At 55.2% G+C, this 56,494-nt stretch carries 49 protein-coding genes; 22 read left to right on the forward strand and 27 right to left on the reverse strand.

Annotated elements, in window-relative coordinates; translation table 11 throughout:
• The first annotated feature begins 171 nt into the window (after window positions 1–171).
• Entirely contained in the window at window positions 172–699 is a 528-nt protein-coding gene (locus tag ACSZO1_RS06685) for an N-acetyltransferase family protein (protein ID WP_437610765.1), read from the forward strand.
• Here ACSZO1_RS06685 and ACSZO1_RS06690 read toward each other — a convergent pair.
• Both ACSZO1_RS06690 and ACSZO1_RS06695 read right to left on the reverse strand, forming a co-directional pair.
• Window positions 694–1,257, reverse strand: coding sequence for a flavin reductase family protein (locus ACSZO1_RS06690; protein WP_437610768.1), 564 nt, complete (start codon window positions 1,255–1,257; stop codon window positions 694–696). The genes ACSZO1_RS06685 and ACSZO1_RS06690 overlap by 6 nt on opposite strands.
• A gap of 115 nt (window positions 1,258–1,372) precedes the next feature.
• Window positions 1,373–1,921, reverse strand: a complete 549-nt coding sequence (locus tag ACSZO1_RS06695; RefSeq protein WP_437610770.1) for a helix-turn-helix domain-containing protein — start codon at window positions 1,919–1,921, stop codon at window positions 1,373–1,375.
• 96 nt (window positions 1,922–2,017) lie between these two features.
• Between ACSZO1_RS06695 and ACSZO1_RS06700 the strand changes: the two genes are divergently transcribed.
• The 5 genes from ACSZO1_RS06700 (at window position 2,018) to ACSZO1_RS06720 (ending at window position 4,355) form a co-directional block, all read left to right on the forward strand.
• The gene (locus ACSZO1_RS06700; protein WP_437610772.1) at window positions 2,018–2,689 is read left to right on the forward strand and encodes an AzlC family ABC transporter permease; all 672 of its coding nucleotides are present in this window, start codon (window positions 2,018–2,020) and stop codon (window positions 2,687–2,689) included.
• Entirely contained in the window at window positions 2,686–3,009 is a 324-nt protein-coding gene (locus tag ACSZO1_RS06705) for an AzlD domain-containing protein (protein ID WP_437610774.1), read from the forward strand. Before ACSZO1_RS06700 ends, ACSZO1_RS06705 begins: the two co-directional genes overlap by 4 nt.
• Before the next feature lie 132 nt (window positions 3,010–3,141).
• The gene (umuD, locus tag ACSZO1_RS06710) at window positions 3,142–3,573 is read left to right on the forward strand and encodes a translesion error-prone DNA polymerase V autoproteolytic subunit (RefSeq protein ID WP_437610777.1); all 432 of its coding nucleotides are present in this window, start codon (window positions 3,142–3,144) and stop codon (window positions 3,571–3,573) included.
• 162 nt (window positions 3,574–3,735) lie between these two features.
• Complete coding sequence (locus tag ACSZO1_RS06715) at window positions 3,736–4,068, forward strand: type II toxin-antitoxin system RelE/ParE family toxin (protein WP_437610779.1); 333 nt, start codon at window positions 3,736–3,738, stop codon at window positions 4,066–4,068.
• Entirely contained in the window at window positions 4,065–4,355 is a 291-nt protein-coding gene (locus tag ACSZO1_RS06720; RefSeq protein WP_437610782.1) for a helix-turn-helix domain-containing protein, read from the forward strand. Before ACSZO1_RS06715 ends, ACSZO1_RS06720 begins: the two co-directional genes overlap by 4 nt.
• 158 nt (window positions 4,356–4,513) lie before the next feature.
• On the opposite strand, the gene ACSZO1_RS06725 is transcribed toward ACSZO1_RS06720, so the two are convergent.
• Together ACSZO1_RS06725 and ACSZO1_RS06730 are read right to left on the reverse strand one after the other, a co-directional pair.
• Entirely contained in the window at window positions 4,514–6,178 is a 1,665-nt protein-coding gene (locus tag ACSZO1_RS06725) for a dipeptidase (RefSeq protein WP_437610784.1), read from the reverse strand.
• Window positions 6,179–6,196: 18 nt separating this feature from the next.
• Complete coding sequence (locus ACSZO1_RS06730) at window positions 6,197–7,558, reverse strand: phophatidylserine decarboxylase associated domain-containing protein (RefSeq protein ID WP_437610786.1); 1,362 nt, start codon at window positions 7,556–7,558, stop codon at window positions 6,197–6,199.
• A 436-nt stretch (window positions 7,559–7,994) separates the two neighbouring features.
• On the opposite strand from ACSZO1_RS06730, the gene umuC reads away from it, so the two are divergent.
• Window positions 7,995–9,257 carry a translesion error-prone DNA polymerase V subunit UmuC gene (umuC, locus tag ACSZO1_RS06735; protein ID WP_437610788.1) on the forward strand — a complete coding sequence of 421 codons (1,263 nt, stop codon included), beginning with the start codon at window positions 7,995–7,997 and terminating at the stop codon, window positions 9,255–9,257.
• Window positions 9,258–9,298: 41 nt separating this feature from the next.
• Here the strand turns inward: umuC and ACSZO1_RS06740 are convergent, their stop codons facing one another.
• Window positions 9,299–10,438 carry a glycoside hydrolase family 88/105 protein gene (locus tag ACSZO1_RS06740; protein ID WP_437610789.1) on the reverse strand — a complete coding sequence of 380 codons (1,140 nt, stop codon included), beginning with the start codon at window positions 10,436–10,438 and terminating at the stop codon, window positions 9,299–9,301.
• Between the two features lie 13 nt (window positions 10,439–10,451).
• A complete protein-coding gene (locus ACSZO1_RS06745) occupies window positions 10,452–12,041 on the reverse strand; it encodes an MFS transporter (protein ID WP_437610792.1) in 1,590 nt (529 codons plus the stop codon).
• 371 nt (window positions 12,042–12,412) lie between these two features.
• Here ACSZO1_RS06745 and hinT point away from each other — a divergent pair, with 371 nt between their 5' ends.
• The 5 genes from hinT to nagZ all read left to right on the forward strand — a co-directional run bounded on the left by hinT (window position 12,413) and on the right by nagZ (window position 15,676).
• Window positions 12,413–12,763 (forward strand): purine nucleoside phosphoramidase, encoded by a 351-nt coding sequence (hinT, locus tag ACSZO1_RS06750; protein ID WP_437610794.1) that lies wholly within the window; start codon window positions 12,413–12,415, stop codon window positions 12,761–12,763.
• Between the two features lie 16 nt (window positions 12,764–12,779).
• Window positions 12,780–13,151, forward strand: coding sequence for a YcfL family protein (locus ACSZO1_RS06755; protein WP_437610796.1), 372 nt, complete (start codon window positions 12,780–12,782; stop codon window positions 13,149–13,151).
• Window positions 13,152–13,162: 11 nt separating this feature from the next.
• A complete protein-coding gene (lpoB, locus tag ACSZO1_RS06760; RefSeq protein ID WP_437610798.1) occupies window positions 13,163–13,759 on the forward strand; it encodes a penicillin-binding protein activator LpoB in 597 nt (198 codons plus the stop codon).
• Entirely contained in the window at window positions 13,743–14,570 is an 828-nt protein-coding gene (gene thiK, locus ACSZO1_RS06765; RefSeq protein WP_437610800.1) for a thiamine kinase, read from the forward strand. The genes lpoB and thiK overlap by 17 nt, the downstream gene beginning before the upstream one ends.
• Before the next feature lie 65 nt (window positions 14,571–14,635).
• The gene (nagZ, locus tag ACSZO1_RS06770) at window positions 14,636–15,676 is read left to right on the forward strand and encodes a beta-N-acetylhexosaminidase (protein ID WP_437610860.1); all 1,041 of its coding nucleotides are present in this window, start codon (window positions 14,636–14,638) and stop codon (window positions 15,674–15,676) included.
• A gap of 31 nt (window positions 15,677–15,707) precedes the next feature.
• On the opposite strand, the gene ACSZO1_RS06775 is transcribed toward nagZ, so the two are convergent.
• Window positions 15,708–16,427 (reverse strand): hypothetical protein, encoded by a 720-nt coding sequence (locus tag ACSZO1_RS06775; protein ID WP_437610802.1) that lies wholly within the window; start codon window positions 16,425–16,427, stop codon window positions 15,708–15,710.
• 374 nt (window positions 16,428–16,801) lie between these two features.
• Here ACSZO1_RS06775 and ycfP point away from each other — a divergent pair, with 374 nt between their 5' ends.
• The 3 genes from ycfP (at window position 16,802) to ACSZO1_RS06790 (ending at window position 19,742) form a co-directional block, all read left to right on the forward strand.
• Complete coding sequence (gene ycfP / locus ACSZO1_RS06780; protein WP_437610804.1) at window positions 16,802–17,344, forward strand: alpha/beta hydrolase YcfP; 543 nt, start codon at window positions 16,802–16,804, stop codon at window positions 17,342–17,344.
• Window positions 17,345–17,593: 249 nt separating this feature from the next.
• Entirely contained in the window at window positions 17,594–18,898 is a 1,305-nt protein-coding gene (locus ACSZO1_RS06785) for an NAD(P)/FAD-dependent oxidoreductase (protein WP_437610806.1), read from the forward strand.
• A gap of 301 nt (window positions 18,899–19,199) precedes the next feature.
• A complete protein-coding gene (locus tag ACSZO1_RS06790) occupies window positions 19,200–19,742 on the forward strand; it encodes a glycine zipper 2TM domain-containing protein (protein ID WP_437610808.1) in 543 nt (180 codons plus the stop codon).
• 74 nt (window positions 19,743–19,816) lie between these two features.
• On the opposite strand, the gene mfd is transcribed toward ACSZO1_RS06790, so the two are convergent.
• Window positions 19,817–23,260: a transcription-repair coupling factor gene (gene mfd / locus ACSZO1_RS06795; RefSeq protein WP_437610862.1), complete on the reverse strand. Its 3,444-nt coding sequence runs from the start codon at window positions 23,258–23,260 to the stop codon at window positions 19,817–19,819.
• A gap of 134 nt (window positions 23,261–23,394) precedes the next feature.
• A complete protein-coding gene (locus ACSZO1_RS06800) occupies window positions 23,395–23,604 on the reverse strand; it encodes a hypothetical protein (RefSeq protein ID WP_437610810.1) in 210 nt (69 codons plus the stop codon).
• Window positions 23,605–23,857: 253 nt separating this feature from the next.
• Here ACSZO1_RS06800 and lolC point away from each other — a divergent pair, with 253 nt between their 5' ends.
• The 5 genes from lolC to cobB are packed head-to-tail and all read left to right on the forward strand — an operon-like array spanning window position 23,858 to window position 28,761.
• The gene (gene lolC / locus ACSZO1_RS06805; RefSeq protein WP_437610812.1) at window positions 23,858–25,057 is read left to right on the forward strand and encodes a lipoprotein-releasing ABC transporter permease subunit LolC; all 1,200 of its coding nucleotides are present in this window, start codon (window positions 23,858–23,860) and stop codon (window positions 25,055–25,057) included.
• Window positions 25,050–25,754, forward strand: a complete 705-nt coding sequence (lolD, locus tag ACSZO1_RS06810; RefSeq protein WP_437610814.1) for a lipoprotein-releasing ABC transporter ATP-binding protein LolD — start codon at window positions 25,050–25,052, stop codon at window positions 25,752–25,754. Before lolC ends, lolD begins: the two co-directional genes overlap by 8 nt.
• Window positions 25,754–26,998: a lipoprotein-releasing ABC transporter permease subunit LolE gene (gene lolE, locus ACSZO1_RS06815; RefSeq protein ID WP_437610816.1), complete on the forward strand. Its 1,245-nt coding sequence runs from the start codon at window positions 25,754–25,756 to the stop codon at window positions 26,996–26,998. The genes lolD and lolE overlap by 1 nt, the downstream gene beginning before the upstream one ends.
• A gap of 6 nt (window positions 26,999–27,004) precedes the next feature.
• On the forward strand, window positions 27,005–27,913 hold the full coding sequence (gene nagK / locus ACSZO1_RS06820) for an N-acetylglucosamine kinase (RefSeq protein WP_437610818.1): 909 nt from the start codon (window positions 27,005–27,007) through the stop codon (window positions 27,911–27,913).
• Between the two features lie 14 nt (window positions 27,914–27,927).
• Window positions 27,928–28,761 (forward strand): Sir2 family NAD+-dependent deacetylase, encoded by an 834-nt coding sequence (gene cobB / locus ACSZO1_RS06825; RefSeq protein ID WP_437610820.1) that lies wholly within the window; start codon window positions 27,928–27,930, stop codon window positions 28,759–28,761.
• Between the two features lie 321 nt (window positions 28,762–29,082).
• On the opposite strand, the gene potD is transcribed toward cobB, so the two are convergent.
• From potD to potA, 10 genes are all read right to left on the reverse strand, one after another.
• Window positions 29,083–30,126: a spermidine/putrescine ABC transporter substrate-binding protein PotD gene (potD, locus tag ACSZO1_RS06830; protein ID WP_437610822.1), complete on the reverse strand. Its 1,044-nt coding sequence runs from the start codon at window positions 30,124–30,126 to the stop codon at window positions 29,083–29,085.
• A gap of 411 nt (window positions 30,127–30,537) precedes the next feature.
• Window positions 30,538–31,053: a hypothetical protein gene (locus ACSZO1_RS06835; protein WP_437610824.1), complete on the reverse strand. Its 516-nt coding sequence runs from the start codon at window positions 31,051–31,053 to the stop codon at window positions 30,538–30,540.
• Between the two features lies 1 nt (window position 31,054).
• Window positions 31,055–31,609: a hypothetical protein gene (locus ACSZO1_RS06840; protein ID WP_437610826.1), complete on the reverse strand. Its 555-nt coding sequence runs from the start codon at window positions 31,607–31,609 to the stop codon at window positions 31,055–31,057.
• Window positions 31,610–31,663: 54 nt separating this feature from the next.
• Complete coding sequence (locus tag ACSZO1_RS06845; RefSeq protein ID WP_437610828.1) at window positions 31,664–32,215, reverse strand: immunity 42 family protein; 552 nt, start codon at window positions 32,213–32,215, stop codon at window positions 31,664–31,666.
• A gap of 2 nt (window positions 32,216–32,217) precedes the next feature.
• Entirely contained in the window at window positions 32,218–39,738 is a 7,521-nt protein-coding gene (locus ACSZO1_RS06850) for a hemagglutinin repeat-containing protein (protein WP_437610830.1), read from the reverse strand.
• A gap of 27 nt (window positions 39,739–39,765) precedes the next feature.
• Window positions 39,766–40,281, reverse strand: a complete 516-nt coding sequence (locus ACSZO1_RS06855; protein WP_437610832.1) for a toxin-activating lysine-acyltransferase — start codon at window positions 40,279–40,281, stop codon at window positions 39,766–39,768.
• A gap of 11 nt (window positions 40,282–40,292) precedes the next feature.
• Window positions 40,293–42,035: a ShlB/FhaC/HecB family hemolysin secretion/activation protein gene (locus ACSZO1_RS06860; protein ID WP_437610835.1), complete on the reverse strand. Its 1,743-nt coding sequence runs from the start codon at window positions 42,033–42,035 to the stop codon at window positions 40,293–40,295.
• A gap of 423 nt (window positions 42,036–42,458) precedes the next feature.
• Window positions 42,459–43,235: a spermidine/putrescine ABC transporter permease PotC gene (gene potC / locus ACSZO1_RS06865; RefSeq protein ID WP_437610837.1), complete on the reverse strand. Its 777-nt coding sequence runs from the start codon at window positions 43,233–43,235 to the stop codon at window positions 42,459–42,461.
• Window positions 43,232–44,092: a spermidine/putrescine ABC transporter permease PotB gene (potB, locus tag ACSZO1_RS06870; RefSeq protein WP_437610839.1), complete on the reverse strand. Its 861-nt coding sequence runs from the start codon at window positions 44,090–44,092 to the stop codon at window positions 43,232–43,234. Before potB ends, potC begins: the two co-directional genes overlap by 4 nt.
• Window positions 44,076–45,191, reverse strand: coding sequence for a spermidine/putrescine ABC transporter ATP-binding protein PotA (gene potA / locus ACSZO1_RS06875; protein WP_437610841.1), 1,116 nt, complete (start codon window positions 45,189–45,191; stop codon window positions 44,076–44,078). The genes potB and potA overlap by 17 nt, the downstream gene beginning before the upstream one ends.
• 200 nt (window positions 45,192–45,391) lie before the next feature.
• On the opposite strand from potA, the gene pepT reads away from it, so the two are divergent.
• The gene (gene pepT, locus ACSZO1_RS06880) at window positions 45,392–46,618 is read left to right on the forward strand and encodes a peptidase T (RefSeq protein ID WP_437610843.1); all 1,227 of its coding nucleotides are present in this window, start codon (window positions 45,392–45,394) and stop codon (window positions 46,616–46,618) included.
• Window positions 46,619–46,919: 301 nt separating this feature from the next.
• Here the strand turns inward: pepT and ACSZO1_RS06885 are convergent, their stop codons facing one another.
• From ACSZO1_RS06885 to rluE, 8 genes are all read right to left on the reverse strand, one after another.
• On the reverse strand, window positions 46,920–48,044 hold the full coding sequence (locus ACSZO1_RS06885) for a JmjC domain-containing protein (protein ID WP_437610845.1): 1,125 nt from the start codon (window positions 48,042–48,044) through the stop codon (window positions 46,920–46,922).
• 71 nt (window positions 48,045–48,115) lie between these two features.
• Window positions 48,116–49,576, reverse strand: a complete 1,461-nt coding sequence (gene phoQ, locus ACSZO1_RS06890) for a two-component system sensor histidine kinase PhoQ (protein ID WP_437610847.1) — start codon at window positions 49,574–49,576, stop codon at window positions 48,116–48,118.
• A gap of 4 nt (window positions 49,577–49,580) precedes the next feature.
• Complete coding sequence (gene phoP, locus ACSZO1_RS06895) at window positions 49,581–50,249, reverse strand: two-component system response regulator PhoP (protein WP_437610849.1); 669 nt, start codon at window positions 50,247–50,249, stop codon at window positions 49,581–49,583.
• Between the two features lie 122 nt (window positions 50,250–50,371).
• Window positions 50,372–51,742 (reverse strand): adenylosuccinate lyase, encoded by a 1,371-nt coding sequence (gene purB / locus ACSZO1_RS06900; RefSeq protein ID WP_437610851.1) that lies wholly within the window; start codon window positions 51,740–51,742, stop codon window positions 50,372–50,374.
• A gap of 51 nt (window positions 51,743–51,793) precedes the next feature.
• Window positions 51,794–52,435 (reverse strand): high frequency lysogenization protein HflD, encoded by a 642-nt coding sequence (hflD, locus tag ACSZO1_RS06905; protein ID WP_437610864.1) that lies wholly within the window; start codon window positions 52,433–52,435, stop codon window positions 51,794–51,796.
• 16 nt (window positions 52,436–52,451) lie between these two features.
• Entirely contained in the window at window positions 52,452–53,564 is a 1,113-nt protein-coding gene (gene mnmA / locus ACSZO1_RS06910; RefSeq protein WP_437610853.1) for a tRNA 2-thiouridine(34) synthase MnmA, read from the reverse strand.
• Between the two features lie 39 nt (window positions 53,565–53,603).
• Window positions 53,604–54,080 carry an NUDIX domain-containing protein gene (locus ACSZO1_RS06915; protein ID WP_437610855.1) on the reverse strand — a complete coding sequence of 159 codons (477 nt, stop codon included), beginning with the start codon at window positions 54,078–54,080 and terminating at the stop codon, window positions 53,604–53,606.
• A gap of 43 nt (window positions 54,081–54,123) precedes the next feature.
• Window positions 54,124–54,756: a 23S rRNA pseudouridine(2457) synthase RluE gene (gene rluE, locus ACSZO1_RS06920; protein ID WP_437610856.1), complete on the reverse strand. Its 633-nt coding sequence runs from the start codon at window positions 54,754–54,756 to the stop codon at window positions 54,124–54,126.
• A gap of 132 nt (window positions 54,757–54,888) precedes the next feature.
• On the opposite strand from rluE, the gene icd reads away from it, so the two are divergent.
• Window positions 54,889–56,139, forward strand: coding sequence for an NADP-dependent isocitrate dehydrogenase (gene icd, locus ACSZO1_RS06925; protein WP_437610858.1), 1,251 nt, complete (start codon window positions 54,889–54,891; stop codon window positions 56,137–56,139).
• Window positions 56,140–56,494 lie beyond the last annotated feature (355 nt).

Below are 56,494 nucleotides of genomic sequence, written 5' to 3' on the forward strand. Positions count from 1 at the left end.
GGTTCCGGCAGCCTTCAGTGGTCTTTGCAGAGTTAAGACAGGCGGCTTAGCGTTGCACTTCGAACTTGAATCCGCCCTTTTCCTTATACGGATCATAAGTTTTAGCCACTAAGATTGCGGGTCAGAATGCGTTACTCTCTCTTCAGCTCAAACTACCGGAAAAAAACTGCCGTGAATATTATTGCTGCCGACGAAAGTCATCTTCCTGCCATTCAGGCGATTTACGCCCATCATGTCAACACCGGGCTCGCCAGTTTCGAAACCTCGCCACCTTCCTGTGCTGAGCTGGCCAGCCGTCTGGCGAAGATTCAGCTGGAAGGGTTAATCTGGCTGGTGGCGGAAATCGACCAGCGTGTGGTGGGGTACTGTTATCTCTCTTTCTACCGTACGCGCCATGCTTACCGTTACACGCTGGAAGATTCGGTGTATGTCGACCCGCACTACACGGGGCGTAGCATAGGCAAAGCGTTACTGCAGCAGGCCATCCGCTGGGCGGAACAGCAGGGGTATCGTCAGCTGATTGCGAATGTCGGTAACAGCGACAATCAGGGATCGCTGGGGCTGCATCGCGCACTGGGGTTCCAGCACTGCGGCACGCTGCGTTCGGTTGGCCTGAAGCACGGTCAGTGGGTGGATACGGTATTCCTGCAGCGTGCACTGGGGGAAGGGGACAGCAGCCTGCCGCCTGCCGACCTATAACATCCACGGCCGGAAATCAGCACGCTTATTCAGATACTGTTCGCCGGACACATTAAACACACCATCGCCAGTGTAGTGCAGGGTTGGCGGGAATTCTGGCTGCGGGCGGACATGGGCTTTGACCACTTCAAAAATAAAGAAGTTATAACGATCTGTCAGCACATCGTCATACAGCTGGCATTCGAAATTAGCGAAACATTCGTCAATCAACGGCGCTTTCACCAGACTGGCGGCTGCTGGCGTCAGCTGGTTTTCGGCAAATTTATCCACCTCGCTGCCGCTGCTGTTGCCAATTGCCACTACCTTATCGATCATATCGGCTGTTGGCAGGTTAATCACACACTGCTGGCTGTCACGAATAAGCTGATGGCTGTGATTGCCAGCAGAGATCATGCACCCCACCAGCGATGGCGAAAATTCCATAATGGTGTGCCAGCCCAGCGTCATAATGTCGTTTTCACCCTGCCAGTGGGATGAGATCAGCACAACCGGGCCCGGTTCGAGATATTTTCTGACCTGGCCGCAGGGAAAATCAATTTTACTGCTGTGAGTTGCCATAACGCCTCCGCAACGTGTTCAGGATAACCCTAAGTGTGATAAACATGCGGGAAATTGCCAGCGCAGCGGGAGACGGGAGAGGAAAGCCTGTTGCCAGACTTCCTGCCCGGAGGATTTATTGTTGTTCTGACACCAGCACTGCCAGCGTATCGGCTTCCAGCGCTTTAAAAATATGCGCCTGATCCGCCGGATAGCAGATATAGTCACCCGCATTCAGCTCCACTGGCGCCTCCTGTGGCCCCACCAGCGCACGCCCCTGAGTGATAATGATATGTTCCACTGACCCTGGCGGATGAGGGTGCGATAAGCGATCTGCACCTGGCTGGGTGGTCAGCAGGTATATATCACGTCGCGCGCCGGGAGGACAGGTCGCCAGTAATGTTGCCTGATAATTTGCCAGCTCAGCAACCACCCTCGGCCCTTCACCACGACGAATCACCTGAGTTTTACTGGTTTGTGGCTCCATCAGACGGGCGAAAGGGATATTTAGCGCCACACACAGTGCCCATAAGGTTTCCAGACTCGGATTACCGTTACCTGCTTCCAGTTGCGACAGGGTTGACTTGGCGATTCCGGCACGGCGCGCCACTTCAGCCAGTGACAAACCCGCCAGCTGGCGTTCTCGCACCAGTCCTTTCGCGATAATAGCAATAGGTTGCGTCATACATTGCTCTTTTTGTTATATCGAACGCTTCGTTCGACTTGAAAAACGATTTTCAGGTGTTCATTATAATGGAGTTTCGTTCGTTATGAGATAAATATGATGCGTCTTTTTGGGTTATCTTCACTGAATGGCGGTGTGATTAAGGCTATCGCACTCGTCTGCCTGGCGGATGGTCTGGTGGGAATATCTTACGGTTCGCTGGCGAGCAGTTACGGTTTTCCGCTTTGGGTGCCACTGTCATTGTCATTACTGGTACTGGCCGGGGCGTCAGAGTTTATCTTTATCGGCATGGTGGCGGGAGGCGGTAGTCCGCTGGCTGCAGCGGCTGCAGGTATTCTGGTCAATGCCCGCCATCTGCCGTTTGGCATTGCGGTGCGCGACCTGGTTGGTCGTGGACAACGCGGATTGCTCGGCTGCCATATCATGAATGACGAAAGTGTGGTGTTTGGTCTTGCACAATCCTCCACATCGCAGCGTAAAGCTGCTTACTGGCTGTGTGGTATTGGGATCGCGCTGTGCTGGCCACTGGGCGTGATACTCGGTACTGCACTGGGACAGTTTATCCCGGATACACACGCAACTGGCCTCGATGCTGTGTTCCCGGCAATTCTGCTGGCGCTGATTTTCTCCTCGCTGAAAAAACTGACGACGCTGATTTCCGCGTCGTCGGGTGCGTTGATCGCACTGGCAAGTGTGCCTTTGCTGCCAGTGGGCATGCCGGTGCTGTTTTCTTTACTCGGATTGCTGGTACGCAGGAGAGCACAATGAGTCACCACTATCTGGTTATCCTGGGGATTGCGTTACTGGCTCTGGGGACTTATGCCCTGCGGCTGGCGGGTTGTAAACTTGGCAACCGGGTCCATTTATCGGCCTCTGCTCAGGCGCTGCTCTCTGATGCCGCCACCACTTTGCTGCTGGCGGTGGCGGCCACCGTCACGTTGTTCGAAGGACAGCACTTTGCCGGTTTTGCCCGCCTGGCGGGGGTGAGTTGTGCACTGTTTCTTGCCTGGCGTAAGGCTTCTCTGATGGTGATCATTCTCTCCGCGGCGGCGGTCACTGCACTGCTGCGCGTGTCAGGGATCAGCTAATGCCGGAGGGCAGGGAGCACTAAATTTACTGTCCGATCAGCGCACTAACCTGCGGGTGTAAAAATTCAGTTGAGCACTACAGATAAAATGATAATACTGTATATAAATACAGTTATCTCACAGGTCCGTATCATGAATATCGTACGCGCAGCCGAGCTGCCAGCCATGCAACCTCTCCCGTTATTTCTGGAAAAAGTGCCGTGTGGGTTTCCGTCACCGGCGGCGGATTATGTCGAAAAGGCGCTCGATCTGAACGAGCTGTGCGTGCGCCATCCGAGCGCCACTTATTTTGTCTGGGTGACGGGAGATTCGATGATCGATGCTGGCATCAGCGATGGCGATATGCTGGTGGTTGACAGCTCGTTACAGGCGAAGCACGGCAGCATCGTGGTAGCGGCAGTGGATGGCGAGTTTACGGTGAAAAAGTTACTGCTGGGTCAATCTCCGCAGTTAATGCCGATGAACCGCGCCTATATGCCGATTCTGCTGGATATGGAGCAGGGACTGGATGTGTTTGGCGTAGTGACGTTTGTGATTAAAAATATTGAAGGGGGAACGGCGTAAGTTCTCTCTTCTTCCTCCTCCTGGCAACCCCATGCGGGTTGCACCATTTTTTCGAGCCCTGCCGAAGTCTCTCCTGAGCTGCCTTGCTGCGCTGGCGCTTTGCCCGTATATCTGCTCCGGTGTATTGGATTTTATACGTAATTTAGTATAATGGAGCAACGGATGCGAAAACTACTGCGATTTTTGGACAGCAGCCTGGATGATTTGCGCACTTTTCCTGACGATGCCCGCAAGGAAATGGGCCATCAGCTGGATCGGGTACAGCAGGGCGTTAACCCGACGGACTGGAAACCTTTTGCCGCTGTTGGCCTGGGCGTGAATGAAATCCGTGTGAAGGATGATGACGGTATTTACCGCGCGATGTATGTCGCGAAATTTCAGGAGGCGGTGTACGTCCTGCACTGCTTTCAGAAGAAAACCACGGCGACCAGTCTGCCTGATGTTCAGCTGGCGAAAAAGCGTTATACGTTTTTGCTGCAGGAGAGGAAGAAATGAAAATTCAAACCTTTGATAACGTCTGGGATGCGATCAGTGACAGTCATGAGGACGCGGAGAATATGAAAATCCGCTCTCAGCTGATGATTGCCCTGAATGCATGGATCGCGAAAAGTGGTATGACGCAGGCGGAAGTCGCTCAGGCATTGGGCATTTCCCAGCCGCGGGTGTCAGAACTGGCGCGCGGTAAAATTCACCTGTTTAGCGTCGATAAGCTGATTGCCATTATGGCGCATGCCGGGATGTACATTACCCATATTGAGATCAGTGAACCGGCGGTCGCCTGATTGGTCGATGCCCGCCTGATCTTCACTGATTGCGGCGATTTGTATCGCCAGCCGACAGGGAACGCTGATAAAGAAAAGCCACTGGAACGTTACACTGTTCCAATGGCTGAGCGGATGAAACACGCTGGTGAGCGGCGCGTCCGGGTTAAGCCCTTTACCTATTTGAGGTGCATCGCATAGCTGGTCGGGCCCTGCGGGTAATCCGTCTTACCCAGCCATTCGGAGGCGTAACCAATGGCGACGGGGGCCGGGTTTTGTGGTTTGCCGGTGCCGCCATTGACATAGCCATCCGAATATTTAGCAATCAGCCGATCGGCCAGCTGCCACCACTGGGCGACCAGTTCTTCAGCCTGCGTGGAAGCCAGCTCAGTCAGGCGGTGGCTGTCCAGAGAACCGGCTGCGGCATCCCATCCGACAAGCGCGGCTTCTCCTTTCTCTTCAAGATGGCGCTGCAGAGGCAGGATATCGACGCGGCACATACGCTGGTAATTCAGCCGCGCCCAGTTGGCGACAAAGTCGAAAGCCCACCATGCCACTTCGCGGCTGAATATCTGCGGATCACCGGTCTGGTAGCAGGAAGGCAGCGACGCCATTTTGGCCGGGAAAGGCGTAAAGCAGGTGGAGTAAGCGACATCCGGGCCAAACCAGCAGACACCTTTTGTCAGTTCCGGCGCATCAGGTCGTACTTCGCATACCGAAATATAGCCCTGATAGAAGATAGAGATTGCCCGCTCCCATGCGCCATACAGAACTTCGCTGGACACGTTGTTCTGTGCACCGTCATAAGGGCCGATAAAACGGTTCGGATCGCCATAAGGTCCGGCGGCAATCCCCTGCGTCAAATCGAATTCTGTTCCCTCATAATGGTCACGGTACAGCGCGAAGATTTCGCGCCGTTGCAGTGGTTGTGACGGTGGGATCGAAAACGGATAGTCGGTAGTATAGCCTTTGCCATTCACCCATGGGCTCAGGCCAAGGTCAGGATTCACGCGGTCGAACACCCGCCACACCCGCCGCAGCGAGTAGTAAGGGTGAGAATATTCCCCCTCACTTACCGTTGGCAGCCAGTCCAGCGGCCCGTCAGAGGGTTTCCACCAGCCGATTTTTTCCGCGCCAGGTTCCAGCAGAGGTGACCACAGCTGGTCCGGATTACCGGGTTCAAGCAACCGGATGCGGAATTCATTGGCGGCAACGAAGACCTGCCCGTCAGGTACGCGCTGAGCGGCCCATGCCGAGTGATACTTTTCATCCGGCAGCGCACACATCTCGAACACCCATGCCTCTTTTTCATCACCGACCAGCAGCGTTTCGCCAGTGGAAAAATAACCATACTGGTCAATCAGCTGCCCCATCAGCACCACTGCGTCACGCGCATTGGTGCAGCGTTCCAGTGCGATACGCGAGAGTTCGGCGCTGTAGAACAGGCGGCACTGCTTACCACTCTGGTGGGCTTCCTCCTGCGAGACATGGCCGGGCTGGAACTTCGCGCCGTTGGTGCATTCGCCAAACATCAGGTTATGTTCATTCATGACGCCATAGCTGCCGTCATAGTAGGCCCAGGTATGTGGCACCTGCGGAATCCGGCCAATCAGCGGCGTTTCAGGATAGTCCGCCAGCTGATAATTCGGACCTCTTTCCGTACTGACCAGCCGCGGATAAGCGTCATTACTGCCATCCACTACCCCCCGGGTCGCGCCCGGCGCATGATCCTGCGCCGGAACGTAGATCAGCCGCTGGTCAGACAGCTCGTTATCGTCCGAATGGGTCACGCGCATCGCCCCGTCAGCGCAGGCGCCGCAGGTAAAAATCATGGTTGTGCACATGGTATTTTCCTTGTTCGCTTAACGCGAATACCAGACGCCAATCTGTGCGCCAATATTGGTCACATTACCGCCCGTGCCTGCACTGCTGGTTGGCAGTACCGGGCGTTGCGGATAGTGTTGACCTTTGGCATCCATAAAGACCAGCTGCTTGTCGGGCAGGTTTTGGTAGATGATGGCAAACGACGAGCCACCATAGTTGAACATGCCCATTTCCTGGCCTTTTTTCACCTGAGCCCCTTTTTTCATCGACGCGTCAAAGGCGATGGTGGAAACCTCGCTCATCCCAAGCGGGATGCAGCAGACGTAACCATAATCAGGGGTTTTGAAGACAATCAGCCCGCGAGCGTTGACCTCGCACAGATAAGGCAGTGAGGCGGTGGTCGCACCACCGAAGTCAGGCAGGACCAGTTTGTTGAAGTACGCCCCCTGGATGCAGAGGGGATCGAACAGCACTTCACCGTTAACCGGCACCCACCAGCGGTGGAAGTTGTAAGGGTTAAGATAGGTCTGGAAGATATATCCGCCAGTGAACATCTCTACCAGTCCGTGCTGGTCGATGATGGCCTGCTGCGCCGGATCGGATGAACTCAGAATATCACGCAGTGAATAGTTCATGTCCTTGAACCAGAAAGGTTCATCCTGTGCCACCTTCCAGTCCCAGCGGAACAGTGAACCGTCATTCGGGCAGATCACTGTCTGGTTTGAGTCCGAGTCAGCAATCGGGCGTTCAGTTGCCGGATCTTTAAACTCGCGGGTGAAGAAAGCGTTCCACGATGTCCAGTAAGGCAGTTTCTCGCTGTCCTTTTTCCATAAATCAAACTGGTACATTTTTTTCGCATCGGGCGACAGCCACTGCTCGCCTTCCACGCTAAAACCGGCGCCTGAGGCGGGAGTGGCAAGGTAGTTGTGCCACTCGTTCAGCACCGCGCGCATTTTCTCGTTGAACTGCGGCAGACCGAGCAGCGTCGAGCCAGCCAGCGTGGGATCAATACCCACGGTAAATGCAGAAAACGGCAGGCCGACCAGATCATTGTTGACGAAACGTGGCCACCAGTTCAGCAGCACATTACACACCGCGGCAAAATAATCCGCATCAGGAATGCGCGGAATATGTACGCCGTCGGTATCGAGATCGGGCGTTCTGCGTATGGTGAGGTTCTGCCGGCAGGCTTGCTGAACAAGATACGCGGCAATCGGTTCATTATGCAGAAAATCGAGCAGGTCCTGGACGACGGGCGCCAGTTTACCGGCTTTGGTTATACGCTGTGCAATATCTTCGTGGAACGCGCGCCAGCTATCACTTTCTGGTGCGGGCAGCCAGCCACTTCTCAGGCTGCTTGGATAAGGTAAAATCTGGAATTGATCGTATGTCTGATGCATTTTCACTGCTTCCCCCTATGAAATCCTTTGAGACTGGAAACAACTACATCGGTTATGAGCCGGGTTCTGACACCCGTCGCCAGTGAGTATCAATCCTGAAGAATTATTTATCAAAAATATGGTTAAAAAATATTCTCTTATTAATAAATCACTAATTTAATTATTTTAATATAACGATTTATATCGTTATTCCCGGTCTGTAAGCGGTGGGGTAAAAAAAGCTCAGGCGATTTATGTTAATTAATATTTAACAATTTGGTGCCGCTGCTGGTGTCTGACTGGCGGGAATACGCCATGGCAGCAGACTCTGCCAGCAATAAGATTGTTTTCTGCAGAATCAGCCACTTTCCGGTTCCGCATGCTGAAGCGCTTGATCCTAACGCTTATCTGATAAATACTGTTTTTATATACAGTATTAATTATGTTGGTCGTTATCATGTTCGCACTTGTCGATGTCAATAATTTCTATGCTTCCTGCGAAACCGTGTTCCGGCCGGATTTACGCGGCAAGCCCGTTGTGGTGCTGAGTAATAACGATGGCTGCGTGATTGCGCGCAATGCTGAAGCGAAGGCGCTGGGTATCAGCATGACAGCGCCATATTTCAAACAGAAAGCGCTGTTCGAACGCCATCAGGTCCATGTTTTTAGCTCAAATTATGCCCTGTATGGCGATATGAGCCATCGGGTGATGAGCCTCCTGGAAGAGATGGCTCCGGCGACTGAAGTCTATTCGATTGATGAAGCGTTCCTCTGTTTGCAGGGCGTCAGTCACTGTCAGTCGCTGCTCCAGTTTGGCGAGCAGGTACGTCAGCGGGTGGCGAAAGAGGCTCATCTGTCTGTCGGGGTCGGCATTGCACCAACCAAAACGCTGGCCAAGCTGGCGAACTATGCAGTGAAAGCGTGGCAGATGGAAAAAGGCGTGCTGGATCTTTCCCGGGTTACGCTACAGCGCAGGTTGCTGGCGCGAGTGGCGGTGGGCGAGGTCTGGGGTGTCGGGCGGCGGCTCAGCAATCGCCTGCAACTGATGGGGATCGAAACGGCGCTGCAACTGGCGGAAAGCTCTCCCGCCTTTATTCGTAAAAACTTTAATGTGGTGCTGGAGCGCACGGTGCGTGAACTGCGCGGCGAACCCTGCCTGCTGGCAAATGATGTGCCGTCCGCCAGACAGCAAATCCTCTGCAGCCGTTCTTTCAGTTCACGTATTAGCGATTACACCTCGATGCGCGAGGCGGTCTGCGCTTATGCGGAGCGGGCGGCGGAAAAACTGCGCACGGAACGGCAATACTGCCGCCAGGTGGGGGTGTTTATTCGCACCAGTCCCCATGCGACAGATGAAGTGTTTTATACCCGTCAGGCGCAGGGCAGTATTGCCATTCCCAGCCAGGATACGCGCGATATTATTCGTGTTGCCATGGATTGCCTCGACCGGATCTGGGCGGAAGGGCACCGCTATATGAAAGCGGGTGTGGTACTCGGTGACTTTTTTTCGCAGGGGGTGGCGCAGCTCAATCTGTTTGATGAGTGGCAGCCCAGAGCGAACAGCAGTGCGCTGATGCAGGTGATTGATAAGGTGAACCAGCAGGGTAAAGGCAAACTGTGGTTTGCCGGGCAGGGTTTCCATCAGCCATGGGCGATGAAACGCGAGATGCTGTCGCCAGCTTATACCACTCGCTTCAGTGATTTACCGCGTGCGAGCTGATAACCGGGCGAACCTGGGCACGCCCGGTATTGCACTGTCGGTTACAAATACACCCGCAGATATTCCGTCAGGCACAGCAACGCCATGGCCTGGCCGTAGGGCATCGACGTCAGCGGGATCTGGCGGTAATAATCGAGATCGTTGCCCATCGCGGTGCCAAACGATACCTGCGTCAGTTCACCGTCGCGATTAATCTGTTTCACCACGCCCTGCAGCGCTTTTTCCGCCATCGGCAAATAATCGCGTGCGATATAGCGCTTACGCACCGCTTTCAGTATGCCGTAGGCAAAACCGGCGGTGGCAGACGCTTCCAGATAGCTGTTGTGGTCGTCCAGCAAGGTATGCCACAGTCCGCTTTCATGCTGGTGCTGCTGCAGTGCGGCAATCTGCGTTTCCAGCGTCTGTAACAGAAAACGCCGGGTGGCATGGTTCTCCGGCCACGCCATCAGTTCGATAAATTCCGGGATAGCAATAGTCAGCCAGCTGTTGCCTCGGGCCCAGCGTGCTTCAGCAAAGTTGTGCTGACCGTCGAAGGTCCAGCCATGGAACCACAGGCCGCTGCGGCGATCCATCAGATACTGGACATGCAGCAGGAACTGGTAGCTGGCCTCCTCGATGTACTCCTGGCGGTCAAGCAGTTTGCCGATCTTGGCCAGCGGCAGCACGCTCATCATCAGGGTGTCATCCCACAACTGCTGGTGGTTTTCATTGTTGTAGACAATATGCTGCAGGCCGTTGCGCGTGGTGCGCGGCATCTCATACATCACCCATTCCGCCCAGCGTTCCAGCACCGGCAGCAACGCCGGATTGCGCGTCTCTTCATAGCGATACGCCAGCGTCAGGAACGGGCAGACGGTGTTGACGTTCTTGGTTGGCGTCCCTTCCGCCAGTCGTGCGGCGAACCAGTCGTCGATGATCGCCAGCGTCTTCTGGTCGCCGGTTTGCTGATAATAATGGTACATACCGTACAAGCCGATGCCGTGCGTCCACTCCCATCCCGCCCAGCCTTTGGTATCAATCACCCGGCCATCATCCAGCCGCAGTAAGAACTCGCCGCTGTCGTCGGTGATATTCACCAGATTGTCGGTCAGTTTGCCAATCAGCTGCGTCAGTTGACTGCGCGGCAGCAGAAATTCGGGCTGGCGCAGTAACGCGCTCTGTTTTACCGGGAATATCGTCATGTTTCGATCCTTATTATTTCAGCGAATGAGTCATCGGCGTTGCGTCCGCCTGGTGTGCAGGCAGTGATGGCGCAGGCGCTTTATGGCGATTCAGGAAACCAATATTGTTGTTTCCCCATAAGTTGTCGTAAGGGATACCGGCCAGCAGTTCGACGGTGGCGCGTGCCTGCGGGGTGATCTTTTCCGGTACAGTGCGGCCCGCTTCACGCATTTTTACGGTTTCTTCGCGCAGTATGCTGTGGGTCTGCAGGTTGAGCCTGAAGCGCAACGAGATAAAGAAGCCGATCGTCAGGACGCCGACAGTACCGACACTCAGAATAAGCAGAATGGTGTGGGACACGGTTTCGCTCTGACTGGTCTGGCCGGAGACAAAGCCGGAGAGCTGCAACACAATCCCCACCAGCATCACGGCACCGGCCTGCGACGCTTTACGTGTCAGGGTCATTATGCCGGCGAAGATCCCCTCACGGCGTTGCCCGGTGATCACTTCATCGACATCTGCGATATAGGTGTAGATATTCCATGGCACATAGTTGATGCCGCCGCGTCCCAGCCCCGCCACCGCGGAAATCGCCAGCAGCAGCGACAGGTTGTCATTCATCCCGGCATACCACAGTCCGGCATAGGAGAGGGCGCTGCAACCGAACAGAACCACCACCAGGCGGTAAGAGGGGGCAGGCCCGAGGCGAATACAGAGCGGGATCATGCCCATTACCGCGATAAACTGCAGGATTGCCATGGTGCCCATCAGATTCGATGCGAGCTGTGCGCTCTGCATCAGCACAAACACCACATACCAGGTGAATACCGCATTAAACACATCCTGCGCGATATAGCCGCCCAGATACATGCCGAGATGCTGGCGGAAGATACGGATACGGAAGGTCGATGCAAGTTCCACATACAGTCGCTTCAGGCTCTGCATCAGCGTCAGCTGGCGTTTCTCTTCTTCAGCGCGGCGTGATTCGGCGGAAAACGCTTCCGGATCGCGTTCCCAGGTAAAGAACCACACCAGCGTCAGCACCAGCGCGCAAATCACCGAGAACACCAGGCTGGAGTAGAAGAAGGAGATAGCATTATCTTTGCCGAAAATACCCAGCAGGATGCCCGGCAGGAAGGCGGCCAGAATGGCAGAGAGCTGGGCGAGAGCAATGCGCGCACCGGAGAATTTGGTTTTCTTTTTGAAATCGTCAGTCATTTCCGGCACCAGTGTTTCATACGGCACCAGAATCATGGTGTAGACGATGTCGAACAGCAGATAGGTCAGCAGATAGTAGAGATAACTCATATCGCCAACCCACATCAGGCTGTAGCTGAACACGCAGGGAATACCCAGCAGGATAAAGAATTTACGGCGGCCAAAGCGCTTACCGAGGCGCGTGGAACCGAAGTTATCGGTGAGAAAACCCATCAGCGGGCTGATCACCGCATCCAGCACGCGCGCCATGGCGAAGATAAAGGTGGCTTCTATCGGCGTCAGGCCGCAGAAGTTGGTGTAGAAGTAGAGCAGCCAGGCGGCGGTCAGCGCGGTGGTGCCTGCACCGAGAAAATCGCCAGAACCATAGGCAAGGTAATTCGCTAATCCAATCTTACGTGCGGGCATAATAAATACTCCCTGAAGATAACCTGTAATGAAACAGCACGGATTCCGGACAACTCAGACGGATTGGCATGAAAGTAGAGCGGAAGTGGCGGCTAAACCTTCGCGATTTTGCAAAGAGAGGGTGGAAAGTGGCAAAAACACAAAGAGCAACCTGACCAGACTCTAAATTTATAAAACATTGTTTTATTTTTAATGGTTGTTCGTGTCGAAAATGTGGGGCGTTGCACAAAAAAGAGCGGACCTGCGTCAGGCAGAGTCAGAAATGGTGTAAAGCCAGGCAGAGGGAAAAAGAAAAGTGACCTGAAGGTTGAAAGGAAACAAATTTCTCGCTCATACTGCGGTAACCTGTTTACCCGCTAAGGAACTGCACCATGGCTGAAGAAACCATTTTCAGTAAAATCATTCGCCGCGAAATTCCGGCCACTATTGTGTATCAGGATGAGCTGGTGACCGCTTTCCGTGATATCGCGCCAAAAGCGCCAACTCATGTTCTGATCATTCCTAATGTCCTGATCCCGACCGCTAATGAGGTTGAGGCCGCGCATGAGCAGGCGCTGGGCCGTATGATTACCGTTGCGGCGAAAATCGCTAAAGACGAAGGGATTGCCGAAGATGGCTACCGTCTGATTATCAACTGCAATCAGCATGGCGGTCAGGAGGTCTATCACATTCATATGCATCTGGTGGGTGGTCGCCCGCTCGGGCCGATGCTGCTGGACTGATAATGGCGGTCATACCATGAAGCGACTTTTTTTCCCGGCCATTCCGTTACTGCTGGCATTGACGGGCTGCAGCCACGATCGGGCGATGATTAACACGTCGCAGCCGCTGGTGATGGAGTCGGCGGTACTGTCGGCAGGGATCACCACCGATGCGCCGACCATCAGTGAACGTGATGGTCAGCAGCGTGCGGCAACGGTACTGTTTAATCAGCAGGATCAACCGGTGCAGCTGAATTATCGCTTCTACTGGTATGACGATAAAGGGCTGGAGATCCAGCCCTTTGAAGCGCCTCGTACGGTGCTGGTGCCTGCACATGCGAAAATCGAAATTGCGTCACAGCTGGGTAATCTGACGGCCAGCAAAGTGCGACTCTATCTCTATCTGTAAGGGGAATATTTGTGAACAGCCGTATTGTTAAACTTTCCGGCGTGGTGTTGCTGGGGCTGCTTCTCAGTGGTTGTATTCTGCAGCAGCAACAGCCAGCACAGCCTGCGCCTGTCGAGCCCGCGCAACCTGCGCCACCGACTCAGCCGGTACCGCAGCCGCAACCGGGTGTGCCGGTGCCGCAGCCGCCGAAAATCGTGACCATTAACTGGGATGCCAGCGTACAGCCGCTGGTGGCGCAGATGCTGCAGGCGGAAGGGGTCACCCAGGGCAGCGTGTTGCTGGTTGACCGGATTAAAAACAGCACCAATGGCAGCCTGCAGACGGCGAAAGCCACCACGTCACTGCAAAATGCGCTGGCGAACAACGGCAAATTCACCCTGGTCACGCCACAACAGCTGAGCACCGCGAAGCAGACGCTGGGGCTGTCGCCAGACGACAGTCTGACTTCACGCAGCAAGGCAATTGGCCTGGCGCGTTATGTCGGCGCGCAGTATGTGCTGTACAGCAATGCACAAGGGGATGTTAAGTCGCCTGAACTGCAGATGCAGCTGATGCTGGTGCAGACCGGGGAAATTATCTGGTCAGGCAACGGTGACGTACAGCATTGATCCTGCCCTGCGGCAGTTAATTCGCAGGCAGTTTCCGGCGGCTGAGGCCGCCGGTTGCTTTTCTGCGCTGCATGGACTGACCGGATTAACCGGCAAAGTGATGGTCGGTGAGCAGATATTACTGGCGCGGCGTGAGGCTGAACTGCCAATCCCCGCGGTGTGCCGTCAGCGCGAATACCGGCTGCTGAAGCGCCTTGCCGCCAGCGGACTGACGCCGCAGGTATATGGTTATCAGCACCCGTGGCTGCTGCTGGCGTGGCGGCCGGGAGAGGTGCTCGATGCCAGCCAGTTTTCGGCGCAGCTCCCCGCACTGGTGACGCTGATCAGCCAGCTGCACCACCAGCCGCTGAGCGGCTATCCGCTGCAGATGCTGGCGCTGTTACAGCGTTACTGGCAGCTGTGCCGCCAGCGCAATGTGCGCTGGTTGCGTGCCTTAACACAACTGGCGCGGCAGGGCGAACCGCGGCCGCTGCGCCTGGCGCCGCTGCATATGGATATCCATGCCGGTAACCTGTTGCTGTGTGACACTCAGCTGAGCCTGATTGACTGGGAATACGCCGGTGACGGGGATATCGCGCTGGAACTGGCGGCAATTATCGCCGCAAACGCGCTTGATGCGTCGCAGTGCCAGCGGTTGCTGGCTGATTACGCCGCCCGTAATCAGCTCGACCCTATTCTGCTGGCGCGCCAGATACAGCGCTGGCAGCCGTGGCTGCGCCTGTTAATGGCCAGCTGGTATCAGCTGCGTGCGGAACAGAGTGGCGATGCCCGGCTGCAACAGCTGGCGGCCGAGAGCTGGCGCAGGTTGTAACCTTTGTCGCCATTGCGGCGATCGCCTATGATAAGCGCCTGCATTTTTAGAGGAAAAGAAACATGATGGAGTTGACCACGCCCGGCCCGGTGATGCTTGATGTGCAGAGCTATGAACTGGATGCAGAAGAGCGCGAAATTTTGCAGCATCCGCTGGTGGGCGGTCTGATTCTGTTTACCCGCAATTACCACGATCCGGCGCAACTGCGTGAGCTGGTGCACCAGATCCGCGCGGCGTCGCGCAGTCGTCTGGTGGTGGCGGTGGACCAGGAAGGCGGACGCGTCCAGCGGTTCCGCGACGGTTTTACCACGCTGCCTGCGATGCAGTCTTTCGCGGCGTTAAACGACAGCACCCAGGCGGGCGAACTGGCGCAGCAGGCTGGCTGGCTGATGGCATCGGAAATGATTGCGATGGATATCGATATCAGCTTTGCGCCGGTGCTGGATATTGGTCACCTCAGCGCAGCGATTGGCGAGCGCTCCTTCCACGAAGACCCGGCGATTGCGCTGAGTATGGCGCGGCGTTTTATTGCCGGGATGCACGAAGCGGGGATGAAAACCACCGGTAAACATTTCCCGGGGCATGGCGCGGTCAGTGCAGATTCACATAAAGAGACGCCGCGTGATGAGCGTGATGAAGCGCTGATCCGTCAGCACGATATGCAGATTTTCCGCCAGCTGATTGACGAACAGGCGCTGGATGCGATTATGCCCGCGCATGTTATCTACACGCAGGTTGATTCGCGTCCTGCCAGCGGTTCGCCGCACTGGCTGAAAACCGTGCTGCGTGGCGAACTGGGCTTTAACGGCTTGATTTTCTCTGACGATTTGTCGATGGAAGGGGCGGCGATTATGGGCAGTTATGCCGAGCGCGGCCAGGCGTCACTGGATGCGGGCTGCGATATGATTCTGGTGTGCAACAACCGCGCGGGTGCGGTCAGCGTGCTGGATAATCTGGCCTTTACCCAGGCTGAGCGCGTCAGCCAGCTGTATCACAAAGGCACGTTCAGCCGTCAGGAACTGCAACAATCAGCGCGCTGGAAAAACACCAGCCAGCAGCTGAGCCAGTTGCAGGAACGCTGGCTGGCGTATAAAGCCGGGCGTTAACGGCTGGCCGCCGGCGGGCGGCCAGATCGTATCAGGCCAGTGACTGGATAAAACTCTGCCACTGCGCCTGGTAAGCATCCAGTTGTTTTAACACGTTGTTTTGGCTCGTGCTGTCAAATCCGTTGCTCTTCACTATTGCGGCAAAACCGGCAAAGGCTTCATCCATATTACTGCTCTGTGCGGTAATCTGCAGTATCTGCGTCAGTTCCTGCTGCGCACGCGACGTCCCTTGCTCCACCTGTTGTAGATAGCTTTCCGCCTGCGCGATATGGTCAGCGCTGCCATACTTTTGTGCAATCTTCAGTGTCGCCTGCGCCAGGTCTTTTTGCACGTCTTCACGCTCCGTAAATTTGCTGTTCATCAGCGTAGTAACAATCGCACCAGCCTGCTGCTGGTTGTCACTGCTGACGTACTTTTCTACCAGTTTGTTCAGTTTGGCCTGGGTCATCGCGAGAGAAACCGCCTGTGATGTATCAGAATTGTCGATGTTGTCTGCATTGGCATTATTTTCACGCAGGACCTTATTTAGCGCCGTGGCAAAAACATTAATACTGTCGGTATCCGTGGTCATGTCGAGCAGCGGCGCCAGGGTTGCAGCATCTTCGGCGGTAAAGGGATCGCTGGAGGTATCAACGCTGAGATCGCGCACCGGTTGCTGGTAGATAAAGCGCATGGCTGCAACCTGACGCAGGCTGGCTTCCCTCTCTTCCTTGCTTAATGACTGGGTCTGCTCTGCTGGCGTCGTTAACACACGGTTGACAGTTTCCTGAGAAATCGTCACGACCGCAGCCGGTAAAGGTTTGTGCCATACGCTGTCATCGGAAGTGAGTGCTGTGTTTTGAGTGCCGGTTCTGTTCTGCCCGCGTCTGGATAAATTCCAGTTTTTATATTTGTTATGCCCATAATGCCCTCTACGAGTAGTAAGAACGCTAAAGAGGTACATCGACAATATGTAAGAATTCTTTAATGTAATTGGAAGATATTGGTAATTTTTATTGCAAAATCGTACAGTTTTGATCTTAAGTCAAATTTTCTGACTTCATCCCGATAATATGTCATTGATCAATCCCGGGGCATTGCGTCAGCGCTACCATCAGCTCTGGTTAATCAAAGGTGAGGATAACGATGATCATCTATCTGCACGGTTTTGATTCGAACAGCCCGGGTAATCATGAGAAGGTGCTGCAGCTGCAGTTTATTGACCCGGATGTACGTCTGCTCAGTTACAGCACGCTGCATCCCCGGCACGATATGCAGCATTTGCTGAAAGAGACCGATAAAATGCTGCAGCTGAGTGATGATGAACACCCGTTGATTTGTGGTGTCGGGCTGGGTGGCTACTGGTCAGAACGTATCGGTTTTCTTTGTAACATTCGGCAGGTCATGTTTAACCCGAATCTGTTCCCGTACGAAAATATGACGGGCAGGATCGACCGGCCAGAAGAGTATCTGGATATTGCCACTAAATGCGTCAGTAACTTCCGGGAAAAGAACCGTGACCGTTGCCTGACGATCCTCTCCCGCCGCGATGAGGTGCTGGATAATCAGCGCAGTGCGCAGACGCTGCATCCTTTCTATCCGATTATCTGGGATGAAGAGCAGGGACATAAGTTCAAAAATATTTCTCCACATTTACAACGCATTAAGGCGTTTAAGCTGCCCGGCTAAGCGCAGTATTTTGCCTGGGGTATCTGCGTATGCCCCATATTTCCTCTCACCACCCGCGCTACCCTGTCTTTGCGTATTAATCCTGGTTTCCGCATTTAAAATTGACGCCGATCAATTTTGGTATGACCCAATTACCCTGCCGTGATATCCTGCCTGCAGATTGCGATTAAGGTTCGCCAACCCTATGTTTACTAAGGATATTACAAGTAACCTTTAGTTAACGATTGGTTTACATTTTGAGGGGGTCTTTTGACTACGCCAATGGAAAAAATTGTCATCGTCGGTGGTGGCGCAGGGGGACTGGAGCTGGCTACTCAGCTGGGTCATAAACTGGGCCGCAAAAAGAAAGCGGAAATCACGCTGATTGACCGTAATAACAGCCATTTATGGAAACCCTTGCTGCATGAAGTGGCGACCGGTTCGCTGGACGAAGGGATCGATGCGCTGAGTTATCTGGCGCATGCGCGTAATCACCATTTCCAGTTCCAGCTGGGGACGGTGACCGATCTGAACCGCGAAACCAAACGTCTGCAACTGGCGGAAATCCGTGACGCGCAGGGCGAACTGCTGGTGCCCGCGCGCGAACTGGCGTATGACACGCTGGTGATGGCGCTGGGCAGTACCTCGAACGACTTTGGCACGCCGGGTGTTAAAGATCACTGCATCTTCCTCGATAACCCGAGCCAGGCGCGTCGTTTCCATAACGAAATGCTTAACCTGTTCCTGAAGTTCTCTTCCAGTGAAGGGACGCAGGAGAAGGTCAATATCGCCATCGTCGGCGGCGGTGCCACCGGCGTTGAACTGTCGGCGGAACTGCACAACGCAGTGAAACAGCTGCACAGCTACGGCTACAAAAACCTCGACAGCTCTGCACTGAATGTCACGCTGGTGGAAGCGGGCGAGCGTATTCTGCCTGCGCTGCCACCGCGCATTTCCGCTGCGGCGCACCAGGAGCTGACCAAGCTCGGTGTGCGCGTGCTGACGCAAACCATGGTTACCAGCGCCGATGCCAATGGCCTGAACACCAAATCCGGTGAATTTATCTCTGCAGATCTGATGGTCTGGGCGGCGGGGATTAAAGCGCCTGACTTTATGAAAGAGTTCGGCGGCCTGGAAACCAACCGCATCAACCAGCTGGTGGTGAAAGAGACGCTGCAGACTACGCAGGATGACGATATCTATGCCATCGGCGACTGTGCTTCCTGCGCGCTGCCGGGTGGGGGCTTTGTGCCACCGCGTGCGCAGTCTGCACACCAGATGGCATCACGTGTGCTGAGCAATATTCTGGCGCGGCGCAAAGGTCAGCCACAGAAGGCTTACGTTTATAAAGACCACGGTTCACTGGTGTCGCTGTCGCGCTTCAGTACCGTCGGCAGCCTGATGGGTAACCTGATGCGTGGTTCCATGATGGTGGAAGGGCGTATTGCACGTATGGTCTACATCTCACTGTACCGTATGCACCAGATTGCCCTGCACGGTTACTTCAAGACTGGCCTGATGATGCTGGTTGGCAGTATCAACCGCGTGATCCGTCCGCGTCTGAAGCTGCACTAACTGATACTGGCGGGAGAATTCCCGCCATTTTTTTGTCCGCCAGTCATATTGTGACAGTGTCACGATAATGCTTTCCTCTCATGACCCGCACTTTTCCCCAGGCATCAGAACACTCTGAAAGGTTTTCCTTATCACCGCTTTTGCGCCATTTCTTCCATTTTTCTGATGTCGCGTTTCGTTACCTTAACGCAAAATTCACATAAATGACCACGGCGCGTCGCGCACGCCGGGAATGCCAGAACTGGACGATAACAACGTCAGCGGCACAGCAATGCGCGGTAACACTTCAGGAGGATTTCCTGTGAATAAATCAATGTTAGCGGGTGTTGGAATCGGTGTGGCAGCAGCGCTGGGCGTGGCGGCTGTCGCAGGTATGAACGTATTCAACAGCGGCCCGCAATATGCTCAGGTGCTCTCCGCAACACCCATTAAAGAAACCGTGAAGACACCCCGTCAGGAGTGCCGGAATGTCACCCTGACACACCGTCGTCCGGTGCAGGATGAAAACCGTATCGCGGGTTCCGTACTGGGTGCGGTCGCCGGTGGCGTGATTGGTCACCAGTTTGGTGGTGGCCGCGGTCGTGACGTGGCAACCGTTGCTGGTGCGCTGGCGGGTGGCTACGGCGGTAATCAGGTACAGGGCGCATTGCAGGAACGTGATACCTACACCACCACGGAACAGCGCTGTAAGACGGTCTACGATAAGCAGGAGAAAATGCTGGGTTACGACGTGACCTACAAAATCGGCGACCAGCAGGGCAAGATTCGCATGCAGAATGACCCTGGTACGCAGATCCCGCTGGATAACAAAGGCCAGCTGGTGCTGAATAACAATCAGGCGTAATGCTGAAGCACCTTCCGTCACCAATGGCGGAGGGATGCAAATAATCAACCCCGGCATGCCGGGGTTGATTGTTTTCAGGCCGCGTTTTCCATCATTTGCGCCATAAAGTCGCGCACCCATTTCATGCGCAGCTTACGTTCACCGAGGTCGCGGATAAACTTCAGCCGCGTCGGGCCGTCGAGCCGCCAGTGCTGCGGATCTTTCTGCAGCAGGCCAATCAGCCAGCCCGGGTCGACTTTATTTTTCTCAGCAAACTCGATAAAGCCGCCTTTCTCATTGCCTTCAATACGGCGCACGCCCAGCTTCTGTGCAGTCAGACGCAGTGCCGCGATATCCAGCAGATTACGTGCGGCATCCGGCAGCAGGCCGAAGCGGTCAATCAGCTCCACTTTCAGCTCTTCCAGCTCGCTTTCCTCTTTCGCACTGGCAATACGCTTATACAGCGACAGGCGGGTATTCACGTCCGGAATAAAATCATCCGGCAGCAGGGATGGCATGCGCAGCTCGATTTCCGTCTGGTTGCTGGTAAGGTCTTCCAGCGACGGCTCGCGCCCCGCTTTTAACGCGTCGACGGCATTTTCCAGCAACTCCATATACAGTGAGAAGCCAATGGTTTCCATCTGACCGCTCTGGTCTTCGCCCAGCAGTTCACCCGCGCCACGGATTTCCAGGTCATGGGTGGCCAGCGCAAAACCAGCGCCCAGGTCTTCCAGTGAAGCGATGGCTTCCAGTCGTTTATGGGCATCGGCGGTCATCGCTTTCGGATGCGGCGTCAGCAGCCAGGCGTAAGCCTGGTGGTGAGAACGCCCGACGCGGCCACGCAGCTGGTGCAGCTGCGCGAGACCAAAGTGGTCAGCGCGCTCAATAATAATGGTATTGGCGGTGGCAATATCGATACCGGTTTCAATGATGGTGGTACACACCAGCACATTAAAGCGCTGGTGGTGGAAATCATTCATTACCCGTTCCAGCTCACGTTCACGCATCTGGCCGTGGCCGATGGCGAAACGCGCTTCCGGCACCAGCTTCGCCAGCCGGTCGGCCGCTTTCTCGATATTTTCCACATCGTTATACAGATAGTAGACCTGGCCACCGCGCAGGGTTTCACGCAGGATCGCCTCGCGTACCACCAGGTCGTCATATTCACGCACAAAGGTCTTCACTGCCAGACGGCGCGCCGGAGGCGTGGCAATAATCGACAGGTCGCGCATGCCGCTCATCGCCATATTCAGCGTACGTGGGATCGGCGTGGCGGTCAGGGTGAGGATATCGACATCCGCACGCATCGCTTTGATGCGCTCTTTGTGACGCACGCCGAAACGGTGCTCTTCGTCGACAATCAGCAGACCCAGGTCATGCCATTTTATATCGCTCATCAGCAGCTTATGGGTGCCGATCAGAATATCGATCTTGCCTTCTCTGGCCTGTTCAATCACCTGCGCCTGCTCTTTCGCGGTGCGGAAACGCGACAGCATTTCAATACGCACCGGCCAGTTGGCAAAACGGTCGCGGAAGTTGTCAAAATGCTGCTGTGCCAGCAGGGTGGTGGGCACCAGCACCGCCACCTGCTTGTTGTTCTCGATGGCAAGGAAGGCGGCACGCATCGCCACTTCGGTTTTACCGAAACCGACGTCGCCACACACCAGACGATCCATTGCCAGCGGCTGGCACATATCACTCAGCACGGCATTGATTGCCTGTGCCTGGTCGGGCGTGGTGTCGAACGGGAAGCTTTCACAAAACAGCTGATACTGCTCGCGGTTATGTTTAAAGGCAAAACCGGATTTGGCGGCACGCTGAGCGTAGATATCCAGCAATTCTGCCGCCACATCGCGCACTTTTTCTGCCGCCTTCTGGCGCGCGCGTGACCAGGCATCACTGCCCAGTTTGTGCAGCGGCGCATTTTCATCCGCGCCGCCCGCGTAACGGCTGATCAGATGCAACGACGACACCGGCACATACAGTTTGGCGTCACCGGCGTAGGCCAGCATCAGGTATTCCGCGGTAATGCCGCCGGTTTCCAGCGTGGTCAGGCCAATATAGCGCCCGACGCCGTGCTCCAGATGCACTACCGGCTGGCCAGCGTGCAGTTCGGCGAGGTTGCGGATCAGCACATCAGGATTGATGGTGCGGCGACTGTCCTGACGGCGGCGGCTGACGCGTTCGCCGAGCAGGTCGCTCTCACAAATCAGCGCGCGCTGGCGCAGGCCGTCAATAAAACCGCGTTCGCTGGCACCAATCATCAGGTAATGGCCCGCTGCGCTGGCTTCGTCGAGACGATGAATCACTTTCGGCGCCAGTTTGATGCGTGCCAGCAGTTCCTGCAGTGTTTCGCGGCGGCCTTCACTTTCGACGGAGAAGATCACCGGGCCGGGAAAACTTTCCAGAAAACGGCGCAGATTATCCAGTGGCGCTTTGGCCTGTGCCTGCACGGTCAGATCCGGCAACGGCTGATAATCAAGGTTGGTGTGAGCGGCTTTTTCCGCCAGCAGATCGCTGCTCAGCTGCATACGCGGCCACTGTTTCAGTTCACTGAACAGTTCGTCGGTGCGCAGCCAGAGTGTTTCTGGTGACAACAGGGGACGCATCGGGTCGACGCGGCGGTTTTCATAACGTGCATTGACGTCGAGCCAGAAACGATCAGCGCTGCTTTCCAGATCGCCGGTGTTCAGCACCAGCGTATTGTCCGGCAGATAGCTGAACAGCGCAGGCAGCGGCTGCCCGAAGAACAGCGGCTGCCAGTATTCAATCCCGGCTGGCAGCGTGCCTTTGCTGACCTGCTGATAGATATGCTCGGCTTCGCGTTTCACATCGAACTGTTCGCGCCACTGGCTGCGGAACAGCTCAATCGCGGTTTTATCGGTGGGAAATTCATGGGCGGGCAGCAAGTTAATCGCCGCCACTTCTTCCAGCGTGCGCTGTGAATCGACATCAAACAGCCGCAGGCTGTCAATTTCATCATCAAAGAAGTCAATACGATGCGGCTGGTCGCTGCCCATCGGATAGAGATCGAGCAACGCGCCGCGCGTGGCGTATTCGCCATGCTCCATCACCTGATCGACATGACGATACCCGGCCTGCTCCAGCTGGTCGCGCACCGTATCGCGCGACAGGTGCTGGCCTTTCTGCATCACCAGCGCATGGCCGTGCAGAAAACTGTGCGGACAGACGCGCTGCATCAGGGTATTCACCGGCAGGATCAGTACGCCGCACTGCATCGATGGCAGCTGATACAGCGTCGACAGACGTGAGGAGATAATCTCCTGATGCGGTGAAAAACTGTCGAAAGGCAGGGTTTCCCAGTCTGCCAGCGTGGTGACCGGCTGATCGGTAAACTGCTGGATCTCATCCTGCAGACGCAGGGCGTTTTGCATATCAGGTGCGATTAACATCACCGGACCACGATGACGTTCAATAATTTCAGCGCACTCAACGGCACAAGCCGCACCGGTCAGCTGCCCGAGCAGGGAGCGATCACCGGCTTTCACAGGCAGGGCATAGCGGGTCTGTTGTGGCATAGTCGGTTTAGCGTTCTCTTCAATCACATATGACAATAATGATTTCACAGAACGCGCCAGGGATCACCTGATTGCGAACAGATTTTTGTGCTGGCGGATCAGGTTGCTGCAGCGAGAACCGGGGAGATACGCGTCTACCTCATCGAGGGCTGTGAATAGTGCATGCGTGGCCGGTCAATATTTGCCCAGCACAGGTCGCGCTCGACATGGTAGCTGTGATTGCCGTCATCCCATCTGACGTAGTAACCGGTCGGCGCATCTCCCTGTTCTAAAACGTTAACCACTTCGCCTTTGATATCACCGGATTTATGTTTCACGATGCTGCCTTTGGGATATCTGAACATGGTGCTACTCCACGCCGTTGCCACGGCATAATACACATACCCATTGTATGTGATTATAGTCTACGCTTTGTGCATCGCAGGCAATTGCCGCATTAGTGAGCAATTACTGGGCTATTTTTCGCCATTTGCTGTTTTGTCAACGCCATCTTTACGCGGTTTGCCGCAGACTCAGAGGCTTAGAGGTTCCATAAAGCGGGGCACTCCTTTATCATCCTGCTTACTTTGCATCAGCTGGCGGCATAAGACGGATTACATGTATCAACCTGTTGCGTTATTTATTGGTCTGCGTTACATGCGCGGACGAGCCTCAGACCGCTTTGGCCGGTTTGTCTCCTGGCTTTCCACGATCGGCATTACGCTCGGTGTGCTGGCGCTGGTTACCGTGTTATCGGTAATGAACGGCTTCGAGCGTGAGCTGGAAAACAATATTCTTGGCCTGATGCCTCAGGCGCTGGTAACCAGCGACAAAGGCTCGGTGAATCCTCAGCAACTGACCCCGGACAGCCTGCATCTGCAGGGTGTCAGCCGCGTTGCGCCATTAACCACCGGTGATGTGGTACTGCAGAGCGCGCGCAGCGTGGCGGTTGGCGTGATGCTTGGTATTCAGCCGGACGAAAAAGACCCGCTGACGCCATATCTGGTGAATGTGAAACAGCAGGATCTGCAGGCCGGGCAATATAACGTCATTCTCGGCGAGCAGCTGGCCGGGCAGCTTGGTGTGAAGCGTGGCGAAAGCATTCGTCTGATGGTGCCTTCCGCCAGCCAGTTTACCCCGATGGGCCGCCTGCCGAGCCAGCGTCTGTTTAAGGTGATTGGCACGTTTGCGGCCAACAGCGAAGTTGACGGCTATCAGATTCTGGTTAACCAGCAGGATGCATCGCGCCTGATGCGTTACCCGGCGGGCAACATCACCGGCTGGCGGCTGTGGCTGCAGGAACCGCTGAGTGTCGATACGCTGAGCCAGCAGACACTGCCGGACGGGCTGGTATGGAAAGACTGGCGCGAACGCAAAGGCGAGCTGTTCCAGGCCGTACGCATGGAGAAGAATATGATGGGCCTGCTGCTGAGCCTGATTGTGGCGGTAGCGGCATTCAATATCATTACCTCGCTTGGCCTGCTGATTATGGAGAAGCAGGGCGAAGTGGCAATTCTGCAAACCCAGGGGCTGACACGCCGCCAGATTGTGCTGGTGTTTATGGTGCAGGGCGCCAGCGCCGGAATTATTGGTTCGCTGCTCGGCGCATTGCTGGGCGTGCTGCTGGCCAGCCAGCTGAATAACCTGATGCCACTGATTGGCATGCTGCTGGATGGCGCTGCGCTGCCGGTAGCGATTTCGCCATGGCAGGTGGTGGCGATTGCCCTGACGGCGATGGCGGTTGCGCTGTTGTCGACGCTTTATCCTTCCTGGCGCGCTGCCGCCGTTCAACCCGCTGAGGCTTTACGCTATGAGTAATTCGATCCTGTTGCAGTGCCACGAACTGTGCAAATGCTACCAGGAAGGCAGCGTGCAGACAGATGTGCTGCGCAATGTCTCTTTCAGCATTGAGCAGGGTGAAATGATGGCGATTGTCGGCAGCTCTGGTTCGGGGAAAAGTACCCTGATGCATCTGCTCGGCGGGCTGGATTCTCCGACCTCCGGTGAGGTGGTGTTTGACGGTCAGTCGCTGAATAAACTCTCTTCATCCGCCAAAGCGGAACTGCGTAACCGTGAGCTGGGCTTTATCTACCAGTTCCACCATCTGCTGCCGGATTTCACCGCGCTGGAAAATGTGGCGATGCCGCTGCTGATTGGCAAAATCAGTAAAGCACAGGCGCAGGATCGCGCGCGCGAAATGCTGTCAGCGGTCGGGCTGGAGAAACGCGCCGCTCATCGTCCTTCAGAACTCTCTGGCGGTGAACGTCAGCGCGTGGCGATTGCCCGTGCGCTGGTGAATCAGCCACGGCTGGTACTGGCGGATGAGCCGACCGGTAACCTTGATGCGCGTAATGCGGATGCGATTTTCGATCTGCTCGGTGAACTGAATGTGCGTCAGGGCACCGCCTTCCTGGTGGTGACTCACGATCTGCATCTGGCAAAACGCCTGAAGCGGCAGATGGAGATGCGCGATGGTCAGCTGAGCGACCAGCTGACGCTGGCAGGAGTGCTCTGATGACTTCTTCGTTATCCCTGCTGCTGGGGCTGCGCTTCAGCCGCGGTCGCCGGCGCGGCGGTATGGTATCGCTGATTTCGATTATCTCCACCGTCGGTATCGCACTGGGTGTGGCGGTGCTGATTGTCGGACTCAGTGCGATGAACGGCTTTGAGCGTGAGCTGAACAACCGCATTCTGGCGGTGGTGCCGCACGGTGAAATCGAAGCGGTTAATCCGCCGTTTACCGGCTGGCAGAGCATGCTGCCGCGTATTGAGCAGGTGCCTGGCATCGCGGCGGCGGCACCCTACATCAATTTTACCGGCCTGATTGAGAGCGGCGCGAAGCTGCAGGCGATCCAGGTTAAAGGTGTCGATCCGCAGCAGGAACTGCGCCTGAGCGCACTGCCAAAGTATGTGCAGGATAACGCCTGGGCCAGCTTCCAGCCTGGTAAACAGCAGGTGATTGTCGGCAGCGGGGTGGCGAAATCGCTCAATCTGAAGCAGGGTGACTGGCTGACGATTATGATCCCCAACAGTGATGCCGAACAGAAGCTGCTGCAGCCAAAACGTGTCCGTCTGCAGGTCAGCGGTATTCTGCAACTGAGCGGCATGCTGGACCACAGCCTGGCGCTGGTGCCGCTGGCCGATGCGCAGCAATATCTGGCAATGGGCGACAATATTACCGGCATCGCGCTGAAAATGACTGACCCGTTTAGCGCCAGTAAGCTGGTGCGCGATGCGGGCGAAGTGACGCACTCCTACGTGTATATCCGCAGCTGGATTGGCACCTATGGCTATATGTACCGCGATATCCAGATGATCCGCGCCATTATGTATCTGGCGATGGTGCTGGTGATTGGCGTGGCCTGTTTTAATATCGTCTCCACGCTGGTGATGGCGGTAAAAGATAAGAGCAGCGATATTGCCGTGTTGCGTACCCTGGGGGCGAAAGATGGTCTGATCCGCGCTATCTTTGTCTGGTACGGTTTGCTGGCAGGTTTGCTGGGCAGTATCAGTGGCGTGGTGGTGGGGGTGCTGGCCGCGCTGAATCTCACCGCGCTGATTCGTGGCGTGGAAACTCTGATCGGCCACCATTTCCTGTCCGGCGATATCTATTTTATCGACTTCCTGCCGTCGGAACTGCACTGGCTGGATGTGATTTCGGTGCTGGCGACGGCGATAGTGCTGAGTCTGCTGGCCAGCTGGTATCCGGCACGGCGCGCCAGCCGTATCGACCCGGCGCGAGTGCTGAGCGGACAATAATCACGCATGTATTATGGCCTTGATATGGGCGGCACGAAAATCGCCCTCGGCATTTATGACAGTCAGCGCCAGCCGGTGTGGAGTACGCGTGTGCCGACGCCGCGCGATGATTATTCCCGGCTGCTGGCGACGCTGGAGCAACTGGTGCATGAGGCGGATCGCCGCACCGGACAGCAGGGCACTGTCGGTATCGGCGTGCCGGGATTGCCGGTGCCGGATGATGGCACGTTGTTCAGCGCTAATGTGCCCGCGGCGCGTGGCAGAACTTTGCAGGCGGATCTCGCGCAACGCTTGCAGCGTGAAGTCCGTATCGATAACGATGCCAACTGTTTTGCGCTTTCTGAAGCCTGGGACGATGAGTTTCAGGCATACCCGGTGGTGTTTGGCCTGATCCTCGGCACCGGAGTGGGCGGCGGGCTGATTGTCGATGGCAAACCGGTGACCGGGCGCAATTACATTACCGGCGAGCTGGGGCATCTGCGTCTGCCGGTCGATGTACTTGATATCCTCGGGCGCGATTTTCCTTTGCCACAATGCGGCTGCGGCAAACGCGGTTGTATTGAAACCCTGCTCTCCGGCACCGGTTTTGCCTGGTTATGGCACTATGACACGCAGCAGACGCTCAGTGCGCCCGAGATTATCACCCGCTATTATCAGGGCGATAAGCTGGCGCAGGCACATACTGAACGTTACTGCGAGCTGTTAGCTGCCTGTCTGGGCAGCCTGCTGACGCTGGTGGATCCGCATCTGGTGGTGCTGGGCGGAGGATTATCCAATTTTGCTGCATTGTATGACGGGCTGGAACAGCGGGTGGCGAAGTACCTGTTACCGGTTGCCAGAACACCGCGTTTCGCGCAGGCCCGTCATGGCGATGCCGGAGGAACGCGCGGCGCCGCGTTCCTTCATCTCAGGTAACTAAAGGAGCTTGTATGCGCACACCCCGTCGCCGACTGCGACTCGCCCGCTACCGCAAGAACCGACGCAAGATCCACCAGCGGTTTCGTCAGCGTATTTTTGAACGTGACCGCAGCGCTGAGCTGCTGGCGCACCCGCTGCCGCATGTGGTGGTGCTGACCGGGGCAGGGATTTCCGCTGAATCAGGGATTCGTACTTTCCGTGCCAGTGATGGTTTGTGGGAGGAACACAAGGTCGAGGATGTGGCGACGCCGGAAGGCTTTGCCCGCGATCCGGAACGGGTGCAGGCGTTTTATAATGCGCGGCGGCGTCAGCTGCAGCAGCCGGAGATCCAGCCGAATGCGGCGCATAAGGCGCTGGCGGAGCTGGAATCGGTGCTGGGCGATAACTTTCTGCTGGTGACGCAGAATATCGATAACCTGCATGAGCGTGCGGGCAGTGAGCGGGTGCTGCATATGCACGGCGAGCTGCTGAAGGTGCGTTGCCCCGACAGCGGGCAGGTGCTGGCCTGGACGGAGGATGTGACGCCAGGCGATCGTTGCCACTGCTGCCAGTTCCCGCAGCGTCTGCGGCCACATGTGGTGTGGTTTGGCGAGATGCCTCTGGGGATGGATGAGATTTATCAGGCGCTGGCGGAAGCAGATTACTTTATTGCCATTGGCACCTCCGGCCATGTCTATCCGGCAGCGGGTTTTGTGCATGAAGCACGCCTGCAGGGCGCGCATACCGTGGAACTGAACCTGGAACCGAGTCAGGTGGGCAGTGAGTTTGCCGAGAAGAAGTATGGTTTAGCCAGTGAAGTGGTGCCGCTGTATGTGCGCACGTTTTTGCTGGGGTTGTATAAGTAATCACGGTGGCGGGTTTCTCCTTCAGTCAGTGATTCCAGACTGATTAGAAACCTCTGGCGGTGTCGCTGTGACACCGAGCCTGTACAGGGAACACGGTCAGCTCCGGAAAGACGCAATACCTGTCATCCATGACGGCTCGGCCCGCGCCGTCCATGGCGCGGGCCACTTTCCTGCGCTGACCGTGTTCCCTGCGTCTTAAATTTATGCGTTGCTGCAAGGTTTCAGGTGCATCGTGCCCTGGGTTTATACCTTACAGACAGATTCAGTGCGTCTTAAATTTGTCAGCCGTTTGACATGACTGACGTTTCCGTCGGAAATCGCTTAACGACCCGCTTTTAACTTCTGGAACAGCGTCTCATACTGCACGCTGGCATCGCCCACATCGTCCTGCCATTCGCCGTTTTTAATCACTTCATCACTCGGATAGAGCGAGGGATCACCCGATACCGCTTTCGGCAGCCGCTTTTTCGCCGCCAGATTTGGCGTCGGATAGCCAATGGTTTCTGCCACCTGTGCGGCAATCTCCGGACGCAGCAGGAAGTTAATCAGCTTCAGTGCGCCGTCGACGTTTTTCGCATTCGCCGGAATGGCGAGGCTGTCCATCCAGAAGATGCCGCCTTCCTGCGGCCAGATCACCTGCAGCGGCGTACCGGCCTGGCGCGCCACCCATGCTGAGCCGTTCCACACCATGCCGATATTCACTTCACCTTCCATATACGGATTACCGGGGTTATCCGAGTTAAAGGTCAGTACGTTTGGCATCAGTTTTTTCAGCTCTTCATAGGCCGCTTCAATCTGTTTTGCATCTCGGGTATTGCCGGAATAACCCAGTTTGCGCAACGCCATCTGGAACACTTCACGCGCGTCATCGGTCAGCAGCAGGCTCGATTTATACTCCGGATTCCACAGATCAGCCCAGCGCGTGACGTTTTTTGCGTCAATCACATCGCTGTTAATACCAATTGCGGTGGCACCCCAGATATAAGGAATGGAGTAGTCATTATTCGGGTCGAACGATTTATTCAGCAGTACCGGATCCAGATTGTGGAAATTCGTCAGCTTACTTTTATCAATTTTCTGAATCATGCCTTCGTTGCGCATTTTGGCAACAAAGTAAGTGGAAGGGACAACCAGATCGTATGCGCCATCTTTATAGGTTTTCAGTTTGGCGTACATGCTTTCATTGGATTCATAGGTGGAATAGATCACCTTAATACCGGTCTCTTTGGTGAACTGCTCGAGCAGTCCTGGCGGCACATACTCTGTCCAGTTGTAGAAATAGAGCGTTTTGCTGTCATCAGCCTGCGCGCTATGCATGCCCATCACCAGTGCACCCGCTGCCAGCCAGCGTGACCATTTCTTCATTATCTGTCCTCCCAAAGGTGGCTGCGCCCTGTCAGGCATAGCCGGTTAGCAATGGCGGGGATTATAAGTCAGGGGGGGCAGGGGTCAAGCCTGCGACTTGCTGCAGGGAAGGGCACTGCAGTCAATACTGGTACGATCAGGCGGGAGTATTGCCCGGTCCAGGAACTGCTTTATTACCTCCGAAGAGGTTACCGCTCAAGACGAGTTAAACTCTCATAGTGCCCGAACTCAGGAAAATGATCGTAATTGCCTGATATATCGCTTGTCATTTCGCTTTCCGTCAACAAATAGGGATCAATACGTTCTTCTCTGCTAAGGAAGGTGCGATTTAATCATTCAAAGTTCTGTTCATGACTACAATGATTGCCGTTCATCTATCGTTTTCAGTGTTTTGGGCGGTTCTTTGTTCATTTACCATACGATGACAGGACGAAAAAATGGTTCCCATCGAATTAATCGCACCTTCCCTAAGAATCTGAAATAATCCCCCATCACGGTGTATCCATTATATCCGACAGGATAATCCTCACCAGGATAGCTTCCTTCAACACCATAATAGAGATAAAATCCTTTAACAGAGGGAATATTATGTTCTCTGATGTGATGTTCATGGCCTGAACGCGCACCTATCCAGCATGCGACGTCCTGCTCATTCCGCATATGACTAAATTGTGTGGCAGAGTAAAGATCGAGAATGGTTTTCCCTTTCTTATTTGGCGGATAAGCAGTGAATATCTGCGACTCTTCCCATAAGTAATCCGTCAGCTGATCCAGCAAACACTCCGTATCGGCGATGGACAGCAGCGCATCGGGTAAATTGCCAAAGCAGTTGTTGACCATCACGGCGATTCGCCCTCGTTTGTCCATCGCAAACCAGGTAATAATGCGACCAAATTCAGGCGTCCAGTTTTTATTTAATATGTCCATCCTATCTTCCGATATCACTGTGCATCGGATGCCAGCCACTACCTTCTTTCGCGCTATAGCGTACGTTTTGCAGTGGTATGCGTTTCCACTGGCCATTGCTGTCCTGCACGATTTCGCTGGCAATTGCGCGGCACTGGTAATGCAACGTATCCGCCTCTAGCCGGAATTCATATTTTTTGTCTTTTTCCGGAATAAAACGGGTGGTAATCAGGCAGGTATATTTACTTTCGACATAGACATTTTCGATAGCGGTTTCCACACCAGGAACGACGGGGGTTTCATAGTAATCTATATTGTATTTTTCACCGGCTACTTTCGGCATGCCACGATCCTGAGTATGTTGTAAAACCCATTCGCTGGCGCGAATTAAGCCTCCGGTACGTTTACCATTTAATGTCTGGTAGATGCTGGTTTGTTCTGTGTTGTCGATGATACGCACCCATGAAGAATGAGCATCTTGTAACGGTGGAGAGTAAAAATTATTGTTAGGGAAAAATGCGCAACCCGTTTGCGTAAATACGAAAATAACAGAGACTGGAAAAAGAGAAAGTTTCATAATGTGACCTTGCTCATAGTAAATAATCCCGACCGGGGTCGGGATTGCATTTTTTTAGCTTATATGCTTATAAAATTCTCTTGTGGAAGCAATAATGCCCTCTATTTCATTATGGGGTAGTATAGTTTCCTGCACATCCAGGTTGTCGAGATTTTCCCACTGGTATCCGTCATGGTCATTTCCCGATAAATAGCTGGTTTTTGCCGCGAGAATACGTAATTCCATATTATGACCCACGGCGAAAGCATAACACATGTTGTTTTCCAGGTTATAAGTCGACGCCTGGTAGCGATAATCCGTGACAAAGTCATCTGGAACATCTGCATCAGGATTCAATAATTCAGGCAACATTTTATTTAGCATGGTTGTAAAAGCTGTGTGTTTATCAGCTGTGAACAACGCCTTGTCCTCAACAATGGTTACGAGTGCACTATCCTCAGACAGACAGCTGATATCACCGTCAAGTGTAGCCACACTTGCATTATCAGGGAACAGCTTCCCATTAATAATGAAATGAAAAAGGCCATTATTATAGCCAGCATCTTCGCTCCATGCTGAGACGGGTTCCATCAGAATAGCGAAGTTGTTTGGATCACCGAATACCATGATTACCATCCTTTTTTCGGTAAGTTGAGCTGCTTTTTAACATCTGATGGTATCGTATTTTTATTCAATGGCGCAGATTTATCCCCGGTGCTGCCCGACCAGTGCCATGTTCCATCGTTGGTATTCGTAAACTGGTGCACGTTTCCGTCGGCATCTTTGGCATAACGTTTTTTCCCGCTCTCCATTGATGAACCAAACAGCTCTAATGAGTTCCGGGGTTCAGTCCCCGCTTTGAAACTGTAACCTTGTTGTCCCGCTGTATGTTTAGGGTTTGATTTATAACTTAAACCATTTTGCGCTGTTGTGGCTGTTGCTGTCGGAAGTGCGCTGCTGCTTCCCTTACCCGCATTAACTTTAGCGCCTTTTCCTCCACTCGCTCTGCCAACGCCGCCTATCGCGCTGGCTGCGATACTGGCGATAGTTTCAGCCTGTTCGCGATTAAGGCCCCACCTGGCCATGATAATTTCTGATACGTGGTTGCTTGCCACCACACCATCAACGTCGATCTGTTGGGCCCAAATCGCCGAAAGGTCATAACTCATTGCCCAGGGAATATCTTCGCCCATCGCGCGGTTAAGTGCTTCCTTAACCGCCATACTGTTCGCGAGCACACTGCCGTATTTTGCCTGGCAGCTATCCGGGTCATTAGCGCAATCGTTGACCAGTTGCTCCTGCTGAGCAATGCTGAGCTGCTGATATTTCTTCATTATTGGGCTGCAATCGCCGCCCTGAGCCTGGCAGGCTTTCACTTCAGCTACCCAGTCATCAATCTGCTTCACGGTCAGATAGTTATTATCCACCGCATTCTTGCCAGCATCATGCCCGGTTACCGCTCCGGCAGAAGAATCACTTGCCACGCCGCCCGCCAGCATTGCTGCAAGCGATGACAGATTGCTGATTTTACTCTTATCACCAGCCGATAAGTCGGCCGTAGCAGTATCAGGGAAGAGATAGTCTTTGATAGCTCGTGCTGCCAGCTCACCGGCAGCTGCACCAACGGCTCCCGCAGTGGCATTCCCACCAGACAGTTCGGCGATCACGCCGCCAAGTACCGCATGACCAATAGCATTCGCCGCAATTTGTCCCGCGGTAGGGTTTTCATCAAAACCGACTGTCAGGTCTTTAACCACACTTGCCATATAAGGCGCAGCACCCTGAGCCAGCGCTTTAGCTGGGTCGCCTCCTGCGAGTGCGGTAATGGCGGCGGCGGCGGCGCGGATACCTTTTTCCAGATCGCCACCCGCTTTATACTGCTCGCTGATATCTTTATAAGCCGCAGTGCTCTGCACGCGATCCCAGTACTCTTTACGTGTCTCTTTCGTCTCATCCCACGCACCAGCGGCTTCAATGCCCGCGCTGTTGGCCATAATCTGGCCCTGGGTGAGGGTGATATCCACGCCCTGATTAACCACTTCGCCAATCAGACGCAGCTGGCTCAGACGCAGCTGTTCCTTCGCTTTATCGAAGATCGGACTGATGCTCTGGTTAGCATGCTCGACATCGCGGCTCAGTTCGCTGATATCCTGCTGCTGATTGTCCTGATCGCGGATAATCAGTGTGGCTGGTGACACGGCGGCATACGTGGTGCCCGAGGCATTACCATCACTGCCATCTGCAGCAAGGCCATTTGCCGCCAGGTTCATCGCCGCGTTTTTCAGCAGGTCGCTGGAACCCAGACCACCGGTACTGATACCCACGCTGCTGTGCGACACCTCAAACTCAGCATTGTTTTCGATATTGCTGAAGCCCAGTGTGCCGGTATCGAGGCGGTTTTTATCCTCGCTGGCGGTACTGCCAATCACGGCGCCATCCAGCTGCGTGTGGTTGCCGACGGTGATATCGAAACCACCGTCACCGGCGAAGATTCCGGTCTGCTCCTGCACGCTGTTGTAGGTGCTGTGGATCTTATCTTTGGCGACGCTGGCGCTGACGCTGCCGGTCATGCTGCCAAAGGTGAAGCTGGCGCCTGCGGAGCTGTTCTGCTGCTTCGAGTCGTAGTTGTTGACGTCCTGCTCACTCTGCAGCGTCAGGTTGCGGCCAACATTCGCCACCACCTGATCGGCGCTCAGCTGTGCGCCGCGCAGGGTGGTGTCACGTCCGCTGTTTACCGTCAGCTTATTACCGGCGTCGATGGTGGTTTCGGTATGGGTCAGACCTTCGCCATTCTCTTTGCCGGAGCCTTTATTGGCGTTGGCGAAAACGCTGATCCCCCAGCCGCCCTGGCCGGCACCGATACTGACGCCCACGCCACCGCCGCTGCTGCTGTTTTTACCAGTCTGCAGCTGAGTATTCTGCGCCGACAGCAGGTTGATATCGCGATTGGCTGACAGCAGCACATCGTTGCCCGCTTTCAGCTGGCTGCCGCCGATGGTCAGATCGCCATCGTCGCCATTCTCTGAACCGGTTGCCACCAGACTGATATTGTTGCCTGCCTGCACGGTACTGCCGGATGCTGACACTTCTTCGCTGTGGCTTTCGCTCTTCGACTTCGAGGTGCTCAGCGACAGGCTAATGCCGATGGCGTTCTGGTCCGCGGTATTCTGCGAAGCCAGTACCGCCGCCTGCGCGGCCTGCACGCCCGCCAGACCGGTTTTCAGCTTCTGCAGAGACGCCATACGGCCATCCTGCTGCTCATCCGCTGCTTTCGCGGTGGTGTAGGCGGTGTTCAGCGCGCTGCCGATGGCGCCTGACAATGCCAGTGTCAGACCGGCCTGCTTACGCTCATAGGTGGTATCGGTGGTGCTCTGATTATTTGCGGCATCAATGGCGATATTGTTTGCCACCATATTGATGTCGTTACCGGCGATCACATCCGAACCCTGTACCGCGATATTGTTGCCCGCCACCAGGCTGGTATCGCCATCCACGCTGCCCAGCGTGCTGTTGTTCTGCGTCAGCGCCGAGGTATCAGAGGTCGACTTCTCTTTAATTGAACCGACAAAGAAGCCAATCCCGCCGCTGCTCATCAGGCCGGATTTGGTGGTTTTCTTCATCGACCAGCTTTCGCGGCTCTCTTCCGCGGCGGTGACATTGAGATCGTTACCGGCACGCAGCGCCAGATCCTGATCGGCGGCCACATCGCTGCCGGTAATATTCAGGTTGTGTCCGGCGGTGACGGAAATGTTCTCGCCACCGAGGCTGCTGCCATTCGCCAGTGTGGCATCGTAACCGGCGCGGGTGGTGGTGGTGGATTTCGACAGGAAGCCGGAACCTTTCACCTTCGAGTTCATATCGAGATATTCCTGGCTGCTGGCGCTGCCAAGGTTGATATCGTTGGTTGCTGTCAGGGCCAGTTGCTGATCGGCATTCAGTTTCGCCGCCTGAGCAGAGATATTGTTGCCCGCCGCCAGCGTGATGTTGCCGTCACTGGTGACTTCGCTGCCCTGTACCTGATTCAGCGTCTGTGTGACATGGTTGTCTTTATCCCATACCACTTTGTCGCTGCTGCCGGTGGTGACGGTGGTCATATTGATATCGCGGTTAGCGACGATCTGCGTCTGGCTGTTTTCGCCGGAGCTGACCAGCTGTGCGGCCTGCAGATTGACATCACGACCCGCCTGCAGCAGCAGTTTGCCGTCATCACCCTGCACATACATGCCCGCGACGCGGTCGATATTGTCGCGGCTGAAGCTGTTGCTGCCGTTCTCGCTTTCGGCGTGATTGGTCTCGCTGGCGACGGTGATATCGCGTCCCGCATCCACCAGCAGTGTGTCGGTAGCACGTACCGTGCCGCCCGTGTTGATCACATCATTGGTCGCCTGCAGCGAGACAGATTTACCGGCAATGGTGCCGCCGACATTGATGATGTCATCACCGGAGACGCTGACCAGCTGAGTGGCGCTGATACGACCACTGTTCAGCATACCGCCGCTGACACCGATACTGACGTTCTTACCGGCCAGCAGCGCACCGCTGCCGTCCATATCGCCTTGCTGCACCTGTGCATACACCTGCGGCACCAGCACGCTCTGGGTGGTGCCATCCGGCATCTTCACATCCTGCGCCACCAGCCACACCATATCCTGGGTGATTTGTTTCATCTGTTCGGCGGTCAGCGCCATGCCTGGCACCAGGTTGAATTTCCTGGCAAAACTGACGCCTGCTTCCATCAGGCCTTTATACTGCTCTTCATCGCTGGTGTAGTCGGCGAGATAGCGCTGGCCGACCAGCTCGATAATCTGCTCGCGGACCAGGCGCTGCTCGTAGAAACCGTCGCCAAGACGTTTCTGGGTGATTGACGGGTCGGTCTGTAGCTGGCTCAGCATATAGTCGGAACTCAGCCAGGTTTGCTGATTGGTAAAGCGCGGATCGGTTTCGATCAGATAACTGCTGCTGGCGTCTGGCAGGGTAGTGAACAGGCTGCCGGTTGGCAGTGAAGTGTCCGGCGTCATCGAACGAATCACGTCGGTGTCCTGACCGGCTACTTCCACCCGCTGTGAGGCGTAATCCGCCAGCGCAGGCGCGCTGCCAGTGGCCTGGGTATTGGCCTGCATCACGCTCGGACTGAGGCTGATCGACTGGATTTCTGTAGGCGGCGTATAGGCTGACGCGCGTGCTTTCTGATCGTCGCTACCTTTGCGGTGGATGCGATCCCACTCAATCACCTGACCGACTTTTTCGGTCAGTTTCTGGCCGCTGACCTCGGTATTGACCAGTTCCGCGACTGTCGTCAGCAGATTGCCACCGGCAATAATCTGGCTCTTGTCGTTCAGCAGTTTATCGCCGGAAAGCGACATCTGACCGCCGGCGATAATTTTCGCCGGATCGCTCTGAGTGATCTGCTCTTCGCTAACGGTTTCGGTATAGCTGTACTGATAGAAGTGGTCGCGGCCGCAGATCACGCCTTCGATACAGATATGGCGCACTTCGTCGTGATAGAAGCTGATGTTGTAGTCATCAGGGCTGTAGTGGACGCCATCATTCAGGTCGACCACCATGTATTCATCTTTCTGCTGCTGCGACAGCTGCACCATGCTGGTGGCGAAGTTGTCGTTGATATTGTTCAGCGCAGTAAAGCTCAGCGCCATATTACCGATCGATTCGATAGTGGCGCTGTGGTTGTTAATTTCACCCGCTTTGCCAGTAGCCAGACCGTCTTCATCGAGGCTGCCGCCGATGGCCATATCGCCATCACTGTAGATCAGCGAGTGGGTGCTGTTGTTCAGGGTGCCCGCGCCAATATCCAGATGCTGACGTGCCGCGATGGTGGCGCTGCTGCCGTTTTCCGCCAGGTTATTCAGCGTTGCGGCGCTGATCGCCAGCCCATCGCCATAAATACGGCCGGTGCCGATATTGCTGAGCGTACTGGCATTGATGCGGGTGAGCACGCCGTCGATCAGGCCACGGTTGGTCAGCGTATTGCTGGCATTCAGTGTGGTCTGCTGGGCGCTCAGTTCACCATTCGCCTGGTTATCGATGGTGGCAGCCTGCACGTCCAGCTTGCCGCCTGCGCCGAGCAGCGCCGTGTTAATCAGGCTGTTGCCGACGTTCAGTGTCAGGTCGCCATTCGCCAGTGTTTTATTGTTGTTGCTGAAGCTGTCGGCGAAGCTGAGATCCATATCACCCAGTGACAGGATTTCGCCGCTGCCGTTAATCTCACGACCACGGAAGGTGAGCTGCTGACCGGCGACCAGACGTCCACCCTCATTGCTGATACGCAGGTCGCTGCTGCTGGCCGCGGCGCGGGCGAGGGTGCTGCTGCTTTGCTGGTCGAGTGTCAGCTGTTTGTTGGCGGAGATCTGCCCCTGGTTGTTGTTCAGTACCGGCGTGGCAATCGCCAGATCGCTGGCGGCGGCCAGGGTACCGCCCTGGTTATTCAGTTCCCCGCTGACCGCGAGATCCAGCGAGCCTGCGCCCGCCGCCATAATCGTGCCGCCCTGGTTATTCAGGCTGGCGGTCTGCACGCTGAAGGTGGTGGCATTAGCTGCAATGCGGCCATTCTGGTTATCGATGCTGTCACTGCTGAGTTGCAGATCGCTGTCGCCGCTTTGCAGCAGCTGGCCGTCGCGGTTGCTGATTTCTGGCGTGCTGACCTGCAGGGCATTGGCGTTAATTACCCCACGGTCATTACTCAATTTGCCTGCCGCAGAGAGTTGCAGATCGCCACTTGCCAGCAGTTGTGCATCATCGGTAATGATATCGCTGCTGCTGGTCAGGGTGGCGTGATGCGCGGCAGTGTCGCTGCCGCTCAGGTCAATCTGACTGGCGCTGGCAGTCAGATTGCCGCCCGCCAGTGCCTGACCGTGGCTGGAAAGTTTGCCGTCGCTGGTCAGTGTCAGGTTGCCGCTATCCGCCAGTGTGCCATCGGTTTTCATCCCGGCGGCGACGGCCGCGCCTTTGCTGTTGCGAATGGTGGCGGCACGCACGCTGGTGTTGCCTTTGGCGGCGATCAGGCCAGTGTTACTGACTTCGTCGCTGGCGCTGGTGCTCTGATCGCGCTGGGCGAACAGGGTGCCGCTGTTGTCGACCTTATTGCCGCCCAGCAGCAGATCCTGGCCTGCATTTACCGTACCGCTGTTGACGATATCGCCATTGGCGTTAATGGTGATATTGCCCGCCTGAGTGCCGAGTGTGCCGCTGTTGGTGACGCCGACCCCTTGTTCGGTCGCCACTAGGCGGATTTTACCGGCATACATGCCGCCCAGCTGGGCAACGTCGATGGCCAGCGTTGGTTTGACATCACTGCTGTCACTGTCTGCTGCGCTGCTGGCGGTCGCCGTGCTGTTATCGGCGGAGACCTCGTTTTTCCCGGTGGTGACGGTGACATCTTTCGCCCAGATGCCGGCATTCACTTTAACGGTGCGGGCGATCAGGTCGGTGTAGTCCTGGCGGCTGCTGTCCATGCCTGCGCCTTCCACGACGATCTCACCGTTGTCGACGGTGTAGCCACGCAGTTCACCATTAGCCATCTTCGGTGTCCCGGTGGTCAGGGTGGCGCGGTTGGCATTAATAAAGCCGCAGCCGTCACAGCTGATCCCCGCCGGGTTGGCGATGACCACCTGCGCCTTACGGCCTGCCACTTCGACATAACCATTCAGTTTGCTCGGGTCACGCGAGTTGACCTCGTTCAGAATAATTTTGGCCTCGCCTTTTGCCAGCCACGGGTTACCCGCCACCCAGCCACCCAGTTGCGTCTGCACCTGTTTATGGGAGTTATTGAGGATGGCGCCTTTGTTATCGACGTCAAACTGAGTGTATTTGTTATGGGAGACGCCGCCCGCGCTGGGTGTCTGGATATTGACCTGTGGCGTACCGTTGGCGCTTTGCATCACGTTTGGCTGCTGGCCTGACGGTGCACTCTTGTCAGCGACAATGCCTGCCGCCAGCGTCTGTGGTGCGAGGGTGACCAGACCAAGTGCGGTCATGGTCAGGAAGGCTCCGGGTTTCATCCGGCCTATCAGCTGGCTCAGCGTGTGGCCAACACCGGTTGCACCGCTTTTACCCTGGCCGCGGTTGATTTCGGACACCACCATTAACAGGCCGCGAGCCTTGTTGAAAATAACGCGATAGAGGTTATTATTCACGAAAAGTTATCCCTGCAAAAAGTGATGTTAAGCAACCAGCGGCGTGTTCTGCTGCCAGAGTCTGAATTGTTGCTGTGTGACGTTATCGCCACGGAACTGCAATACCCGTTGCCCGCGTTCCGCCCCTTTGTGGTACAGCGCGCGGCCGCACAGATGGGGAAACAGCGTGCCACCGACAATGCGGCGAAATGCCTGCTGGTCACCGAACGGCGCGACCCAGTCGCGGAACCACAGACGGTCGCCACTGGTCCAGTCCTGCGGTTGCACCAGAATGCCGGGGCCGGTGAGGTAACGTTCTTCCGCTTCTGCATCCATCCACGCCCAGCTGAGGAAAAACAGCGGCTTGTCATCGCGGCTGGCGATCACAAACTGCTGATGTTTGATGGCGGGCAGCAGCAGCGTCGGCAGGACACTGAGCGGAATATCGCGGTGCTGCGCGGAATGCATCCACAGCCAGGTCGCTGCACCCAGCGCTTCCGCTTCACTGAATTTGCCGCCGAGGAGCGGGGCGGTTAACTGATAGCCATTAACAGGAATCTTCATCACGCGCCTCCTTAGTACTGCCAGCTGAGGTTAAAGCCGAGGGTCACCGGGCTGGTTTTAAAGCCGTCCGGTTTGGAGAAGGGCACACCGACAAACAGGTCATAGCCGGTGTTAAAGGCGTTGCCGCGCAGGCCGAGCACGCCACCCGCCAGATGTTTCCCGGCAAGGTAATCACGTGTGCCGTCGACTTCGCCGTAGTCAGCACCGAGGTACAGCTCCTGGTTTGGCAGTGGCGTGCGCCATGCGAGGTCGTTACGCACAAACCAGCCGTGATCGGCGGTCAGGGTGCGCTCACCATCGAAGCCGCGTACCGTCCAGCGGTTACCAATCGACAGCTGATCCTGCGGCGTCAGTTTGGTGTGGCTGATCTGGCGCAGATACTGCACGTTGTAGCGGAAGGCCTGGTTGCCCAGCGTAAACGGCATATCCAGCTGGGCATTCAGCTGAATGATTTTCGCCAGTGCGGTGCCTTCATCGAAATACTCTTCCTGCGCCGGGATGGCACCAAACCAGCGGGTGCCACGCTGATAGCTGACGGCGGCATCCAGGGTGGTGGCGCCGAAGTAGTGGCGATGCTGCAGGCCCAGACGCCAGGCGCTGGTTTTACGCCGCTGCACATCGACTTCCGTATCGTTGACGTAATTCTTCGCTTCACGCGTCAGAATTTCATAACTCATCGAGGTTTTCTGACTGCCGCTGCGGTACAGCACACGGCTCAGCTGGACGTTAAGGTTTTTGCTGTTGCCGCTGTAGTTGTAGTCTTCATACGCGCCGGCCACGTTCTGGTTGTAGTCGTATCCGCTGGCGGTCACGCCTGCCATCCAGTAACCGAACGGCACGGAGTAATGCAGCATGTAGCTTTTGCTGCCTTTTTCGCTGCCGGATTCAAGATCATGGTTGCCGGAGATGTAGAACAGATCGCTGAGTGAGAAAGGATTATCGACATACAGCGTCATGCCGCCCTGGTAACGACCGGTAGTCTCCGTACCGGAGTCATCCAGGGTGGCGCCCAGACGCCACATTTTTTCCTGTTTCCAGGTAACATCAATATCGCTCTCACCCGGCTGTGCACCTGGCACAATCGCCATTTCTGCCTGCACGGTCGGCACGCGCTGCAGGTTTTCCAGCCCCTGCTCGATATCACGCAGATCCAGCAGCTCACCTTCGCGTGCGGGCAGGGCACTCCATAGCTGTACGTAATGGTCACTCTCTTTGGTCAGTTTGATCTGGCGGGTTTTTCCCGGGATCAGCGTGATATGCAGGGTGCCGGTTTTCAGGTTTTGTGGCGGCGCCATCACGCGTGCGGTGACATAGCCGTGGTCGATCAGACGGTTCTGCAGTGCGCTCATCAGCAGGTTCACGCCCTGTGCGCCCAGGCACTGGCCTTTACCCTGATCGGCAAGCTGCTGTAGCGGAATACGCAGCCAGGACGGGAAGTCATCTTTGCCGGTCAGGATAATGTGATACAGCTTAAAGCACTGCTGCTCCTGCGGAAATTGCAGTCGGGTGAAGAAAGAAGAAGGTGGCTGCAAACGCACATCAGGCGTTTGTGGCGCTAATTGCTGTTGCATCGCGCGCTGGCGATCCTGCTGATTGATATTCAGCTGTTCATCAACACGATCCGGCGCGGCAAGGGCGGCCAGATTATTATCGGCCGCGCGGCTGGCTGCTGAGGTGGCCAATAAAATAAATAACGCAAGCTGGCTGAGACGCACAGGTTGATATCCGTCAGAGAATGACGCATTCCGTGGCATGATTAATTACCCTGATTATTGATATGTTATTGGTACTGTTTCAGGCCATATACGTTAACAATTTACTTGCTAAGATTTGTCTTAAACTTACCGTTTCTTTACATTATTGAGACGGGAATGTACTAAAAATGCGAGGGAAGAGGGACGGTGTGGTTGATGGATGTTTAGGTTATTTTGTTGATATATAGGTATTTTATTTTTAAATTTTGATGCGCCACACCACAATTAGCAGAATATTCCGAATATTGACAATAGCATTTGTTTAGAGATTCTTAACAAATTTCAGCTTTTGTCAGGTCACGTTCAGAAACATTATTAAATACTTGTGATTAGCACAGGGCCAGTTCTGATTAATAAGGCGCAGAACGGCAAAACTGGCGGGAATAAAAAGATGCGGGGGCATTAATACGCCCCCGTAATAGATTAGCGCCGCGTTTTATCGCGCAATAATAACTGGCTGGCGGCCACCATAAATAATGACAGCAGCATTAAGATAGTTGCCAGCGCGTTCACTTCCGGCGATACGCCTACTTTCACCATCGAGTAGATTTTCAGCGGCAGAATTTCATAGCCCGGCCTGGTGACGAACGACGAAACCACCACGTCATCCATCGACAGGGTAAAGCTCAGTAACCAGCCCGCTGCCACTGCTGGCATTGCCAGCGGCAGAATGATTTTACGCAAAATGGTAAATTCACTGGCGCCCAGATCTTTCGCCGCCTCCAGCATACGAACATCAAAACCTTTCAGCCGGGAAAAGACCGTAATCACCACAAACGGCAGGCAAAAAGTAATATGGGAAAACAGCAGGGACCAGAATCCCAGCGAAATGCCCAGCAGCATAAACAGCACCAGCAGTGAAATCGCCATCACAATATCCGGCGACATCATCACCACAAACAGCATGCCGCCGACAAACGGCTTACCGCGAAAACGGTAGCGATACAGCGCCACGGCGGTCAGCGAACCGATCAGTGTGGCGAAGGTGGCGGACAACACGCCCATGGTCAGCGAGTGTTTCGCGGCCTCGATCAGGCTGTCGTTATTCACCAGCAATGCATACCATTGGGTACTGAATCCCTGCCAGTTAATGCCAAAGCGTGACTGATTAAAGGAGTTAATAATCAGAATGCCAATGGGAATATACAACCAGGCATAGATGACGGTCATAAAGCCGCCGCGTAACCAGCGTGCGATCATTCCGGCACCACCTTATTATTCAGCAGGCGCGCGGCGCGCCAGTAAATCAGCAGCATCAGCCCCATAATCAGCGTCAGTACCACGCTGGTGGCGGCACCGAACGGCCAGTCGCGGATATTGAGGAACTGGCTCTTGATCACGTTACCAATCAGCAGATTTTTCGCCCCGCCCATCAGATCAGAGACAAAGAACAGCCCCATCGCAGGCAGCAGCACCAGCAGGCAGCCCGCGACAATCCCCGGCATGGTCAGCGGCAGAATAATGCGGGTAAAGGTTTGCAGTTTGCCTGCGCCGAGATCGCGTGCCGCTTCCAGCAGCGGTTTATCCAGTTTTTCCAGGCTGGAGTAAAGCGGCATCACCATAAACGGCAGCAGAATATAGACCAGGCCGAGGATCACTGCTTCAGAGGTATACATAATGCTGAACGGCTTATCGATCAACCCGATACTGAGCAGGAAGTCATTCAGCCAGCCACGGGTGCTGAGAAAGATTTTCAGGCCGTAGATACGGATCAGTGAGTTGGTCCAGAACGGGACAATCAGCAGAAAAAGCATCAGCGGACGCAGGCGGGCAGGCAGTAATGTCAGACACCACGCAAAAGGATAACCGAGCAGCAGGCAGCACAGGGTGGCGATTAACGCCATATTGAGCGAGTGCAGCAGTACGCCGGCATACAGCGGGTCGGCCAGCCGGGTGTAGTTGTCGAGAGTGAACACCAGTGTGACGAAACTGGCGTCATCGCGCGTCAGGAAGCTGGTGGCGAAAATCATCAGGTTGGGCAGAAAAACAAACAGCACCAGCCAGCTGACGATGGTCAGGATCACCACTTTCTGAAAGCGTTTACGCGTCGTTTTCATCTTTTAACACCACTTCCCAGCTTTCCACCCAGTTCACCGCCATCTTCTGATTGAGCGAGTGATCGAAATCAGGATCGTCCTCGTTAAAGAATTCGCTGACTGTGACCAGTTTCCCGTTTTCCAGCTCAACGGTGGATTCCAGCGTCATCCCTTTATAGTTGCGCTCGCGGATATAGCCGATCAGCCCGTCGACCGCGTTATCGTCGTTGATTTCGTCGACACGCAAATCCTCCGGACGCAGCAGCACGTGCAGCCGCTCGCCCGGCTGTACCGCAAACGGCGCCTGGATGTCACACTCGCGGCCTTCAACCCGGGCGCGGATGCGCTGGTTATCCAGCGGGGCAATCACCTCGGCGTCAAACACATTGATTTCACCGATAAAACGCGCGACAAACAAATTGCGCGGTTCTTCATAGATTTCGCGCGGTGTGCCATCCTGTTCGATACGGCCATCGCGCATCACCACGATGCGGTCTGACATGGTCAGCGCTTCTTCCTGGTCGTGGGTGACGAAGATAAAGGTGATGCCAAGTTTGCGCTGCAGTGCCTTCAGTTCATTCTGCATCTGTTTGCGCAGTTTGTAATCCAGCGCGGACAGCGATTCATCCAGCAGCAGCACTTTTGGCCGGTTGACCACCGCGCGGGCAATCGCCACACGTTGTTGCTGGCCGCCGGAGAGCTGATGCGGACGGCGCTGGGCAAAGGCCTCCAGCTGCACCATCGCCAGTGCGTCACTGACGCGGCTGGTGATCTCTGCCGCTGGCGTTTTCTGCATGCGCAGGCCGAAGGCGACATTTTCAAACACCGTCATATGGGGAAACAGCGCGTAGCTCTGAAAGACGGTATTGACGTGGCGCTGCTCGGCCGGGGTTGAGGTGATAGTTTCGCCATCCAGCGTGATTTCGCCGCGGTCAGCGTCTTCGAGTCCGGCAATCAGACGCAGAATCGTCGTTTTGCCGCAGCCTGACGGGCCGAGCAGGGTGATAAACTCACCATGGTTAATGGTCAGATTGAAATTGCTGATAATTTCCTTGCCGTCGAACGCCTTGCTGATGGCGGAAAGCGTGACCAGCGGTTTACACGTATGTGTTTGCATCATGTTCGCTGCCTGAGTAAAAGGGCCAGGTTTTAAAATGGGCTGCGATGATACATGAAAAATCTTCAGGCTGCCCGGTTAAAGCGGAGAACGGTGGGGATTTGCCCGTATTTGCGGCGAAACCACCGCAGGCTATGACTTTACGCAATACTTTGCCCGCAAATTGTGCCCATACTTAACGCAGACATTCAGAGGGACGACAAATGGACAGATTACTTGAACGTTTTTTAAGCTACGTTGCCGTTGATACACAATCCAAAAGTCATGCTCGTCATGTACCCAGCACCGAAGGACAGTGGCGGCTGGCTAAACAACTGCAAAATGAGTTAGTTGAGCTCGGTTTTCTGCAGGTCACGCTTGATGAACATTGTTGCGTGATGGGACGCCTGCCCGCCACGGTGGCCTGGAAGACGCCGGTCATCGGTTTCATCTCGCATATGGATACATCCCCTGATTTTACCGCGAAGAATGTTAATCCGCAGATTGTAGAAAATTATCGCGGTGGTGATATTGCGCTGGGTAGCGGAGAAGAGATTTTGTCACCGGTGATGTTTCCGGTGCTGCATCAGTTAAGCGGCCATACGCTGATCACCACCGATGGCAAAACGCTGCTTGGCGCCGATGATAAGGCCGGTATTGCGGAGATTATGACGGCAATGGCGCGTCTGATTCACAATAAACTGCCGCACGGCGAGATTCGTGTTGCCTTTACACCGGATGAGGAGATTGGCAAGGGTGCGGCGCATTTTGATGTGAAGGCATTCGGTGCGGACTGGGCTTATACCATGGATGGCAGCGGTCTTGGCGAATTTGAGTTTGAGAATTTCAATGCGGCGTCCGCGACGGTCAAAATCACCGGGAATAATGTGCATCCCGGCACCGCAAAAAATGTGATGGTGAATGCGCTGGAACTGGCGCAGCGTTTTCAGCAGGAGTTGCCGCCGCTTGAGGTGCCAGAGCATACCTCCGGCTATGAAGGTTTTTATCATCTGCATCAGTCGAAAGGGACGGTGGAACGCGCCGAACTGCACTATATCGTGCGCGATTTCGATGCTGACAGCTTTGCCGCGCGTAAGCAGACGCTGCTGGATATCGCGAAACGGCTGAATCATGGTCTGCCGCAGAACTGTGCGGTCGAGGTGGTGATTGAAGACAGCTATTACAATATGCGCAAGAAAGTGGAAGCACATCCGCACATTATTGAACTGGCGCTGCAGGCGATGCGTGACTGTGATATTGAGCCGGAAGTGAAACCGATTCGTGGCGGCACCGACGGTGCGGCGCTGTCCTATATGGGACTGCCTTGCCCGAATATCTTCACTGGTGGCTATAACTATCACGGCAAGCATGAGTTTGCATCGCTGGATAATATGGAGAAAGCGGTGGAAGTGATTGTGCGCATTGCTGAGCTGGCGGCGGAGAAGCGGTAACAAAAAATGCCAGCCTGTGAGGGCTGGCATTGTAGTGCGTCGGAAGCAGAGAAATGTCGCTTTTAGCCCGGTGGTTGAGTGGGTGGCGCTTTGGCTTCCGTGTCTGCACAGGAAACACGCTCAGCTCCGGAAAGACGCAAAACGCGTCATCCCTGACGGCTCGGCCCGCGCCGTCCATGGCGCGGGACGCTTTCCTCCGCTGACCGTGTTCCCTGTGCTTTGGGCTTACTGGTCGCTGTTGATGCTGTACGACTTTGAGTCTGGCAGTATACGGGGGCTTTACTGTGCCCCCGTACGGAACTTATTCGTCGCCAAAATACCAGTAGCCGCTGTTGACCAGTGCCGCCAGCTGGGCGAGGAATGACGGGTCGTTCAGCGCATCGCCAAAGGTTTCAGCACCCAGCGTCAGCTGATTAGCCAGCGCCGACAGCGCCTGCTGGTGGACACTCTCCAGCTGTTCGCCGTTGATAAATACCGCATTGCCAATGCTCAGCACGCGCAAACCACCCAGGCGTGTCAGTTTATCGCCCTGTTGCAGCGCATCATAAATCTCATCTGGCTGGTAAGGCGGTTCCGGCGGCGCAATATCCAGTTCATGGCGCGACTGAGAGATAAACTCGCCAAACCACTGGTTGAAGTGCTCTGGCTGGTTAATCAGGTCCAGCATCATCTGACGAATGCCGTCAACTTCCTGCGGCAGGATCTCCGCCGGGCGATCACGTGATGGCACATCCGGGTCGCTGAAGCGGTAGCTGCCCAGCTCATTTTGCAGTACGGAGTCGGCAAAACCGCTGATCAGTTCGCGTCCGCTTGGCGCACGGAAACCGACTGAGTAGTTGAGTGCGTTTTCCAGCGAATACCCTTCGTGCGGGAATCCTGGCGGAATATAGAGAATATCGCCCGGTTCCAGCTCTTCGTCGATAATCGCCTCAAAGGGCTCAACCTGGAGCAGGTCCGGGCACGGGCAGTGTTGTTTCAGCGGGCGTTTTTCGCCGACACGCCAGCGGCGACGGCCGGTGCCCTGCACAATAAACACGTCGTACTGGTCAAAGTGCGGGCCTACGCCACCGCCGGGCACCGAGAAGGAGATCATTAAATCATCGATACGCCAGTCCGGCAGGAAACGGAACGGACGCATCAGCGCGGCGGAAGCTTCATGCCAGTGATCAACCGCCTGTACCAGAATAGACCAGTTGCTTTCGCCTAAATGGTCGTAGCTTTCAAACGGGCCGTGACTGACCTGCCATTTGCCATCCTGATGGCTGACTAAGCGGCTGTCGACCTCATTTTCCATCGCCAGCCCCGCCAGTTCGTCGGGAGAAATAGGGTCGACAAAGTTTTTAAAGCCGCGTTTCAGCACTACCGGGCGTTTCTGCCAGTAGCGCTGGATAAAATCGGGCCAGTTAAGATCAAGCTGATAATCCATACAAGGTTCCAGTTCAGGCGATAATTTGCAGGAAGTATATACCTTCGCACTGCAAGTTGCAGCGGGGGAGGTTACTCGCCGTTATGCAGCAACTCCTGGCGCTGAAAAACTACCTCCATCCGCGCGCCACCCAGTTCGCTGGTGTCGGTCAGGATATCGCCGTCATACTGTTCGAGGATATCGCGCGCCACCGCCAGTCCCAGTCCCTGACCCGGGCGCATGGTGTCAGCGCGCTGACCGCGGACAAAGATCAAATCGCGTTTGCTCTCCGGAATGCCAGGACCATCATCACAGACAATCAGATGCAGGGTGTTATCGCTCTGACGCGCGGAGATTTCGACAAATTCCAGGCAATATTTGCAGGCGTTATCGAGAATATTACCCATCACTTCCATAAAATCCGTGGGATCGCCGACAAAGGTGATTTCCGGCGAAATATCCAGTGTCAGCACCACGCCTTTACGCTGATACACTTTATTCAGCGCGGAACAGAGGCTGTCGAGCAGTGCCGGGACGGAGTGCAGTTCACGTTTTAGCGGATTATGGTCGGCCTGCATGCTGGCGCGATGCAGGTAGTAGCCAATTTGCTGTGAGATCCGGCTGATCTGCTCCAGCATCAGCGGCTCCGCCTGCTCGATGGAGTAGGTTTTGCTGCCGCGCAGTGAGCGCAGCGTGCTCTGCAGCACTGACAGCGGCGTTTTCAGGCTGTGTGCCAGGTCAGACAGGGTAGTACGGTAACGGGTATAGCGCTGGCGTTCATTATCCAGCAGCAGGTTGAGGTTGCGCACCAGGCTGCGTAATTCTTGTGGCGGATACGGGTCAAGCGTCTCGCGCGCGCCGGTTTCCAGTTCCCGCACCTGGCTTGCCAGTTCGCCAATCGGCCGCAGACTCCAGTGCGCCGCCAGCCACAGCAGCGGGATCACCAGCAGCAGGTTTACCAGCAGCACATAGTTAAACCATACCCAGACCATATCCGACTGCTGTAACTCCTGAGGGATGGAGTCGACAACGACTATCGTCAGCGCAGGCAGGTTAGTAGTGGCCTCGTAGCGGTTGACGGCCACGGAGTGCGTAAAGGAAGCATTGCCATCATCATCATAGGCATGCAGTTTGCTCTGGGCATCGGTGTTATTGCCCAGCGCTTCGCGGCTGGTGCTGTTATTGGTGTCGATTTCGTAGAAATCAGGTTTACGCAGCCATTCGGCGCGGATCTTGTTGCGGATTTCGGGCACATCACGCTGCTGCCACAGCAGGCGACCGCGTTCATCGTAAATAAATACCAGTGTAGGGAAATTGAGTGTCATCCGCTCAGGTTGTGCAATGGTCAGTTTGCCGTCCTGCCACTGGGCAAGGGTAAAAAACAGGTTGCTCTCGCCGCGCATCACGCGATACGTGTTTTTATCGAAACTGACCACATAGCCGACGACGGCGACCATGCCATAGGAAAGTGACAGCACCAGCACCACTGCCGCAGTAGCCAGTAAGAAGCGTGCGCGCAGGGAATAGGGCAGGAGACGTCTTAGCAGTGACATGGGCTCAGAGATCGAAACGATAACCCTGCGCGCGGACTGTCGTGATCACGTCTTTCGGGTATTCCGCGAGAATTTTCTTACGCAAACGTCCCATCAGCACATCAATGGTATGACTTTCGCGCAGTTCGGCATCCGGGTACAGCTGCAGCATCAGCGAATCTTTACTGACAACTTTGCCGTTATTACGGATCAGGGTTTCAATAATGGTGTATTCGAAGGCGGTCAGCTTGATTTGCTGCTCATTGATCGTCAGTTCACGCCGGGAAAGGTCAATCTGAAACGGCGGCAGCGTGATGATTTGCGACGCCAGTCCGCTGTTGCGGCGCATTAACGCCTGCATGCGCGCCACCACTTCTTCAATATGGAACGGTTTCGTGACGTAGTCATCGGCACCCGCTTCCAGCGCTTCGACTTTCGCCTGCCAGCCATCACGTGCGGTCAGCACCAGAATCGGCTGTTTCGCTTCCTGGCTGCGCCAGCGGCGGATCAGGCTCATCCCGTCTTCATCCGGCAGACCGAGATCGACCAGTGCGATATCCGGGGTATGTTCGGTGAGAAAATAGTCCGCTTCTTTTGCGCCTTCAGCAGCATCGACCTGATGCCCCATATCGCGCAGTTGCACCGCGAGGTGGTGGCGCAACAGAGCATTGTCTTCAACAACTAACACGCGCATAAGCTTTTCCTTTATCCCGAGCAGAGCAGAACGAATAATTCACAGTAAATACTACGCTGAGTATAGGTTAAAGCAGCTAAACCAGAGGTTAACACGGGCCGACTTCCGTCGGCCCGTCAGACTTACTTCAGGTCGTCGACCAGCTGAATGGCACGGCCGAGGTAGTTGGCTGGCGTCATCTGCTTCAGGCGGGTTTTTTCCTCTTCCGGCAGCGCCAGGCTGTCGATAAAGGTCTGCATGCCTGCGGCATCCACGCGCTTGCCGCGCGTCAGTTCTTTCAGCTTCTCGTACGGCTTTTCAATGCCGTAACGACGCATCACGGTCTGAATTGGTTCCGCCAGCACTTCCCAGTTGTGGTCCAGCTCGTCCAGCAGGCGGTCGCGGTTCACTTCCAGCTTGGAGATGCCTTTCAGTGTTGCCTGATACGCGATCAGCGCATAACCGACACCCACACCGAGGTTACGCAGTACGGTGGAGTCAGTCAGGTCACGCTGCCAGCGAGAGACCGGCAGTTTGCTCGCCAGGTGCTGCATCACCGCATTTGCCAGGCCGAGGTTACCTTCGGAATTTTCGAAGTCGATCGGGTTAACTTTATGTGGCATGGTGGAGGAGCCAATCTCACCGGCAATGGTTTTCTGTTTGAAGTGGTTCAGTGCGATATAACCCCAGATATCACGATCGAAATCGATCAGAATGGTGTTAAAACGTGCCATGCAGTCAAACAATTCCGCGATATAGTCGTGCGGTTCGATCTGCGTGGTGTACGGGTTCCAGGTAATGCCCAGCGAGGTGACAAAGCTCTCGCTCAGCTGGTGCCAGTCCACTTCCGGGTATGCGGCGATGTGGGCGTTATAGTTACCGACCGCGCCGTTGATTTTACCCAGTACCTCAATTTTTTCCAGCTGACGCAGCTGACGCTCCATACGATAAGCGACGTTCGCCATCTCTTTACCGAGGGTGGATGGCGTCGCTGGCTGACCGTGGGTACGGGACAGCAGCGGAATGTCACGATACTGATGCGCCAGATCTTTTACCGCAGTAATAATCTGTTTCCAGTAAGGCAGCACCACATCACGGCGTGCCGTTTCCAGCATCAGCGCGTGGGAAAGGTTGTTGATATCTTCGGAGGTGCAGGCGAAGTGAATAAATTCAGACACGGCCTGCAGGGCAGGAACGGATTCCACTTTCTCTTTCAGAAAGTATTCCACCGCTTTCACATCGTGGTTGGTGGTGCGCTCGATGGTTTTGATGCGCGCAGCGTCAGTTTCGTTGAAATTCGCGACAATCGCGTCAAGGAAAGCGTTTGCGTCAGCGTCAAATGCAGGAACTTCCTTGATCTCTGCGGTCGCGGCCAGTTTCTGTAACCAGCGAACTTCAACCTCAACACGGAATTTCAGTAAACCGTATTCACTGAAAATGCCGCGCAGCGGGCTGACTTTGTCGCCGTAACGACCATCGACAGGTGAGACGGCGGTCAGAGAGGATAATTCCATCAGTGCAACTCCTGGATCGTTTAACAAGATATTGGGCTGAATAACCGGCGCTTACAGCGCCGGACTCATATTGGCTAAAATCCGTTTCGCTTCGTTGACGAGGCGATTACGGGAGAACATTAATTGCAGGCGGCCACCGCCAACCTGACGCCACAACACGGCGGAACGCATGCCCGCCAGCAGCGTGGCGCGCACTTTACTCTGGACCTGGCTGTTCTGCAGCACAGACGGCGAGCCGGTGACCTGAATGCGTGGTCCGAGCGGGCTGATAACATCGACATAAATGGACGCCATGGCGCTCATTAAGGTGTCGGATTCCAGGTCGTAATGCGCCAGCTGGCGATCGAGCTGGGCGATACGCTGGGACAGCGTGTCGAGCGCCTGGCGGTTGCCGCTCAGTTTGCGCTCCAGCACCATCAGGCTCAGCGTATAGCGTGTCAGCTCCGCGCTCAGTCCTTCGCGGCTGCTGGTATTGAGCACCGCCAGCAGGGTTTCGAGACCAAAACGCAGGTTGGCCTCGTTATTCCCATACACCGCCAGGGTGGATGGCGGGTTTAAATCGAGCAGGCTTTGCAGCGACACTTTCAGGCTGTCGTTGTCGCATTGTCCCTGATGCGCCAGTTGCTGCACCAGATGCGCCGACTGGCAAATTCCAGCCATCGCTAACGTGATATCGTAATAGTTCTTCACCAGGTAGCTCCTTGCTACATCATGGCTTCACGAGCGGTAAGCGCTCTTCAATAATGCCGCCGCCAAGGCAGACATCACCCAGATAAAAGACGGCCGACTGGCCGGGGGTAACCGCGGCAACCGGCTCGTCAAAACGAACTTCAATACCGTCGTCGTCCAGCGGTGTCACCAGGCAGGGGATATCGGTCTGGCGATAACGGGTTTTCACCACACAGCGCAGTGGCTCGCGCAGCACTTCGCGATCCACCCAGTGCAGCTGGCGCGCCACCAGGCCGACCGACATCAGACGCGGATGCTCGCCACCCTGGGCGACAATCAGCCGGTTACTGGCGACATCTTTGTCCACCACATACCATGGATCGTCATTGCTCTCTTTCAGGCCGCCGATGCCGAGGCCTTTGCGCTGACCGAGGGTATGGTACATCAGCCCCTGGTGCTCGCCGACCACCTGGCCGTCCACGGTGACAATCACACCCGGCTGTGCCGGCAGATAACGACCCAGGAAATCACGGAACTTGCGCTCACCGATAAAGCAGATGCCGGTGGAGTCTTTTTTCTTCGCGGTAATCAGCTCCAGCTGTTCCGCAATACAGCGCACTTCGGGTTTCGCCAGCTCACCCACCGGGAACAGGCTTTGCGCAATCTGCTGGTGGCTGAGGGTGTACAGGAAGTAGCTCTGGTCTTTGTTGTCGTCCAGACCACGCAGCAGACGGCTTTTACCGTCGACATCGTCACGACGCACATAGTGACCGGTGGCGATAAAGTCCGCGCCGAGATCTTCCGCGGCGAACTCGAGGAAAGCTTTAAATTTGATCTCTTTATTGCACAGGATATCCGGGTTGGGCGTGCGGCCTGCTTTGTACTCTTCGAGGAAATGCTCAAACACATTATCCCAGTACTCGGCGGCAAAGTTCACTTTGTGCAGGCGGATACCCAGTTTGTCGCATACCGCTTGTGCATCGGCCAGATCTTCCGCAGCGGTGCAATACTCCTCACCATCATCCTCTTCCCAGTTCTTCATAAACAGGCCTTCAACCTGATAGCCCTGTTGTTGCAGTAACCAGGCGGAAACGGAAGAGTCGACGCCGCCGGACATTCCGACGATCACTTTTTTCTGGCTGTTGTCAGACATGACACACTCACGATAAACAATAAAAACAGGCGGCGTATTCTAGCACGCGTCGCTGCCGGGCGCACCCTCGCTGAAGGGCCACTGAAATGCCTGCAATAATGCCAGCGGATAGCGCTCTGCCGCCTGCCACAGGCGGACACTCTCTGCGACCAGCGGTGAGCGCAGGTTCGGCGCCCGCACAATCTGTTCAGGTGGCAGCCACCAGCAGCGGTCAATGTCGCTATCATGCGGGGTTGTGTCCTGCAGGGCCGGTAAGTCCAGCGCGAACAGCACGCGTAAAAACGGCGTATTATCTGGCGCGATCCACTGATGAACGCGTAACAGCGATTGCGGCGAGGCCTGAATACCAGTCTCTTCCCACAGCTCACGTTCCGCCGCCTGAATCAACGTTTCATTGGCTTCCAGATGCCCGGCGGGCTGGTTCCAGGTCGCCACACCATTAATGGTTTCTTCCACCACCAGCAACTGGCCTTCAGCGTGGACGACGCAGGCGACGGTAACATGAGGTTTAAACATGATTGCTTTCCGGTTGTTAACTAAAAGTTATGAAAACAGACTGTCAGTCAGTCCATTCCGCGCTGATATCGCGCCACTCTCCGGGCTGCAGATCGCCCAGCTGTAACGTGCCCATGGCAAAACGCACCAGCCGCAGAGTGGGAAAACCGATATGCGCGGTCATACGCCGAACCTGACGGTTGCGTCCTTCATAAAGTGTGATTTTCAGCCAGCTGGTCGGTATCGATTTCCGCTCGCGGATCGGCGGCTGGCGCGGCCACAGCCAGTCAGGTTGCGCCACTAATTCCACGCCAGCGGGCAGGGTGGGGCCGTCTTTCAGCGTGATACCGTCGCGTAACGGCAGCAGGTCCTGCTCCTGCGGTGCTCCTTCTACCTGCACATAGTAGATCTTGCCGGTACGTTTGCCGGGCTGGGTCAGCCGCGCCTGCAGAGCACCATCATTGGTCAGCACCAGCAGCCCTTCGCTGTCGCGATCGAGGCGGCCTGCGGCGTAGACATCGCTAACCGCAATATAGTCTTTCAGCGTGGCGCGTCCCGCTTCGTCGGTAAACTGCGGTAACACATCGAAAGGTTTATTAAAGATAAGCACCCGGCGTGGCCCCTGTGCTTTCGCGGGCGGGGTTTTGCTGCGGCTGAATCGTTTAACGCGGTGATTTTTAACTGGAGTTTTATGCATGGTCTTTGCAGTCGGTGAGAATAGGGGCATTATAACGCAAACCCGAGGTGATTGGCGTAGCGTAAATATTCAAGTAGTATTGACGCGCATCTTACAACTCATTAACAAATAAAGCGCTCGAAGGAGAGGTTAATGGAAAGCAAAGTAGTTGTTCCGGCGGAAGGTCAAAAAATCACCCTGGATCAGGGCAAACTGGTTGTGCCAAATAATCCCATTATCCCTTTTATTGAAGGCGATGGTATCGGGGTTGATGTTTCACCGGTGATGATCAAAGTGGTTGATGCCGCTGTGCAGAAAGCCTACAACGGCGCGAAAAAAATCTCCTGGATGGAGATCTACACGGGTGAAAAATCAACCCAGCTGTATGGCCCGGATGTGTGGCTGCCTCAGGAAACCCTCGACCTGATTAAAGAGTACCGCGTTGCCATTAAAGGCCCACTGACTACCCCGGTCGGCGGCGGTATTCGCTCCCTGAACGTTGCCCTGCGTCAGCAACTGGACCTGTATGTGTGTCTGCGTCCGGTGCGTTACTACAAAGGTACGCCAAGCCCGGTAAAACGTCCGGAAGATACCGATATGGTGATTTTCCGTGAGAACGCTGAAGATATCTATGCGGGTATCGAGTGGAAAGCGGGTTCTGCGGAAGCAGACAAAGTGATTAAGTTCCTGCGTGAAGAAATGGGTGTAAACAAAATCCGTTTCCCTGAGCAGTGTGGTATCGGCGTTAAGCCATGTTCCGAAGAAGGCACCAAACGCCTGGTGCGTGCGGCGATTGAATACGCGATCACGAACGACCGCGATTCCGTTACCCTGGTGCACAAAGGCAACATCATGAAGTTCACCGAAGGCGCATTTAAAGACTGGGGCTACCAGCTGGCGCGTGAAGAATTCGGCGGTGAGCTGATCGACGGCGGCCCATGGGTAAGTATCAAGAACCCAAATAACGGCAAAGAGATCGTCATTAAAGACGTGATCGCTGATGCCTTCCTGCAGCAGATCCTGCTGCGTCCGGCAGAATACGACGTCATCGCCTGTATGAACCTGAACGGTGACTATATCTCTGACGCCCTGGCGGCGCAGGTTGGTGGTATCGGTATTGCACCAGGCGCTAACATCGGTGACGAGTGTGCACTGTTTGAAGCGACCCACGGTACGGCACCTAAGTATGCTGGCCAGGATAAAGTGAACCCAGGTTCTGTCATCCTGTCTGCAGAAATGATGCTGCGTCACCTGGAGTGGTTCGAAGCGGCTGACCTGATTGTTAAAGGCATGGAAGGCGCGATCGCAGCTAAGACTGTTACCTATGACTTCGAACGTCTGATGGACGGCGCTAAACTGCTGAAATCTTCTGAGTTCGGCGACGCGATTATCGCGAATATGTAATCTCTGTTGCGGATTGCATAAGAACGGGAGCCGGATGGCTCCCGTTTTTTTATTCGCATTGAAAATAATATTTTTGTGAGGTAGTTTGACTGCAATCGCATTACTATTTGAACGATTTCATGTTTTTCGGCTTATTCGTTGCTGATTTCTCTTCTTAGATTGTCGCCAGGCTGTTTTATATCAACATTCACCGCAAGTGAATTGATGTTCTGTGCCTGTTCCTTACACAGGGCGGAACGTCACTACGTCGACAATTGTTATCATCGTGAAGGGAACCACGCGAATTCAGATAATAAGTGCAACGCTCGGACATGATTGTGGAGAGTGTAGGAGGAAGGGTTAACTACCGATAAGT

This window comes from Erwinia sp. V71 (assembly GCF_965644245.1).
GTDB lineage: Bacteria > Pseudomonadota > Gammaproteobacteria > Enterobacterales > Enterobacteriaceae > Erwinia.

Excerpts from the sequence above, each read along its gene's own strand:
- ACSZO1_RS06705 (WP_437610774.1), top strand. The coding sequence starts at position 2,686 with ATGAGTCACCACTATCTGGTTATCCTGGGGATTGCGTTACTGGCTCTG.
- potD (WP_437610822.1), bottom strand. The coding sequence starts at position 30,126 with ATGAAGAAATGGTCACGCTGGCTGGCAGCGGGTGCACTGGTGATGGGC.
- ACSZO1_RS06800 (WP_437610810.1), bottom strand. The coding sequence starts at position 23,604 with ATGTTCAGATATCCCAAAGGCAGCATCGTGAAACATAAATCCGGTGAT.
- potC (WP_437610837.1), bottom strand. The coding sequence starts at position 43,235 with ATGATCGCACGCTGGTTACGCGGCGGCTTTATGACCGTCATCTATGCC.
- ACSZO1_RS06730 (WP_437610786.1), bottom strand. The coding sequence starts at position 7,558 with ATGCATCAGACATACGATCAATTCCAGATTTTACCTTATCCAAGCAGC.
- umuC (WP_437610788.1), top strand. The coding sequence starts at position 7,995 with ATGTTCGCACTTGTCGATGTCAATAATTTCTATGCTTCCTGCGAAACC.
- ACSZO1_RS06860 (WP_437610835.1), bottom strand. The coding sequence starts at position 42,035 with ATGCCACGGAATGCGTCATTCTCTGACGGATATCAACCTGTGCGTCTC.
- pepT (WP_437610843.1), top strand. The coding sequence starts at position 45,392 with ATGGACAGATTACTTGAACGTTTTTTAAGCTACGTTGCCGTTGATACA.
- phoP (WP_437610849.1), bottom strand. The coding sequence starts at position 50,249 with ATGCGCGTGTTAGTTGTTGAAGACAATGCTCTGTTGCGCCACCACCTC.
- rluE (WP_437610856.1), bottom strand. The coding sequence starts at position 54,756 with ATGCATAAAACTCCAGTTAAAAATCACCGCGTTAAACGATTCAGCCGC.
- ycfP (WP_437610804.1), top strand. The coding sequence starts at position 16,802 with ATGATCATCTATCTGCACGGTTTTGATTCGAACAGCCCGGGTAATCAT.
- ACSZO1_RS06720 (WP_437610782.1), top strand. The coding sequence starts at position 4,065 with ATGAAAATTCAAACCTTTGATAACGTCTGGGATGCGATCAGTGACAGT.
- hinT (WP_437610794.1), top strand. The coding sequence starts at position 12,413 with ATGGCTGAAGAAACCATTTTCAGTAAAATCATTCGCCGCGAAATTCCG.
- potA (WP_437610841.1), bottom strand. The coding sequence starts at position 45,191 with ATGATGCAAACACATACGTGTAAACCGCTGGTCACGCTTTCCGCCATC.
- lolE (WP_437610816.1), top strand. The coding sequence starts at position 25,754 with ATGACTTCTTCGTTATCCCTGCTGCTGGGGCTGCGCTTCAGCCGCGGT.
- ACSZO1_RS06745 (WP_437610792.1), bottom strand. The coding sequence starts at position 12,041 with ATGCCCGCACGTAAGATTGGATTAGCGAATTACCTTGCCTATGGTTCT.
- ACSZO1_RS06715 (WP_437610779.1), top strand. The coding sequence starts at position 3,736 with ATGCGAAAACTACTGCGATTTTTGGACAGCAGCCTGGATGATTTGCGC.
- ACSZO1_RS06915 (WP_437610855.1), bottom strand. The coding sequence starts at position 54,080 with ATGTTTAAACCTCATGTTACCGTCGCCTGCGTCGTCCACGCTGAAGGC.
- ACSZO1_RS06755 (WP_437610796.1), top strand. The coding sequence starts at position 12,780 with ATGAAGCGACTTTTTTTCCCGGCCATTCCGTTACTGCTGGCATTGACG.
- lolD (WP_437610814.1), top strand. The coding sequence starts at position 25,050 with ATGAGTAATTCGATCCTGTTGCAGTGCCACGAACTGTGCAAATGCTAC.
- ACSZO1_RS06835 (WP_437610824.1), bottom strand. The coding sequence starts at position 31,053 with ATGGACATATTAAATAAAAACTGGACGCCTGAATTTGGTCGCATTATT.
- phoQ (WP_437610847.1), bottom strand. The coding sequence starts at position 49,576 with ATGTCACTGCTAAGACGTCTCCTGCCCTATTCCCTGCGCGCACGCTTC.
- lolC (WP_437610812.1), top strand. The coding sequence starts at position 23,858 with ATGTATCAACCTGTTGCGTTATTTATTGGTCTGCGTTACATGCGCGGA.
- ACSZO1_RS06885 (WP_437610845.1), bottom strand. The coding sequence starts at position 48,044 with ATGGATTATCAGCTTGATCTTAACTGGCCCGATTTTATCCAGCGCTAC.
- mnmA (WP_437610853.1), bottom strand. The coding sequence starts at position 53,564 with ATGTCTGACAACAGCCAGAAAAAAGTGATCGTCGGAATGTCCGGCGGC.
- ACSZO1_RS06690 (WP_437610768.1), bottom strand. The coding sequence starts at position 1,257 with ATGGCAACTCACAGCAGTAAAATTGATTTTCCCTGCGGCCAGGTCAGA.
- ACSZO1_RS06740 (WP_437610789.1), bottom strand. The coding sequence starts at position 10,438 with ATGACGATATTCCCGGTAAAACAGAGCGCGTTACTGCGCCAGCCCGAA.
- icd (WP_437610858.1), top strand. The coding sequence starts at position 54,889 with ATGGAAAGCAAAGTAGTTGTTCCGGCGGAAGGTCAAAAAATCACCCTG.
- ACSZO1_RS06695 (WP_437610770.1), bottom strand. The coding sequence starts at position 1,921 with ATGACGCAACCTATTGCTATTATCGCGAAAGGACTGGTGCGAGAACGC.
- umuD (WP_437610777.1), top strand. The coding sequence starts at position 3,142 with ATGAATATCGTACGCGCAGCCGAGCTGCCAGCCATGCAACCTCTCCCG.
- ACSZO1_RS06700 (WP_437610772.1), top strand. The coding sequence starts at position 2,018 with ATGATGCGTCTTTTTGGGTTATCTTCACTGAATGGCGGTGTGATTAAG.
- nagZ (WP_437610860.1), top strand. The coding sequence starts at position 14,636 with ATGGAGTTGACCACGCCCGGCCCGGTGATGCTTGATGTGCAGAGCTAT.
- ACSZO1_RS06840 (WP_437610826.1), bottom strand. The coding sequence starts at position 31,609 with ATGAAACTTTCTCTTTTTCCAGTCTCTGTTATTTTCGTATTTACGCAA.
- ACSZO1_RS06855 (WP_437610832.1), bottom strand. The coding sequence starts at position 40,281 with ATGAAGATTCCTGTTAATGGCTATCAGTTAACCGCCCCGCTCCTCGGC.
- potB (WP_437610839.1), bottom strand. The coding sequence starts at position 44,092 with ATGAAAACGACGCGTAAACGCTTTCAGAAAGTGGTGATCCTGACCATC.
- ACSZO1_RS06725 (WP_437610784.1), bottom strand. The coding sequence starts at position 6,178 with ATGTGCACAACCATGATTTTTACCTGCGGCGCCTGCGCTGACGGGGCG.
- nagK (WP_437610818.1), top strand. The coding sequence starts at position 27,005 with ATGTATTATGGCCTTGATATGGGCGGCACGAAAATCGCCCTCGGCATT.
- ACSZO1_RS06845 (WP_437610828.1), bottom strand. The coding sequence starts at position 32,215 with ATGGTATTCGGTGATCCAAACAACTTCGCTATTCTGATGGAACCCGTC.
- cobB (WP_437610820.1), top strand. The coding sequence starts at position 27,928 with ATGCGCACACCCCGTCGCCGACTGCGACTCGCCCGCTACCGCAAGAAC.
- mfd (WP_437610862.1), bottom strand. The coding sequence starts at position 23,260 with ATGCCACAACAGACCCGCTATGCCCTGCCTGTGAAAGCCGGTGATCGC.
- purB (WP_437610851.1), bottom strand. The coding sequence starts at position 51,742 with ATGGAATTATCCTCTCTGACCGCCGTCTCACCTGTCGATGGTCGTTAC.